This is a genomic window from Salmonella sp. SG203 (genome assembly GCF_013350575.1).
Lineage (GTDB): Bacteria > Pseudomonadota > Gammaproteobacteria > Enterobacterales > Enterobacteriaceae > Salmonella > Salmonella enterica.
Map to the genome: position 1 here is coordinate 1 of NZ_SNMT01000026.1, position 56,658 is coordinate 56,658.

51 protein-coding genes and 3 pseudogenes are annotated in these 56,658 nt (G+C 45.1%); 21 read left to right on the forward strand and 33 right to left on the reverse strand.

The window, feature by feature from the left end:
* Window positions 1–102: 102 nt before the first annotated feature.
* The 4 genes and pseudogenes from HV477_RS23745 to HV477_RS23760 form a co-directional block, all read right to left on the reverse strand.
* Window positions 103–585, reverse strand: a pseudogene (locus tag HV477_RS23745) (phage integrase N-terminal domain-containing protein); the annotation flags it as partial.
* A gap of 1,168 nt (window positions 586–1,753) precedes the next feature.
* Window positions 1,754–2,368, reverse strand: coding sequence for a DUF2913 family protein (locus HV477_RS23750; protein WP_023222281.1), 615 nt, complete (start codon window positions 2,366–2,368; stop codon window positions 1,754–1,756).
* Between the two features lie 110 nt (window positions 2,369–2,478).
* The gene (locus HV477_RS23755) at window positions 2,479–2,754 is read right to left on the reverse strand and encodes a hypothetical protein (RefSeq protein WP_023222282.1); all 276 of its coding nucleotides are present in this window, start codon (window positions 2,752–2,754) and stop codon (window positions 2,479–2,481) included.
* A gap of 77 nt (window positions 2,755–2,831) precedes the next feature.
* Complete coding sequence (locus tag HV477_RS23760; protein WP_175065473.1) at window positions 2,832–3,089, reverse strand: hypothetical protein; 258 nt, start codon at window positions 3,087–3,089, stop codon at window positions 2,832–2,834.
* 286 nt (window positions 3,090–3,375) lie between these two features.
* Between HV477_RS23760 and HV477_RS23765 the strand changes: the two genes are divergently transcribed.
* Complete coding sequence (locus tag HV477_RS23765; RefSeq protein ID WP_023222284.1) at window positions 3,376–3,657, forward strand: PerC family transcriptional regulator; 282 nt, start codon at window positions 3,376–3,378, stop codon at window positions 3,655–3,657.
* A gap of 391 nt (window positions 3,658–4,048) precedes the next feature.
* Here HV477_RS23765 and HV477_RS23770 read toward each other — a convergent pair whose 3' ends face one another.
* Window positions 4,049–4,369: a hypothetical protein gene (locus tag HV477_RS23770; protein WP_134949845.1), complete on the reverse strand. Its 321-nt coding sequence runs from the start codon at window positions 4,367–4,369 to the stop codon at window positions 4,049–4,051.
* 238 nt (window positions 4,370–4,607) lie between these two features.
* Here HV477_RS23770 and HV477_RS23775 point away from each other — a divergent pair, with 238 nt between their 5' ends.
* Entirely contained in the window at window positions 4,608–5,657 is a 1,050-nt protein-coding gene (locus tag HV477_RS23775; protein ID WP_254621709.1) for a TQO small subunit DoxD, read from the forward strand.
* Window positions 5,658–5,741: 84 nt separating this feature from the next.
* Here HV477_RS23775 and HV477_RS23780 read toward each other — a convergent pair whose 3' ends face one another.
* The 3 genes from HV477_RS23780 to satP all read right to left on the reverse strand — a co-directional run bounded on the left by HV477_RS23780 (window position 5,742) and on the right by satP (window position 7,044).
* The gene (locus HV477_RS23780; RefSeq protein ID WP_175065474.1) at window positions 5,742–5,939 is read right to left on the reverse strand and encodes a hypothetical protein; all 198 of its coding nucleotides are present in this window, start codon (window positions 5,937–5,939) and stop codon (window positions 5,742–5,744) included.
* Window positions 5,940–6,150: 211 nt separating this feature from the next.
* Window positions 6,151–6,366, reverse strand: coding sequence for a hypothetical protein (locus HV477_RS23785; RefSeq protein WP_175065475.1), 216 nt, complete (start codon window positions 6,364–6,366; stop codon window positions 6,151–6,153).
* Window positions 6,367–6,471: 105 nt separating this feature from the next.
* Window positions 6,472–7,044, reverse strand: a complete 573-nt coding sequence (gene satP, locus HV477_RS23790; protein ID WP_175065476.1) for an acetate uptake transporter — start codon at window positions 7,042–7,044, stop codon at window positions 6,472–6,474.
* A 1,002-nt stretch (window positions 7,045–8,046) separates the two neighbouring features.
* On the opposite strand from satP, the gene HV477_RS23795 reads away from it, so the two are divergent.
* From HV477_RS23795 to HV477_RS23810, 4 genes are all read left to right on the forward strand, one after another.
* Window positions 8,047–9,381, forward strand: coding sequence for an amino acid permease (locus HV477_RS23795; RefSeq protein WP_023248741.1), 1,335 nt, complete (start codon window positions 8,047–8,049; stop codon window positions 9,379–9,381).
* A gap of 15 nt (window positions 9,382–9,396) precedes the next feature.
* Window positions 9,397–10,524 (forward strand): histidine decarboxylase, encoded by a 1,128-nt coding sequence (locus HV477_RS23800; protein ID WP_023221881.1) that lies wholly within the window; start codon window positions 9,397–9,399, stop codon window positions 10,522–10,524.
* Window positions 10,525–10,621: 97 nt separating this feature from the next.
* A complete protein-coding gene (locus HV477_RS23805) occupies window positions 10,622–12,007 on the forward strand; it encodes a Na+/H+ antiporter NhaC family protein (protein WP_023221882.1) in 1,386 nt (461 codons plus the stop codon).
* Window positions 12,007–12,798 carry a LysR family transcriptional regulator gene (locus HV477_RS23810; RefSeq protein WP_070802148.1) on the forward strand — a complete coding sequence of 264 codons (792 nt, stop codon included), beginning with the start codon at window positions 12,007–12,009 and terminating at the stop codon, window positions 12,796–12,798. The genes HV477_RS23805 and HV477_RS23810 overlap by 1 nt, the downstream gene beginning before the upstream one ends.
* A gap of 416 nt (window positions 12,799–13,214) precedes the next feature.
* Here the strand turns inward: HV477_RS23810 and focA are convergent, their stop codons facing one another.
* The 6 genes from focA to HV477_RS23840 form a co-directional block, all read right to left on the reverse strand.
* Entirely contained in the window at window positions 13,215–14,072 is an 858-nt protein-coding gene (gene focA / locus HV477_RS23815) for a formate transporter FocA (RefSeq protein ID WP_309224870.1), read from the reverse strand.
* Window positions 14,073–14,141: 69 nt separating this feature from the next.
* Window positions 14,142–15,386: a formyl-CoA transferase gene (gene frc / locus HV477_RS23820; RefSeq protein ID WP_175065477.1), complete on the reverse strand. Its 1,245-nt coding sequence runs from the start codon at window positions 15,384–15,386 to the stop codon at window positions 14,142–14,144.
* A gap of 188 nt (window positions 15,387–15,574) precedes the next feature.
* Window positions 15,575–16,006: a PAS domain S-box protein gene (locus tag HV477_RS23825; RefSeq protein WP_175065478.1), complete on the reverse strand. Its 432-nt coding sequence runs from the start codon at window positions 16,004–16,006 to the stop codon at window positions 15,575–15,577.
* Between the two features lie 8 nt (window positions 16,007–16,014).
* Window positions 16,015–17,292 (reverse strand): formyl-CoA transferase, encoded by a 1,278-nt coding sequence (frc, locus tag HV477_RS23830; protein WP_175065479.1) that lies wholly within the window; start codon window positions 17,290–17,292, stop codon window positions 16,015–16,017.
* 18 nt (window positions 17,293–17,310) lie between these two features.
* Window positions 17,311–19,062: an oxalyl-CoA decarboxylase gene (oxc, locus tag HV477_RS23835; protein WP_175065480.1), complete on the reverse strand. Its 1,752-nt coding sequence runs from the start codon at window positions 19,060–19,062 to the stop codon at window positions 17,311–17,313.
* A 53-nt stretch (window positions 19,063–19,115) separates the two neighbouring features.
* Window positions 19,116–20,402 carry an OFA family MFS transporter gene (locus tag HV477_RS23840; RefSeq protein ID WP_175065481.1) on the reverse strand — a complete coding sequence of 429 codons (1,287 nt, stop codon included), beginning with the start codon at window positions 20,400–20,402 and terminating at the stop codon, window positions 19,116–19,118.
* 329 nt (window positions 20,403–20,731) lie between these two features.
* On the opposite strand from HV477_RS23840, the gene HV477_RS23845 reads away from it, so the two are divergent.
* Together HV477_RS23845 and HV477_RS23850 are read left to right on the forward strand one after the other, a co-directional pair.
* Entirely contained in the window at window positions 20,732–21,634 is a 903-nt protein-coding gene (locus tag HV477_RS23845; RefSeq protein ID WP_175065482.1) for a LysR family transcriptional regulator, read from the forward strand.
* A 323-nt stretch (window positions 21,635–21,957) separates the two neighbouring features.
* Window positions 21,958–23,238, forward strand: coding sequence for an MFS transporter (locus HV477_RS23850; RefSeq protein WP_217487837.1), 1,281 nt, complete (start codon window positions 21,958–21,960; stop codon window positions 23,236–23,238).
* 2,064 nt (window positions 23,239–25,302) lie between these two features.
* Here the strand turns inward: HV477_RS23850 and ftnA are convergent.
* The gene (ftnA, locus tag HV477_RS23855; RefSeq protein ID WP_023221885.1) at window positions 25,303–25,800 is read right to left on the reverse strand and encodes a non-heme ferritin; all 498 of its coding nucleotides are present in this window, start codon (window positions 25,798–25,800) and stop codon (window positions 25,303–25,305) included.
* Between the two features lie 944 nt (window positions 25,801–26,744).
* On the opposite strand from ftnA, the gene HV477_RS23860 reads away from it, so the two are divergent.
* Window positions 26,745–27,002, forward strand: a complete 258-nt coding sequence (locus HV477_RS23860) for a DUF2534 family protein (RefSeq protein WP_079970440.1) — start codon at window positions 26,745–26,747, stop codon at window positions 27,000–27,002.
* Between the two features lie 168 nt (window positions 27,003–27,170).
* Here HV477_RS23860 and HV477_RS23865 read toward each other — a convergent pair whose 3' ends face one another.
* The 7 genes and pseudogenes from HV477_RS23865 to stdB form a co-directional block, all read right to left on the reverse strand.
* Window positions 27,171–27,815: a ParB/RepB/Spo0J family partition protein gene (locus HV477_RS23865; RefSeq protein WP_024149519.1), complete on the reverse strand. Its 645-nt coding sequence runs from the start codon at window positions 27,813–27,815 to the stop codon at window positions 27,171–27,173.
* Window positions 27,800–29,035, reverse strand: coding sequence for a phosphoadenosine phosphosulfate reductase (locus HV477_RS23870; protein WP_023221889.1), 1,236 nt, complete (start codon window positions 29,033–29,035; stop codon window positions 27,800–27,802). Before HV477_RS23870 ends, HV477_RS23865 begins: the two co-directional genes overlap by 16 nt.
* 556 nt (window positions 29,036–29,591) lie before the next feature.
* Entirely contained in the window at window positions 29,592–30,353 is a 762-nt protein-coding gene (locus HV477_RS23875) for a transcriptional regulator (RefSeq protein ID WP_175065483.1), read from the reverse strand.
* Entirely contained in the window at window positions 30,340–30,849 is a 510-nt protein-coding gene (locus HV477_RS23880) for a CaiF/GrlA family transcriptional regulator (RefSeq protein WP_175065484.1), read from the reverse strand. Before HV477_RS23880 ends, HV477_RS23875 begins: the two co-directional genes overlap by 14 nt.
* A gap of 129 nt (window positions 30,850–30,978) precedes the next feature.
* The gene (locus HV477_RS23885; protein ID WP_175065485.1) at window positions 30,979–32,037 is read right to left on the reverse strand and encodes a hypothetical protein; all 1,059 of its coding nucleotides are present in this window, start codon (window positions 32,035–32,037) and stop codon (window positions 30,979–30,981) included.
* Window positions 32,034–32,777: a fimbria/pilus periplasmic chaperone gene (locus tag HV477_RS23890; protein WP_175065486.1), complete on the reverse strand. Its 744-nt coding sequence runs from the start codon at window positions 32,775–32,777 to the stop codon at window positions 32,034–32,036. Before HV477_RS23890 ends, HV477_RS23885 begins: the two co-directional genes overlap by 4 nt.
* A 33-nt stretch (window positions 32,778–32,810) precedes the next feature.
* Window positions 32,811–35,135 (reverse strand): annotated as a pseudogene (gene stdB, locus HV477_RS23895) (fimbrial outer membrane usher protein StdB); the annotation flags it as partial.
* A gap of 85 nt (window positions 35,136–35,220) precedes the next feature.
* Between stdB and HV477_RS23900 the strand changes: the two are divergent.
* Genes HV477_RS23900 through HV477_RS23910 form a run of 3 tightly spaced genes read left to right on the forward strand, consistent with a single transcriptional unit; the run spans window position 35,221 to window position 37,634 of the window.
* A complete protein-coding gene (locus HV477_RS23900) occupies window positions 35,221–35,637 on the forward strand; it encodes a transposase (RefSeq protein WP_175065487.1) in 417 nt (138 codons plus the stop codon).
* Entirely contained in the window at window positions 35,634–35,984 is a 351-nt protein-coding gene (gene tnpB / locus HV477_RS23905) for an IS66 family insertion sequence element accessory protein TnpB (protein WP_175065488.1), read from the forward strand. The genes HV477_RS23900 and tnpB overlap by 4 nt, the downstream gene beginning before the upstream one ends.
* Before the next feature lie 30 nt (window positions 35,985–36,014).
* The gene (locus HV477_RS23910; protein WP_175065489.1) at window positions 36,015–37,634 is read left to right on the forward strand and encodes an IS66 family transposase; all 1,620 of its coding nucleotides are present in this window, start codon (window positions 36,015–36,017) and stop codon (window positions 37,632–37,634) included.
* 19 nt (window positions 37,635–37,653) lie between these two features.
* Here the strand turns inward: HV477_RS23910 and HV477_RS23915 are convergent, their stop codons facing one another.
* Together HV477_RS23915 and HV477_RS23920 are read right to left on the reverse strand one after the other, a co-directional pair.
* Window positions 37,654–37,848 carry a FimD/PapC N-terminal domain-containing protein gene (locus HV477_RS23915; RefSeq protein ID WP_175065490.1) on the reverse strand — a complete coding sequence of 65 codons (195 nt, stop codon included), beginning with the start codon at window positions 37,846–37,848 and terminating at the stop codon, window positions 37,654–37,656.
* Window positions 37,849–38,031: 183 nt separating this feature from the next.
* Window positions 38,032–38,643, reverse strand: coding sequence for a fimbrial protein (locus HV477_RS23920; protein WP_175065491.1), 612 nt, complete (start codon window positions 38,641–38,643; stop codon window positions 38,032–38,034).
* 897 nt (window positions 38,644–39,540) lie between these two features.
* Between HV477_RS23920 and HV477_RS23925 the strand changes: the two genes are divergently transcribed.
* The gene (locus HV477_RS23925; RefSeq protein ID WP_309224874.1) at window positions 39,541–39,696 is read left to right on the forward strand and encodes a Bor/Iss family lipoprotein; all 156 of its coding nucleotides are present in this window, start codon (window positions 39,541–39,543) and stop codon (window positions 39,694–39,696) included.
* Between the two features lie 786 nt (window positions 39,697–40,482).
* Here HV477_RS23925 and HV477_RS23930 read toward each other — a convergent pair.
* From HV477_RS23930 to HV477_RS23940, 3 genes are all read right to left on the reverse strand, one after another.
* On the reverse strand, window positions 40,483–41,445 hold the full coding sequence (locus tag HV477_RS23930; protein ID WP_023221896.1) for a sugar-binding transcriptional regulator: 963 nt from the start codon (window positions 41,443–41,445) through the stop codon (window positions 40,483–40,485).
* Between the two features lie 129 nt (window positions 41,446–41,574).
* Complete coding sequence (locus HV477_RS23935) at window positions 41,575–42,336, reverse strand: triose-phosphate isomerase family protein (protein ID WP_023221897.1); 762 nt, start codon at window positions 42,334–42,336, stop codon at window positions 41,575–41,577.
* Window positions 42,327–44,084, reverse strand: coding sequence for a dihydroxyacetone kinase family protein (locus tag HV477_RS23940; RefSeq protein ID WP_079970450.1), 1,758 nt, complete (start codon window positions 44,082–44,084; stop codon window positions 42,327–42,329). Before HV477_RS23940 ends, HV477_RS23935 begins: the two co-directional genes overlap by 10 nt.
* 316 nt (window positions 44,085–44,400) lie before the next feature.
* Between HV477_RS23940 and rpiB the strand changes: the two genes are divergently transcribed.
* The 8 genes from rpiB (at window position 44,401) to HV477_RS23980 (ending at window position 53,509) form a co-directional block, all read left to right on the forward strand.
* Complete coding sequence (gene rpiB / locus HV477_RS23945; protein WP_023221899.1) at window positions 44,401–44,871, forward strand: ribose 5-phosphate isomerase B; 471 nt, start codon at window positions 44,401–44,403, stop codon at window positions 44,869–44,871.
* A 12-nt stretch (window positions 44,872–44,883) separates the two neighbouring features.
* Window positions 44,884–45,864 carry a transaldolase gene (gene tal / locus HV477_RS23950; protein ID WP_023221900.1) on the forward strand — a complete coding sequence of 327 codons (981 nt, stop codon included), beginning with the start codon at window positions 44,884–44,886 and terminating at the stop codon, window positions 45,862–45,864.
* Complete coding sequence (gene tkt, locus HV477_RS23955) at window positions 45,851–47,860, forward strand: transketolase (protein WP_023221901.1); 2,010 nt, start codon at window positions 45,851–45,853, stop codon at window positions 47,858–47,860. Before tal ends, tkt begins: the two co-directional genes overlap by 14 nt.
* Window positions 47,861–48,002: 142 nt before the next feature.
* Complete coding sequence (locus tag HV477_RS23960) at window positions 48,003–49,313, forward strand: MFS transporter (RefSeq protein ID WP_023221902.1); 1,311 nt, start codon at window positions 48,003–48,005, stop codon at window positions 49,311–49,313.
* A 9-nt stretch (window positions 49,314–49,322) separates the two neighbouring features.
* Window positions 49,323–50,360: a 4-hydroxythreonine-4-phosphate dehydrogenase PdxA gene (locus HV477_RS23965; protein ID WP_175065492.1), complete on the forward strand. Its 1,038-nt coding sequence runs from the start codon at window positions 49,323–49,325 to the stop codon at window positions 50,358–50,360.
* 91 nt (window positions 50,361–50,451) lie between these two features.
* Entirely contained in the window at window positions 50,452–51,744 is a 1,293-nt protein-coding gene (locus tag HV477_RS23970; protein WP_024147632.1) for an MFS transporter, read from the forward strand.
* A complete protein-coding gene (locus HV477_RS23975; protein WP_023221905.1) occupies window positions 51,726–52,673 on the forward strand; it encodes an amidohydrolase in 948 nt (315 codons plus the stop codon). The genes HV477_RS23970 and HV477_RS23975 overlap by 19 nt, the downstream gene beginning before the upstream one ends.
* On the forward strand, window positions 52,670–53,509 hold the full coding sequence (locus HV477_RS23980) for a sugar phosphate isomerase/epimerase (RefSeq protein WP_023221906.1): 840 nt from the start codon (window positions 52,670–52,672) through the stop codon (window positions 53,507–53,509). Before HV477_RS23975 ends, HV477_RS23980 begins: the two co-directional genes overlap by 4 nt.
* 348 nt (window positions 53,510–53,857) lie before the next feature.
* Here the strand turns inward: HV477_RS23980 and HV477_RS23985 are convergent, their stop codons facing one another.
* From HV477_RS23985 to HV477_RS28630, 6 genes and pseudogenes are all read right to left on the reverse strand, one after another.
* Window positions 53,858–54,685, reverse strand: coding sequence for a hypothetical protein (locus tag HV477_RS23985; protein WP_254621710.1), 828 nt, complete (start codon window positions 54,683–54,685; stop codon window positions 53,858–53,860).
* A 116-nt stretch (window positions 54,686–54,801) separates the two neighbouring features.
* The gene (gene hha, locus HV477_RS23990; protein ID WP_001750852.1) at window positions 54,802–55,008 is read right to left on the reverse strand and encodes a hemolysin expression modulator Hha; all 207 of its coding nucleotides are present in this window, start codon (window positions 55,006–55,008) and stop codon (window positions 54,802–54,804) included.
* A gap of 122 nt (window positions 55,009–55,130) precedes the next feature.
* Entirely contained in the window at window positions 55,131–55,478 is a 348-nt protein-coding gene (locus HV477_RS23995; protein ID WP_023221908.1) for a hypothetical protein, read from the reverse strand.
* Window positions 55,472–55,828, reverse strand: a complete 357-nt coding sequence (locus HV477_RS24000; protein WP_023221909.1) for a PerC family transcriptional regulator — start codon at window positions 55,826–55,828, stop codon at window positions 55,472–55,474. Before HV477_RS24000 ends, HV477_RS23995 begins: the two co-directional genes overlap by 7 nt.
* Window positions 55,829–55,870: 42 nt before the next feature.
* On the reverse strand, window positions 55,871–56,215 hold the full coding sequence (locus tag HV477_RS24005; protein ID WP_175065493.1) for a hypothetical protein: 345 nt from the start codon (window positions 56,213–56,215) through the stop codon (window positions 55,871–55,873).
* Window positions 56,216–56,426: 211 nt separating this feature from the next.
* A pseudogene (locus tag HV477_RS28630) lies at window positions 56,427–56,658 on the reverse strand (transcriptional regulator); the annotation flags it as partial.

A 56,658-nucleotide genomic window follows, 5' to 3' on the forward strand; every position in this document is an offset into this window, starting at 1 on the left:
ATGCGCAAGCTGCTGACTATCCTGAATGCGATGCTCAGAAAGAACGAAGAATGGAATGAATCGTATCATCACGTTGCTCCATAAAAATAACGTTCAAGACAGTTGCTTATTTCTTAATCCCAGTGTGTAAGAAAGCAGCATGACTGCCGCCACGCCCCGGTTATTTTTTTCAACCTTCATAAATGCTTTCTGAAACTCTTCCGGATTTAATGGTAATTTTGTTCCCGCCCTGTTGCTTTCTTCCAGTCCGAGTGCTTTATTACTCAACAATGGATTATCCGGAGCCGCCAGTTTATAACGACCAGCCTGATTTAAAATTCCGCGGATTACAGAACGTTCATTCTGGATCGAACGAACAGAAATACCCTGTTCTTTCCTGAACTGAAGATACCCGATGAGATGACGGGTCTTTATACTGTCCGTATGACGCAGTTTTATTCCGTTATCACGAAGGTAATTCAGAAAATATCTGGCAATACGCATACTGTCAGCAACAGTCGCATAGCTTCTGCCCGCATCCCGGGCCAGTGTGACAAAATCCCGCCTGAACTGCTCAACTTTTGAACGCGCAGATTTATTTTTCATCCCCCCCCCTGCCTGAATTTTGCTGAAAAAAAGACACGCCTGCCCGTCAGTGCATTCCGTCCGGCCTGAACAACTTTCGTATTCCTGAGGGAATGAACTGTCGTAACACATTAAAAATGTTAGTTTTTCGTCGTCACGGACGATCCCTGCGTGTCGGTGCGTTCGCCTTCCTGGCCCGTCTGATATTGTGTAGCAGGGTAATGCTATGTTGAGTTTTTACAGGAGTTCAACCAGTACGCAGTACGGTGAATTTAACTCCCCGTCAGTTATGACTGACGCCTCAATATCATGACGAAAAATCCTCCATTAATCATTACGTTAAGTTTCACTTCCGAAACCTTAACAGACGGTTAAATAAAACCCCTGAGCGTCCGTTCATAATAAACGGACGCTCAGGGAACGGTAAAAACGTTACTGCGGTTCATTTCCCTACCTGTCAGTCACGTGCGAATGTCCGTTTTTAACAGGCCGTATAATCAGGAAATACGTATTACAGATGTTTGCCGCTTCGCGGCGTCACTTGGTACTCGTTTCATTCGTACACAAGTGACGCCGCGTGTGCTCAGACTGGTCGTTATATGGTCCGGAAGGTGCCCCAAATGTTGTGGCGTACGTCAACGTTTTCGAACGTTGAACGTAATTCACACCAAATGGCGGCATATCCGTACATGCGACGGATTGTCTGAACAGGCAACTCAAAAAGTAAAAAAGGTTATACGGTTAAGACCGTTACTGAATGAGGGTGGTCACAACATTCCGGTAAAACAATATATTAATTACCTGCCGGAAAGACTGCTATCTGTAGATTCAAGGCTCCAGAGGTTAGTCATACTGACCTCCGGGCTGAAGTCACAACGGAACATCAGCAAAGTAAAACTACGCCCCCGTCACAACAGAAACTTCTGTCGCAACGTCTGTTTCCAGGGGTTAACAGACGTACCGTCCACAGACGCCACCTCTCAGGCTTCGGTAGCATTGGCTTGGGTCACCCGAAGGCGTCAGTCTCAGACCCGATATGACTTTGGCTTGTGATCACCCTAAGGCGCTTCTCTCAGATCACTGTGTACTCTCGCACACGAAGCATTGGCTGTTGTCTCGTGGACAACGATTTAACAAACTGATGCTAGATCAAGCGGCCAGTTCAGATCAACTCCGATCATCAGAATTTTTATCCTTGTCCGGATACAGACTCCAGCTCAGGAAAAAGATAAAAATAATATCGCCCCCCATCCTGACATTCTGTTCTGACGGGAAGATAATAATTTTCAAATACCGATTCCGCCGTTTTTATATCACCACTGACCCGTAACTCCAGTGCACGGATAAGTCTGCCATTACTGTTAAAACTTACTTTAACATCTGCCTCATTCATAAAAATAAAATTCTCTCTGGCTCCGAAACTTTCCCTCCTCAACGCTTTCCATTTAGCTGATGTTAAAAGATATCCTTTCCACCCTTCATTTTTCAGCACCTCCATTACACGGGTAAAACGAAAATAGGCTGCCTGTTTGCTGATATCCTTCTGGCAGCAGGAGTAGATATATTCCAGTTTCGTCCTCAGTCCTGAATTATGTCCTTTCATGCGACCATCATTTATTAAATAGTCTATTTCCGATGATACAGTCTGAGGGAACAGCTTCCTTTTTCTGGCCGTAGCCAGCCAGTTCATAATAAATACATGCTCAGAAAAGTCTGACGTTATATTACCTTCCCGCCAGGCCATTTTCATGGCGACCAGCGCAGCCCATGAAAAAGACTCTAAAATTTCATTCCTGTTTTCCATTTTTAACTCCGGTCAATTTTTATTAACATCACCACAGAACTGCCAGTAACAACCTTTTTATTTAAACCACAGATAAAAACACTAATAATTAACTAACTTCCATCAGTGAATTATCTCCACTGTTTTCTTATCTCTTTCCCTGGCATTTTTCCAAAACGATTATAGTTAAACGTTTCTTCATCTTTAAAATAACCATAACCACGCATGACAAACACTCCACGATGTAATTTCAGAAAGGATATTACGTCACTTAAATCAGACTCAGTAATTCGGGTATGCAGGCGCTCATGCACCATTCTGTGGAGGTCATGCTTGAATGCCCCAGGGTTATCGCATATAAGGCAATATACCAACTCCGATAGTCCCGGCACCACTTTTCTGCTCATAACACCCCCTGATATTCCTGCTGTATGTGGTCATTCCAGTACAAATAAATAGCATCTCGTTACCGGCTCCAACGTCTTTATTTACCCGCTGCCTTACCTCGGGGCTGGTACTCATCAGGAAGATGAGTTACCGAAAAGTATTTCACAAGCTTACGACCTTTAGCTGTAGCAACAGTTTTACCAACCAGCTGGCAACGAATTCCGTCTGTCCGACGCATTATGGCGTGGATAATCAGTCGAGCTGTATGTTCATTAAGTCTGAAACGCTTTGCCACTTCGTTTGCCGTCACACCTCTCTCCTGCTCATATACCCAGCGGGCCATTTTTCTTTCCATTATTTCCCGCTCTGCCCGATTTAAAGCCAAATTGAATACCCCCGCTGCTCTTTTAATATTGTTCTGTCATATGCAGCCTGAAATAATCAAGTCAGGTATTGCATTTGTCCTTCTGAAAGGGATAGTTTTTTGTTGCAGCGTATACCTCCGCTCACCTGTCCACTGGCGGGATATATACGGTCAGGAAGTAATGTTATCAGTGACTTGCAAAGCACCGTAATATCTTCGTTTTGTAAACGGATATGAAAAATCAGGCTTCTGGGTAACCATCCCGGGGATAATTGTAATGATTCACGACGAAAAAGCAGAAAAGCTCGAGCAGGCCGGATTTTACCGCCGTGCGGCTGTCCGCTGGCTTACCGTTCTGGATAACTGCCGGGACGCTCTTTCCCGGGAATGGGTTACCCGGCGCCGGTTGTGGTGTCTGCAGCAGGCTGAAACCCGGCGCCCTTTAACAGATACTTTCGGCGATGTCCGTAAGGCCGCCACGGAACTGCAGAAAAGCATGGGGATCTGGCAGCCTGACGGTGATGCCTTCAGAAAAATAAAAAAGCATTCCTCAAAGTAGATAGCTGTCCTGTGGGGGATTACATTCCGGACGAAAACGGATGAGTACGAAAAAATACACTTGCACTCTCCTGGCTGCATTCCTCAGAATTCTAACTGCCGAGCCTGGTTGTCTGAATCAGGTTGGTTATAGTCCATTTGTACTCTTTTATCCGATGTTCATTATGCCCGGTCTGTGTGTGCCGGGTTTTTTTTGCCCCGGAGGGGTTTACCGCAATGGCAGCGCTTGATACCTAGTATCACGGTTGAGAGCACTATCATTGAATTTAGTTGCAGTGAGCTGACTGTAATAGTGCTGTCACGACTAAAACATACAAAAAGGAACGATTTCTCTACTGTACCGACGCCCTGTGGGAGCCGGTACAGAGCTTCATCATTTTCAGTACACACGTTCACACTGGTGATGTAGTCCTGCTGCAGGGTGATACCTGATATGCCTGTTGTCCCCACTCGGGATGTGCATCATCATCCATGAACAGTTCCCCCCCTTTATACAGAAATGGCACAAAATGGGCCGTATTATCGAAGCCCTTCACAAACCCACAGACCACACTGTCACCTCCACTGTCCGTCATCCTGTAGACATTCCAGAGCATTAAAGCTTCAGTTCCCGAGTTCGCTTTCTGCATGGTTACCTGTATATCACGCAAATAATCTGCATGTGCACCGACGGCAAACAGCAGGCCCGTAAGAGCAAACAGTATCTTCTTCACCAGTATTCTCCTCATGTTGATTCCTGCACGGCATCATAGCGCAAATCAGAGGCGGTAATGTAACACCTCATTAATAACACACACTTCCTGTTGACATTAACACCCTGCAGTTCATAAGTTTTTACAGCGTCAATTTATGTAAATAATTCCGCAAGGTTTTGCGCTTGCAGTTCACAACTACCGGGTTTCCTGCCCGACATACACCGGTTCAGAAGAGGTAAAGATGTCAACATCCGTTATGGCTAAACTAAAGGAACCTGTCGACCGCTTTATGGTGCTGTCACTGGGTTTGCTTTCTGTAAGGGTTATCCAGGGCTTTATCTACTGGGGCGGTGGGTCAAGGCGCTTCATCTATGGCACGCAAAAAATCAACCCGAATTCCGCCCACTGGATGGCAAACAAGTTTCAGACGGCCATGCCGGGCGCACTACTCGGGCTGGAGCATGTAATTTCATTCATGCTTCAGCACTTCTGGCTACTGTACGCCGGTATCATTATTTTTAGCGCTGCTGAGCTTTTTGTTGGCGCTTTTCTGATGATTGGTCTTTTCACCCGGATATCAGCTTTTATCTCAATGATATTCTCGGTTTTGCTAATGCTGATGTTTGGCTGGCAGGGCGCAACCTGTATTGATGAATGGACAATGGCTGCCTGCAATCTTGCAATGGGTGCCACAATTTTCCTCTGCGGCTCTCCGCACTATGCTGTCGATAACATCATTCTGAGAAAACACCCCTCATGGGAGAAAAGCTGGCTTTTCCGCTGGTGCGGCGGTTCCCTTCCGGTTCCGTTGAATGACGGTGGTTATAAGAAGCTGGCATTGTGGACATTGCTCTTTGTGGTTGTCTTTGATATTGGCACCTATCATCATTACCGCGGTTCCGTCGTCACCTGGTTCCATTCAGGTCCCGTCAGCCCGACTAAACATCATATTTCACTGGACAGCGGCGTGCTTAACGCGGATGGTTCCGTTTCATTCCATGCCTATCTGGATGCCGGTACCCCGGAGGCTCCGATGAGTATCATGGAAGCCTGGCTCATCAACCGTCAGGGTCAGAAAATCGCGCACTGGGATACTGCAATGTTATCTGCCATTCCGGTCGCTGATTTTAAAAATGACTATGCCTACAATAAATTCAAGCCCGCTCTGTACGGTATCGATGGCGAAGTGGGGGCGAAAGCAACCATCACGCTGCCTGCTATTGTATCTCCACAGAAGGATGATCTGCCTGTGACACTAAGGCTGATCAATTCACGCGGTACCGACTTCAGTGTTACGCTGAAATGATATATGCCGTCACAATACAGGCCAGCATAACCTCTATTGCGATGTAAGGGTATTTACATCGCAATAGAAGGTAAGTTATAGCTATTATTGTCTGGAAATCATTATGTTATCCAGTACTGTTCTTATCTGTACGCCAATAGCATGCTGATGGCTTTCATCAACACATTGTTTGCATAAAGCATATAAACAGTTGATATCTGTCAGGGAGAACATCAGTGGAATACCTTCATTGTATGAACGGTTCCATTCGTCATCACCACCAATAATAATCCCGTTATCCATTACATTGAGCCAGAAACTTCACGAACAGGTGCGATATCTCATTTTGTTCAGCCCTTTCCCCCCTGCAGCTACTATTTTTAACAGGGGATAGCCAGGTTTCATTTACTCCATATGACTTTGTGGCGATTAAGTATAACCAGTTACCTGAGTAGAGAGTCAGTCAGGTTGCTTTGCGCTTATCCCCCCCCCCCGGTGATGCACGGATAACAAGTTAAGGCTGAATGAATTTCTTCAGGATATAAACAGCCCGTTCCATCCCCTGCTTACGTTCTACGGTATAAATAAAATTCCCGGCTCGGGCTTCTTCTATAATGTCTATCAGGGACTGAACTGATAACGCCCTCTTCCGACCAAGAATCTCCAGCACAGCGCCACCTATCTCATTACATATCGCTTTAGCTTCAGAAAAATCATTTTGCTGAGGCATAGTTTTCTCCATTGCCCAACTATTGGGCACAGTGATCTCCAAAAGACTGCCGGCCTGTGCCATCACCCTGATTAATGTCTGGCACAGAGATAGCAGTAAAAACAGCTACTGTGTGCGGGGTTCACCGACTGGCAAAATAGTTCGACCAAACTGTTTATTAAGTACTTCCCCCATTGCCAGATAAACGGCACTGGCTCCGCAGACTAATCCCGTCCAGCCCGCGATATGGACCACGGATATACTGGAAAAAATATTTCCAACAGCCAGCAATATAAACAGTACCGCCAGACTCAGGAAAACAAACTGCAACATTCGGGCTGATTTCAGCGTACCAATAAACATAAAAAGTGTGAATACCCCCCAAAGTCCCAGATAAAAACCAAGAAATCCGGGATCAGGCGCATCCGCCAGCCCCATCTTCGGCATTAACAAAATAGCGACCAGCGTTAGCCAGAAAGAGCCATAAGAAGCAAATGCAGTTAAACCAAAAGTGTTTCCTTTTTTGTACTCCAGTAGTCCCGCAAAAATCTGGGCAATACCACCATAAAAGATCCCCATGGAAAGAATAATGTCATCCATAGAGAAAAAACCTGCATTATGCAGATTAAGCAGAATAGTGGTCATGCCGAATGCAGCCAGCCCCAACGGAGCCGGATTAGCCAGTTCAGTATTGTTCATGGTTCCTCTCGAGTGAAGTTATTACAGGCTTAATAAGAATAGTCAGAAAAAGATATTATTTTTATTTGATACGCTGATATTTATCAGGACAGAGAGGTCAATCACAATTTATTTTCACAAACCATCTTTAAGACCTGCAAGATTTTATATTTAGAAATCAAATATTACTGTAGCTTAATATTTATGATTAATTGTAGTGTTTTCAAAACCAACCATTCCTGCTCACATATTCCGGAAAACCAATAAAGAAAGTGTTTCACCCGCATTTTGTGATCAACATGACAGGCGGTAAAAACCAACTGCGACGACCGGCGTTCATCCAGACTACCTTTATGCTGGCATTCTCAGGAAATTCTCCAAGAATAGTATCGATGAGAGAATACGATCCTTCATACGGTAGACATGTCCGATCCATACATCCTCCGTCCACAGTTTCCCATCATCATTACACATAGCACTGGTTTCAGAGATCTCATTTTGCTGAAAAATAGCTTTCTCCATTGCCCAACTATTGGGTACAGGGCTCAATAAACTGCCGACATATGCAGCACTGAATGAAGAGTAATCTAAATTTCCATCATCCTCCTGATTAATATATGTCACAGAGATACCCGTTAAAGACTAGTATGCTTGATACTCACCGAACGATGAAATAATACGACAAAGCTTAAGGATTTTAATCGGTTACTTTTCTTTTTATAACCTTATTTAATAGTTTGTACATGATGTGATCTTAATCATATATGTCAACTTTGAATCTATCATCTATGTATATGCATCATTAAATTATAGTTTAATTAATGTTAAATAATCGTTTTATTTTATGTTTCCCAGGGCGCCATTTGTATGTATCCTTTTGATTTAATGATAATATTTTTACGTATCCAGTCTGCGGTAAAAAGTCAAACAATATATATTTGTTGTGGAGTTAGATATATGTTGTTTGTCCAAAAACAATTTTCATTTGAAGCTATAAACACCATTTAATTTCAGGAATTGATTATGAAAGACATAGATTCTAATAAAATGGGACTTTTTGCTTTGATATTAGTTACTGCGTCAAATATGATGGGGTCTGGTGTTTTTTTATTACCAACTAATATGGGCAAAATTGGTCCTGTTTCTGTATGGGGATGGGCTGCAACTATTATTGGTTGTGCATGTCTTGCTTTGGTTTTTGTAAAGACTAATTTTCTTAACCCCAAGGTCGGTGGGATCGTAGCATTTGCTAATGATGCTTTTGGGGATTTTGTTGGTTTTCAAACTGGTCTATGTTATTGGTTTATGTCCTGGATAGGTAATGTAGGTGTGCTTGTCGCTGGCGTTGCATACTTAAGTTATTTTTTCCCAATCCTGAAAGATCCAACATATAGTGCCATATTATGCATTGTTTTTTTATGGGGATTTATAGCGCTTGCAAGCTTAGGTGCGAAGGTCGCTGGTAGTACACAATCGTTCACTGCAATTTGTATGTTAATTGTGGTTCTGGGAGTTGGCATTTTTGGTTGGTTTTGGTTCAGGCCTGAAGTTTATGGAGAAGTTTACAATGCAACAGGAGATAGTGATGGTTCAGCAATAATGAGTGCAGCGAGTATTGCACTATGGGGGTTCCTTGGAATAGAGGGGGCTGTAGTAGCCTGTGGTCAGGTTAAAAATCCAGAGCGTAACGTACCAATTGCAACAGTGGTTGGATTATTAATAGCCGCGACATGTTATGTATCGAGTTGTGTAGTTATTATGGGTCTGGTTCCTCATAACCTTCTTGCGAATTCTCCCGCTCCATTTGCAGATGCTGCTAAATATATGTTGGGTGACTGGGCTGGAAATATTGTATCAGCTTTAAGTGTTATCGCATGTCTGGGAACTATGTGTGGGTGGTTAATACTTCAGTCTGAGGGCCCTCGTGCAGCAGCTAATGCGGGGATATTTCCAAAGTTCTTTGGAGAAACAAATAAAAACGATGTACCAATGAAAAGCCTGGTTTTCACCGGTATACTCATGACAATTGTATTTTTTATGACGATGTCTCCGAATGCTTCAGAGCAATTCAAAATTCTCATTTTGATGTCGGTATATGCATGTCTGGTTCCATATATCTATGCTGTAATTGCCTTGCCAATAACAATGATTGCAAAAGGGAAGTCTAAATCTAAAAGCTTCTACGGTTACCTTTTTCTTACAGCTGTCGCTCTCATATACTGCCTGTTTGCCATGTTAGGATCTGGTACTGATACACTATTCTGGGGATGTTTACTCCTGCAAATAACAATACCATTATACAGTTATGTTGCTAAGCGTAAAAAAGAACGTGGTGAAGTCATCCTTCTCAACCAATAAGTAAGGAGTATTATTATGTCACTTTCATTAAGAGACCAAGAAAAGCTAAATGAATTTTACAATTTTTGCAAAGAAAATAAATATCATGTGATTGCATATCCTGATGCTGCAGATTTGGATGTAAGTGATCTCGACCGCTTTAATGAGTTTGTATTTAATAATTACGGTGACTGGGCTGAATGGTCAAATTACATTCTGAATACTTTTCAGTTTGAGAAGGAAGTTATTGAATGGTTTGCTAAACTCCTTCGAATCAATTTTGCAGATTGCTGGGGATATGTTACTAACGGTGGTACCGAAGGTAACATGTATGGGTGTCTTTTAGGACGGGAATGTTTTCCTAATGGAAAATTGTATTATTCTAAACAAACCCATTATTCGGTTGCTAAAATTGTAAGCATGCTCCGTATTGATGGTAGAGTGGTTCAGGATCAAGAGAATGGAGAGATAGACTATGATGACCTTATTAAAAAGATAAAAGAAAATAATGATCCACATCCAATTATTTTCGCCAATATAGGTACTACTGTTACTGCTGCAGTTGATGATATAACTATAATTCAGAAAAAAATGTCAGAAGCAGGATATTCTCGTGAAGACTATTATATACATTCTGATGCGGCGCTAAGTGGAATGATTATTCCTTTTTGTGATGAACCACAAAGCTTCGATTTTGCTGATGGTGCTGATTCTGTTGCAATATCAGGTCATAAAGTTATTGGTACAAAAATACCAAGTGGCGTTGTATTAGCAAAAAAAGAAAATGTCGCAATGATTACCCATGAAATTGAATATATTGCGGCGCATGATAAGACAATTACTGGTTCAAGGAACGGTCATACTCCGTTAATGTTCTGGAAAGGAATCAAACAATACAGCATGGATGAACATAAAGAACGGATACAACGTTGTCTTCACTATGCTCAGTATGCAGTCGATAAATTTAATAACTATGGTATTAAAGCATGGCGGAATAAAAACTCCACCACCGTTGTATTTCCAAAACCTTCATTAGATGTTATTAAAAAATGGTATTTATGCACTCAGGGCCCCTGGGCTCATCTTGTTATTTGCGGTCATCACAAAGATACAATGCAAATTGATGCTGTGATAAGAGATGTGGTAGCTGATACAAAAAAATAAACATGCACAGTGGTAAATAAATATTTTATTTATGGACATTATGCAAAATAAATAAGACAGCCTGTTTACAGGCTGTCTTAAAAGAAGGTATCCTATCATGAATAAAAATTCCAGGGGTTTCTTTTGGCTTTCATTAGGAATATGTTTTATTATTCTGATCTCACTTGTTTGCGGTGCCGTTATTTATAAAGTAGATATAGTTATTATACTGTTAATACTTCTTATTTTTGTATGTGCGGTAAGCTTATTTACTGATAACAAAATTGAAAATCTAATCGAATATATATCTGACAGTCTTAAACATGCTACCAGCGCTTTTCTTATATTTATTCTAATAGGGGTTTTAATCAGTGTATGGGTTGTATCCGGCACTGTGCCTTCACTGATATATTATGGATTATGTTTTATATCGGGGAAATATTTCCTCGTAATGGGATTCTTGATTTGTGCATGTGTATCATATGCTACAGGAACATCATGGGGAACGGCTGCCACTATAGGTGTAGCACTCATGGGAATAGGTAAAGGCGTTGGTATACCTGATGCCGTAACCGCAGGAACTATCATTTCCGGTGTTTATTTTGGAGATAAAATGTCTCCTCTGGCCAGTACTACCATTTTATGTTCGAGCTCAGCAGGCACAAGTCCAGAAAAACATCTTCAGTCAATGTCCTTTTCAGGATTTCTGACTTTTTTCATCTCTGCATGTTTATATTTTATTTTAGGATTATATTTTTCTTCAGATACTGGTATCCCTGTGTCTGATATATCTTATATTAATAACTATCTTAGTGCTAATTTTCATATAAGTATTATATCCTTGCTTCCAATATTAACAACTCTTGTATTAAGTATTATGAAGGTATCTCCCTTTATATCAATGACTTTAGGTATTGTTATGGGGGTTATAGTTGCTGTAGCTTTTCAGGGAGCAAATATTACTGGTATTTTCGATATTATGAGTAATGGATACAGAGTTGCTGATGGCCCTGGAATAATTAAAATAATGTTAGACCAGGGGGGTGTCCAACCCATGATGTGGACTTTTTCGTTATCCTTTATCGGCTTCAGTCTTGGAGGAGTTCTCGATAAAGTCGGATATCTTAATGCTGTTTTATCAAGGGCCACCGCAAGGGCACAAGGATGCCGTAAATTATCGCTGATAACATATGTTACCGGATGGCTAGGCTGTGCTGTTACCTCAGAGGTTTATGTCGCCCAAATGCTAAATGGTAGAATCTACAAGGATGTCTATGAACGCGAGGGAATAGATAACGCCATGTTAAGCCGATATATTGAAGAGAGTACAACAGTATTTGATATGTTTTTACCCTGGACTACAGGGGGGGCTTTTATGGCTACAGTGCTCGGTGTAGCAAATTTACATTATTTACCATTTTCCTTTTTCTGTTTGCTTACACCTGTGGTATCAATGGTGCTGACAATCTTCGGTATTGGTATAATAAGAAAACGGAGTATTTGATGGATACAGAATTATTAGATACTTTTGTACATATATCTAAAACCCGCAGTTTCACAAAAACCGCAGAGGCTATGTGCTTAACACAAGCTGCGGTCAGTGCCAGAATAAAACAACTTGAGAATCTGGTTGGACACCCTGTTTTTATTCGCTGTAAAAATAGCCATGCAGTTCATTTAACTAAATCCGGACATGCTCTATTACCATTCGCTTCAGAGTTTATAAATAGTTGGGCTATGATTCGAAAGGAAATAAACAATATTCATGACAAGCCAATTCTGAATATTTCTGTATATCCTGCTCTGGCTAATTTCTTTTTTGAGAAGGTAACCATTTTATTTGATATTGAAAGATTTCAGTTAAACATACATCAAAGTAATAATATGAGTCTTACTGAGTCAGTTTCAGATCTTGATACAGACGTATACATATCGCTGACAAAACCGAAATCATCTCAATACGAGCATGTGCATTTGGGAATTAACAGGATTGGCATGTTATATAATCACCTTATTGAGGGGTCAACACTTTTTGTCGACTGGGGAAGTGATGCAAATAAAAAAATACATATGTATTGCTCAGGCGGCTTTTCATTTAAAAGTGATTCGCCAGACTTTGCTATTAATTATATTCTAAAAAATGGCGGCAGATGTTACCTTCCTTTAGGAATGAAAATGAAACAGATAAAACAAGATTTGAGTTACCCATTAATAAATATTCCAATCTATGCAGTCTTTGATAAAAAAAAGACAAACCCTGCTATTGATGCCTTTCTGGAAATATTTAACATTTGATTTTTTGGTAAATTCATTTACCTTCCATTATTTTGATAGTGTATCAAAATTGAACACTTTTATTTAATAATTAATCCTTTGCATGATGTTTTTCACGGAAAATAAATATATTAATCCACAAAACGTGGAAACGTCATTCTGGAATATAATCGGACTCTGGCTGAACAGAAAACTCCAGATACGGATAGCAGACAGAAGTCAGCGAAAATATTTAGCGATACGTCATATCTTATAAGTTGACAGTGGTCACTCATACCCTCTGTGCTATACTTTTGCTAGCAGTGATTTTTAATACCCCGATCAAAGATATCGTTTCACTAGTTTCTGACTCATCTTGTACCTTATCCAGATACAGGCTGTCACAAAACCCAAATACATTATATAATAAAAATAAAAGACTCTGTCATTTGGTCATATCAGTGACGGTCAATATCACGCAGGTATATAAACCAGTACGTCAATCCGACAAATACCCCACCTCCAATTATATTTCCAATAGTAACCGGCAAGAGATTGTCAGTAATAAAATTCATTACAGTAAGTTGATTAAAATCTGCAGGACTTAAATTAACTTCCGCCCAGAATTCCGGAGTTGCAAAATAACGAATAACAATCCCCATCGGGATCATAAACATATTTGCAATACTGTGTTCAAAACCACTTGCAACAAACATTGCTACTGGAAGAATCATAATCATTGATTTATCAACCAATGTACGGCCAGCATAACTCATCCAGACAGCAAGACAAACCAATAAGTTAGCAAGAATACCTAGAGTAACAGCTTCGATAAATGTATGATGCATTTTATGGTCCGCTGTCTGCAAAACATTCAGCCCCCAACCACCGTTCGCTATCATATACTCACCTGATAACCATATCAGTAGAACAAAAAAGAGCGCTCCAATTAAATTTCCAATATAAACGTTCACCCAATTCCATAGCAATTGCCGCCATGTAATATGACCACAGGCTTTCGCCACTACGATAAGTACTGTCGATGTAAACAAATCAGCTCCACAGATAATACATAAAATCAGACCAAGTGAAAAACAAATCCCACCAGTCAGTTTTATAATTCCATAAGGCATCTCTGCAGTGCCAACCGTGGAGCTGATATAAAAAACAAACGCAATTGAGATAAACATACCGGCCGTAACAGACAGATAAAAGGTTTTTAGCGGATGTTTAGTACTTTTGTATACACCTGTCTCTTCAGCTACTTTTGCCATTTCAACAGGAGGTAAAATATTGTTGAATTTGTTACCTTTCACAAATATTTCTCTTTATCAATTCAGTCACAGGATATGTTCAATATTCAATAAAAAATTGACAAGCAGTTTTCAGATAACCTTCTGATTACGAAAAGTAATAATATCCTTGTCATCATAACCTAAACTATACAAAATTTCGTCAGTATGTTCCCCCTGTAACGGGGATGCAGTTATTTCCACTAAATTATCTGACATCTTTATTGGCATACCTACCGTCGTGTACCGCCCGCGTAAAGAATGTTCAACATCAACAATCGTCCCACTTATACGAAGCGACTCATCTTCAGCAATTTCCTTCATTGAAAGAACAGGAGCACAGGGAATATTATATTGATTGAGAATATCCATAGCCTCAAACTTTGTTCTGGATATGGTCCACTCTTCAATACGCCGGAAAATTAAATTTAGTTTTGGCAAACGAGCAGATGGCGTTTTAAATTTATCATCCTCAGCCCAACCGCCTTCGCCAATCACCTTACATACAGCAGGCCAGACAGCTGCCTGAATAATAAAATAAATGTAAGCATTAGGATCCGTTTCCCAGCCCTTACATTTGAGGATCCAGCCCGGCTGACCTCCGCCAGAGGCATTTCCCGCACGTGGTACAACTTCACCAAACTGACCGTCTGTGTATTGCGGATACTCTTCCAGTGTACCTGTCCGTTCCAACCTTTGTTGATCCCGCAGTTTAACACGGCATAAATTAAGAACTGAATCCTGCATTGATACTGACACTTTCTGACCATATCCCGTTGTATATCGCTGAAAAAGGGCAGAAACGATACCCAGAGCAAGGTGCAGACCAGAGCCGGAATCACCAATCTGTGCCCCTGTCACCACCGGCGGGCCATCATCGAAACCTGTTGTTGATGCTGCGCCTCCGGCGCATTGCGCAACATTCTCATAGGATTTACAACTCTCATATTTACCTGGCCCAAACCCTTTTACGGAAGCAAGGATCGTGCGAGGATTGATGGAATGGATATGTTCCCACGTGACTCCCATTCGATCCAGAGCCCCTGGCGCAAAGTTCTCAACAATGACATCACTGCATCTGATAAGATTGTTCAGGATTTCCAGTCCTTCAGGGGTTTTAGTATTTAATGTGATGGAACGTTTATTATGATTCAGCATTGTAAAGTATAAACTGTCTTTATCAGGAATATCACATAACTGTTTACGTGTCGCGTCTCCCTCACCAACACGTTCAATCTTAATAACATCTGCTCCCAGCCATGCAAGCAGCTGAGTACAGCTTGGTCCAGACTGTACATGTGTAAAATCGATAATTCGTATTCCCTCTAATGCTTTCATAAAAACCTCATTTTTGCATATTCATTCTGTCAATACTTAACCGTTATAATTAACTATGGGCGTCATAAAACCATCAGCAATAAAAAGTTTTATGACGCCTCATATACGCAAAATTAAATTGACCTGACTCATCCTGTCCACGCTTACTTTACAGGATTCTTTATAGACATCAGAAGTAATAGCCTTGGTTATTCCATAAATTTATCCAGGTCAATCTGGACTGCTGCCAGCCTCTTTCGCAATAATCTCTCCTCATTAAACCGCGAGGTTTCATCCCGAATAACAGCTACTATAAATTCAGGATTACCGAATTCATCAAATAATAACGCGACAGTAAACGCGATAGATAAAATGTCTCCCCCTTGCTTTAGTGACGGTACGCGGAGAATCGATGTGCCATACTTAGTCTGGCCCGTTTGCATTGTATGACAATAACCATCCCAGTGCCGCTCACGGTATCTTTCAGGAATAATGATATCAAGTGAGGAACCCAGTGCTTCTGTTGACGTATAACCAAATAAACGTTCAGCAGCTGGATTCCAACCGGTAATAACCCCTGATATATCGGAGATAACTATTGCATCACCAGCCATTGTCAGAAATTGCTGAAATTTATCCATTATCTTAACTAAACAGCTTTAGAAAGATGAATATGCGAAATCTGTTCTGATGAATAACCTAGTTCTGCCAGAACTTCGTCAGTATGTTCACCCAGCAGCGGCGAGGCCGTGACTTCAGGTTTAAGATCTGAAAACTTAATTGGACAACCTACAGTCCAGTAACTACCGCGAACTTTATGCGGTACCTCAACGATAGAGCCACTCTTGAGTAGCGACTCATCATGTAGCAATTCTTTCATCGACATCACTGGTGCACAGGGAATCCCGAACTTACCAAAATAATCCACTGCTTCGTATTTATCCTTGCCTGCAGCAAGAATAAAGTGCTCAATAGCGCCAAAGATATCCATGATATGTGGCTGACGAGCTTTAGGTGTGGTGTAAGCCGGATCTTCTCTCCATTCAGGGCGCTCAATTGCGTCACAAATAGGAGTCCACACCAAATCTTGTACCGTAAAATAAATATAAGCATTAGGATCGGTTTCCCATCCCTTGCACTTAAGGATCCAGCCAGGCTGACCACCACCACCGGCATTCCCTCCTCGTGGTACTACATCCGTGAAGGGTTCATTAGGGTATTGCGGATACTCTTCCAGATAACCTACTCTGTCCAGACGAAGCTGGTCACGCATCTTCACCCTACACAGATTGAGTACTGCATCCTGCATTGAACAGGCGACCTTCTGGCCTTTTCCCGTTTTCTGGCGACCAATATAAGCAGTAAGGATACCAATTGCCAGATGCATACCCGTATTGCTGTCACCTAAAGCTGCAGCTGAAATGGTTGGGCCTGAGTTCTCACCTTTCCACCAGCCAGTTGTTGACGCAGCCCCCCCGGCACATTGCGCAACATTCTCATAAGCTCTCAGATGCTCATAATGGTGTCCTTCACTAAATCCTTTAACAGACGCAAGGATCATACAGGGGTTTAATTCCTGGATGTATTCCCACGTAAATCCCATCCGATCAAGTGCTCCAGGACCGAAATTTTCAACCATCACATCACTCTCTTTAATAAGCCGTGTTAATATTTCTTTACCATCTGGCGTCTTTGTATCTAGCGTCAGCGAACGTTTATTACTGTTGAGCATTGTGAAATAAAGCGCATCGGCGTCCGGAATATCTCGTAGCTGGTTACGTGTAATATCGCCAGAACCAGGACGTTCTATTTTGATAACATCAGCGCCAAACCACGCCAGCATTTGTGTACATGCCGGACCGGCCTGAACATGAGTGAAATCGATAATTTTAATGCCAGATAAAGGTAATAATTTTTCGTTATTCATTTAGTCATCTCCTTGTATTTATTTCTTGATTGCTTTTGCAGGGTTAAGGTTTGTAATACGTCCACTTTCAGTACCCGCAGTTTCGTCAATCACGGCATTAATAAGAGTGGGTTTTCCGGAAGCAATAGCTTCATTTATGGCTTTGTTCAGATCGTCAGCCGTTGTCACATATATACCAACGCCACCAAAAGCCTGCATCATCATTTCGTAACGCGCATTTTTGACAAACACAGTAGGTGCCAAATCGGTGCCACCTGAGAGATTTTTATCCGTTCCTTTGTAAACACCGTTGTTATTAAATACAACGATGCACACTGGCAGTTGGTATCGACAGATAGTTTCTACTTCCATTCCACTAAAACCGAAAGCAGAATCCCCTTCAATGGCAATAACCTGTTTGCCCGTAACAACAGAAGCGGCGATAGAAAATCCCATCCCTATCCCCATCACTCCCCAGGTACCGACATCGAGTCGCTTACGCGGCAGATACATATCTACAATGCTGCGAGCAAAATCGAGAGTATTGGCTCCTTCGCTGACAATAATTGTTTCAGGGTTGGCTTTGACTACATCTTTAACCACACTCAGTGCACTGTGAAAATTCATTGGTGAAGGACGCAGTGCCAACTTTTCCGCCATTTTATTGAGATTCTTTTCCCTGCGTTCAATAATAGCGTTCATCCAGTCAGCAGGAGGTCTCGCCCAGTTATCTCCAATATTATGCAACAACTGCTCGACGCAGGAGCCGATATCCCCAATCAATGGCGCAGCAATAGCAACATTGCTGTCAATTTCAGTTGGTGCGATATCAATTTGTATGAATTGTTTATATCCCTTGTCCTGTCCCCAAACTTTCCCTTTACCGTGTGAGAGTAACCAATTAAGACGGGCACCAATCAGAATAACGACATCAGCCTCCTGTAATACATAAGAACGTGCAGCGGCAGCTGAAAGTTCATGCGTATCAGGGAGCAAGCCCTTAGCCATAGACATCGGTAAATAAGGAATACCGGTTTTTTCAATGAATTTCCGGATATCAGCATCAGCCCGTGAATAAGCCGCTCCTTTTCCAAGTAAAATAAGTGGTCGTTTTGCTTTTTCTAGCACCTTTATTGCTCTGGTTACCGCATCGGGGGCAGGTAACTGAGCTGGAGCAGGATCAACCACTTTAATCAATGAATTACGACCGGCCTCGAGGGGTATTGTTTGTGAAAATAACTTGGCAGGTAAATCCAGATAAACCCCGCCAGGTCGGCCAGATACTGCAGCACGGATAGCGCGGGCAATACCAACACCAATATCCTCAGCCCGAAGTACACGAAAAGCGGCTTTGCACAAAGGTCTGGCAATCGAGAGTTGATCCATTTCTTCGTAATCACCCTGCTGCAGATCGACTATCTCACGTTCACTGGAGCCACTTATCAGGATCATGGGAAAACAGTTGGTCGTGGCATTTGCTAGTGCAGTTAAACCATTTAGAAAGCCAGGTGCTGAGACAGTCATACAAATACCTGGTTTTGCCGTCAAAAAACCAGCGGCAGCGGCAGCATTACCGGCATGTTGTTCATGACGGAAAGAAATTACACGCATACCTTCAGCCTGTGCCATACGCAAGAGATCTGTGATAGGGATTCCCGGCAGACCAAAAATAGTGTCAATATCATTAAGTCTCAGGGCTTCAAGAAATAAATGAAAACCATCAATTAATGTTGTTGATTCGGTCTCTGTGTTACTATCAGATTTCGTGTTATTTTCACTGGTAGAATTCATATTGAACCTCTCTTAAGGTTATTTAAAATTAATATACTATAAATTTATCACAATTAATTTATTACCGTTTTCCATACAGGAGGGTGCTTCCATAGAGGAAGAAGAATAAATCCTGAAAGCAAGGCCATGACAGATGAAACAATGATTATAAAGGGATTGCCATAAGTCGAAATGAGGTATGCAGATAATACTCCACCATAAATTCCTCCGAGTCCCTTTGCTGTGGCATAAAGCATTCCGTAATTAGAACCAGAAGCTACTTCACCATAATAATAACCTACAATTGAAGCGAACAGTGAATAAAGTGCTCCCCAGAAAAATATTGAAATAATGCAACTTGTAATAAATCCCGTAGAACTTCCGGCCTCCGCAAAATACAAAGCTAAAAAAGAGAAAAGTCCACAGAGGATATAAAATATTGTCATCGTTTTATCTACGCCAATCTTATCAGAAATCCAGCCAGCAACAACCCGACTCAAACCACTTGTAATAGCGATACCTATAGTCATCACCGTACCAGCGGCCAGACTAAAATGAAATGCTGAAGCAAATTTAATGCTTTTTGAAATAAAAGTTAATCCTGCTCCTGAAACCAACACAAAAGAAACAATAAGCACCCAAAACTGCCATGTACACATTGCTTCACCCATACTATATTGTTTGTCACAAGGGCGTTTCGTTAATTTTCTACTTTTCTGTGAAGTGACAGTCCATCCTTTAGGTGGATCCTTCATAAAAAGTCCCGTAATTATAATTACGCCAGAAATAATGGCTGCCATGACAAAAATAACATTAAAAAATGTACTATCAGGAGCATTCTTTGGAATGCTCTGAATAGGGAAAATAAAGGGTAACGCCCCCCAAGAAAAGGCCGCAGACATCAACCCTGTAGTAATGTTTCTGTTATCAGGAAACCATTTATTACAGGTAGTTATAGCCGCATTATAAATAAATCCACAGAAGAAACATCCGATACACCAGACCACAAGAACAACACTATAGGAAACACTCTGACCGAAGGCACAGACCAGAAGACCGATACCAGAGAAAATACCCGCAACTACCGAAACCAGCTTTGGACCAAATTTATCACGTAGAATACCACCGGGTAATGTACCGAATGCCTGGCAAATGACGAACATCGTAAACATTAATGATACTTTGGTTGATTCCCATCCATAAATGTCCCCAAGATGTGGTGCGATCACTGACCATGCATACTCATACGGACTAATAACAGACATAGCCAGAAAAGCGAGAACAAACATCCACCATCTACTAAAACCTAATATTTCCTTGTCAGTACATTCGCTTATATTTGTGCTTGCAATAGTATTCATCCTATATCTCCAGAATCAGGACTTTAAAAATAAAGCGTTGATATCAATATTTCAGATACTCATAAAATAATTTTAATTTCCTAATTCATAATTGTTGATACAATAACAGTCTGTATTAACCCCCAACCATTAAGGTTAACAAGAACAAAAGCCCCTTTAACTAATAAAATTCAAATTTATTATAATTTTATTAGTTTGATGCAGATCTCTAATGCTTCGATTTTTCTCATATAGTCTATAACCTCTTTTCCCTTACTCTGATTTTTATTAACACCTAAAAGTGTCAGTTAGGGAAATGTTTTTTTTTAATCTATGGATGATTTAAAATCATGAATATTTCAAATATATCTTTACGCCAGTTACGTATTTTTCTTGCCGTCGCTGAGCATCATGGCTTCAGCCGGGCAGGTTGTGTGATTGGTCTGACGCAATCAGCAATGAGCCATAGTATCAGCGAACTGGAAAATGAACTGGGAATCAGGTTATTCGACAGAACAACAAGAGAAGTATTATTAACGAAGGAAGGTGAAGATCTGTCCGTAGAACTCCGACGTTTACTGAGTGAACTTGAAACCACTCTGAGTAATGCCAGAAGTCGGGGAGAGCAACAGCGTGGATTAGTACATGTAGCCACCAGCCCAACGATTTCAGCTGGTATAATGCCAGGATGTATTTTAAGAGCACTTAATAAATACCCACAAATCAACATGATAATACATGACCAGGTTCAGCAAAAAACAATCCAGATGATACAAAATGGCGAAGTTGATTTCGGTGTAATAGTCGAACCATCACTGCCTCCGGATCTATATACTGAAACGGTTCTGGAAGAACCATTTTGTCTGGTAGTACCGGAAAATGCTCAAATTGCACAGCTGGCAACGGTTAAATGGAGTGACCTACAGAATGAAGAACTGGTTCTGCTCGATTATGCTTCAGGTAGTCGCCCTTTAATTGATAATGTGTTTGCGCGTCACAGAGTCACTCCTCATATAGTTCAGGAACTTGGTCATGTATCAACTATCTTTCGAATTTTACAATCTGGTATCGGTGTTTCAGTTATCCCACAACTGGCATTACCATCACTCAGGGATACTGGCCTGAGTATATGTCAATTATGTCCACCAGAAACAAGACGTCTACAACTGGCCCGTCGCCACAATCGCTCCCTTTCCCCGGCAGCCTCTGCCATATGGACATTGATTAAACATTGGTGCCAGGTTCAGGTATAAGCATGTTCATATTCCCCCCGGATATTAATAATATTTGGGGGAGAAAGGTTGATCTATCTTGGCATTTTCATCTAAAAATCAGATAGTTAAATCATTATTAATAACATTAACAATTGATGATTTTAACTTTTAATTAAATACCTCTAAATTCTGTATTTATATATTTTATAGATAGATCCATGTTACCCATGAAAAATAAATGTAGTTAGTAATTAATTGAGCCAAATCAATATACATGATAATCAAATTACATTATAAGTGAAAACCTTCTTTTACTTTTTTATATTTCAAACACCTATCATTAAGATACAAGGGTAATAAAAATGTCGGATAAAATTTACAGGAAAATCAGATGGCAAATTATTATAACTACTTTCTTAACATATACAGTTATGTATATATCGAGAAAAGCCTTCGCTGCTGCCGCTCCGTTACTAATGCATGATACTGGTATGACAGCAGTACAATTTGGTACCGCTTCTTCAATTTATTACATACTTTATGGGATATCAAAATTCGGCTCAGGGTTATTAGCCGATAGAATCAACCCCCGTTTATTTCTGGCACCGACTTTATTAGTTATCGCAATAATTAACATCGGTGTTGGAATGAGTAATAACGTTACAATATTGTTAGCACTATACTGTTTAACAGCGATTGCCCAAGGATGTGGCTTCCCTCCCATTGCTAAAGCGATCAGTCAGTGGTATTCAAAATCAGAAAGGGGTGGCTGGTATTCATTATGGAACACATCACACAACGTCGGAGGTGCGCTTGCCCCTCTTATCGCTTCAGCTGTTATAGCTTATAGTGGTAACTGGAGATACGCTTTTTTTGTTCCAGCCATGATTACTTTAATCCAGGCAATTATTTCTGCTGTCTTCATGCGAGATAAACCAGAAAAATATGGATTACCGAATGTTGGCCTCTGGAGGAATGATCGAAAACAACTCGAGATAAACAATCGTTCAGAGACAGGTTTAACCACGTCTAGAATGTTCTGCACTTATATTTTAAATAACCCTGTTATATGGATCGCTATCTGTGGCGACCTGTGCATTTATATTATCAGAACCGTAACAGATGACTGGGTAAGTGTATATTTTGTGAAGGAATTAGGATGGGATTTAATAAAATCAAACTCACTGGTAGCATGGTTTGAAGTTGGAGGTATTTTAGGTGGGCTGACATCTGGTGTCATTTCAGATAAATTTTTCCATGCTGACAGATGGACAACAATTTTAATTTACAGTCTTTTTTTGATCCTTGGAATGGGTGGGGTAGCATTAACTATACACATTCATTATTATCTCGTTGCAATATGTTTCTTTATTATCGGCGCTGGGATTTATGCCCCACAAATGTTATTCGCTTTAGGTGTGATAGAGGCATCCCATGCTGATGGTGCGGGTGCAGCAACGGGGTTAAAAGGGGGCGTTACTTATGTGGGAGCGGCCCTGGCAGGAGCACCGATAGCAATGATTCAAAAATATTATTCGTGGAACGGTGTTTTTGCTCTACTTGGGATAATAGCAATATTATTAATAGTACTGACTGTCTGTATCATTATTTTAGAGAAAAATAATAAAAAAATAAAAATTTAATCTCAATAGTTATCATGACTGTCACATTGGAAGTGGCATATTATCCTATTCTGCATTACATTATGCTTATGTGCGCCAGCCATTGTTCTGGGTAAATACTTAAACCCTGTTACTTGTGACAGAAGAAACTTCTCAAATATAAGACCGTGGCCCAACCCATGTATAAAAAATGACTCAGACATCTATCATTATCCGTGGGTTGCATGCAGCCCTCCATTAATTTTCGATGTCCTCCTGCAACCTACCAATTAGATACAAAAAAGCTCAACAACATATCTGATAATATCAGTTCCCTGCCAGGCATCAGAAAGTAGCCCCTTTTTTTATCCTATAATTAGTTCATAAGTTTTGATAATGAAATATGTTAAAGATTCAATCCTCTCCATCTCAGCAATGATCATATTCACGTTCAAGCGTGCAGATGACACAACATACCCGATTCTTTTGAAATAAATTTTTTTAACAATCAGACTATCGAACTGATAACTGCTCGTTCCTGATTTTCACAGGCATCATAATTTAACTACGGATTGCATATGTTGTTGCCAATCTGATTTGTACATTTGACATCATACTCAATAAGGTTATGAACCACACGAAGGATTGTATGGTACTTCCATTATAAGCGAATGATTAGTCTTCATTCCACCACATCCGGTGAACCAACCCAGAAAATGTTGCGAAGAGCGTACTTCGTGTTTTGCATAGTGCAATATGAATGTTGCGGTGCCGGACGCCCCGGTGAAACGCTCCGCGAAAAGGATTCAGTACATATTGGCATTATGAATGAAATTACCCACGCCCCGGGCTGACGGGATTCACCACGACACAAAGAATTTATAATCAACAGATAATTGATTGCAATGACATTTTGTGCCATATGACGTCAGGTTACCCCGTGATCAGCGGAACTGAACGTGATATATAGTATCTTCCTTAACTCCCCCTATGCCAGCATTCGCTCTTACGACCAGTCAGTTCGCCCAGCACAGGTATAAACGTTTATATTTATAAACACTTCCGCAAGTGTTCAACTGTGTCGGAAATTACGTCGACTAAGCTCTCCCAACGTAATGGAGCCACGAAAGTTGAACAAAATACCTGAAATGACGCACCGTGTTGTTAGCAATACTACATGTTGTCAGGGATCACAGCCCTAAATCATTCTGCTGCATTATAAATAAATATTGTTTTACCAAAAAATTCCCCACATTAATGTTAAAAAAATCTTGATATTTACTGGAAGAAAACATTATAAGGTATAAATAAATATTTTCTCATGTTTAAAATTGGAGAGGCTGCACAGCCTTAAGCGCTATGCCAGAAAGATACTCAGTTCCGTTTTATCGACTAAATAAAGTTACTGCCCACAATAAACACTTCGAAAAAAGAGTGCGGGACATTTATGTGAAATCGAACATCTCGGTGTCCAACTGGAAAAGATACACCTGATTCCCATTAGTCTCAACAAATTTCCACTGCGGGGTAAACCGCAGAAACAGGAAATCAGGAGCAAGAATCCATTGTCAGACTGATAATTGAACTAGTTCTGTCAGATAATGTATCTTATAAGGATTACGGGATTTTGAATCATGCAATACTTTCATAAAGAAGAATTTGTTTTAATAGCCAGAGAATTGATACACAGCAAATTCGTTACAAATCACATTCATATTATTAACAATAAAATATCAGGATATAAGTAATGAGCCAAAATGGCTGTCGCTCTCTCATAATTGCTATGATTGTTTGTTCTTTCTTTTGGGCTATTCTTATCTTCACCTTATATAGATGGTATTGAAGATAATAAATCATAGATACTATGTACCACACAGAGCAATAATATTTTTAGTAATAGTTTTTTTTCTGGCTGTCACGTGAATCATTCTGCCAGATTATTTTATGCTGACGAATAACTATTAACTGGTTGTAGCTTATTAAAAAGTGGAATTAAGTGATTCATTATTTTGCTGTATTCTGATTTTTAATAACTGGTTGGATGTAAACGGGGAAATGACACTTCCCCGTTTTGAGATCAAGCCGTCCGTTACAGTAACTATCACTTCAGACAGAATTTCCCATCGAGGCAATTTCTTTATCAATCAGATAAAGCCCTTCACCTGTGTCACCTGCGAGCGCCAGTTTATCAAGAATGGATTTGAACAGTTTCTCCTCTTCATGCTGTTCAGCAACGTACCATTGCAGAAAGTTAAAAGTTGGATAATCCTGTGTACTCATAGCCACATGTACCAGTTCATTGATTTTATGTGTGATTAATTGTTCATGTTCATAGGTTTTTTTAAACAGTGCCATCAGGGAATCAAATTCAACCACAGGAGATTCCACAGCACCGATTCGTGGCATACACCCGGTATCGGTCAGGTATGAGAACAGGCGTTGCATGTGCTCCATCTCTTCCTGAGCGTGGCGTCGCAGAAAATCAGCTGCACCTTCAAAACTGTGATAACTGCACCATGCACTCATTTGTTGATAAAGAAGGGAAGAAAAAAGTTCAAGATTCAATTGGTCGTTAAGTTTCTCTGTCATATCTTTTTTCAGCATTTTAAATTCCTCACGTGTCAAGAATGGGCTGCATTAAAACAGTAAGATTTGCAGGTGAATGATGTCATTAGTTTTTAAAATAAAACTGTCACTAATCGTTAATGAAGACAACCTGTTAACTGAGTAACGGAAGGTAAAATATACTAATAAAACATCACCTTATGTCAGGTAACACTTACTTCATGTCGAAGATGAGATGTTCCAACGTTTTTCGGCCATCTACTGAAATACTATGCCAACCCACCATGGATTTTCCTGAGAGGCTATAACTTACCAGGCACATACTTAAATATGTACCCAGCACTGATATAGAGAACAGAGAAGCACCGTGCAGTATCCTCGTTCAATACTCTTTCTGCCCAGAGTATATATTCCCTTTTTCGTAAGTATAATGAGACGATAACCCTCATCTCTCCGCGCAGATGAAGTTGATAAATGACTGTACTGATAAAAATGCCTATACAATACCAGAGGGAATTACTTTTTTTTGTTGCGAACTCTAAGCGTCTGATACAGCAAAAACCCGGCAAGATACACAATGAATAAAATCAATAACGTCTGGTAACCTTCCATTTTTCCGCCAGTGTATTAAACAGTGAAAATTCAGTGTCATAGTGCCTATCTACAGAGCAGGTAGTCATAATTCAGTTTCTAACGAAAAACCTTGTCATAAAAAACAATATTTAACAGTTGGAGATAGCGTAATAGCATGTACTCTTTCTCTCTGAATGTGTTATATGAAAGATATATGCTAATCATTTTAGATTGCATAGATCAACTGTGTTTTCTTACTGAGTGGAGCAGTTGTGAAGATGTGGGCAGGTTCAGTTACAGAATAGGTGGTTGATGGTAAACCAGTTAAAATCGCCATGTCTTACTATGGATGTAGGCCTGAAATGTTACTGCTACCTTCACTGTTCAGCTAACTTATTGAGGGCGAACTAATGATAAAAGAAAAGTTGAAAACCCGAAACGGAAAGCGGTTTCTATTCTCTGTTGCGATGGTGTTTATCATTGCTGCAAGTGTTATGACACGGGCTACAATAGGCGGTGTTATATGGCAGTATAATATTGAACTGAAAGACTGGACGCTTTCTATGTTTATTATTCAGTCAGCAATGATATTTGTTTACAGCGTTGTCTTTACTGTTTTGTTTTCGATACCGCTCGGGATCTTTTTCCTAAGTGATGATAAGAAGTGAAGAACCACAATTTATCTAATTAATAGAGTATTTATTGATTGCTGTTTTAAAATCAGTGTCAATAATTAAGCCGGGAATAGTCATTTTTTCCGGCTTAGTATTTCTTGCTTGTCATTTTCAACAGCATGCATAGCACAATTGTTTTTAATCCCATATCAGATAGTTATTTTACTCCACTGTCCACGCTTCCGAAAACGATTCATCACCAAACATTTCTGCCAGTCCGCTTATTTGTTTAAGTCTAAGTACTTCATCTTTATCCATCCCTAATTCTTTCGCTGTACGTTCGTCACTCCATCCAAGCCGTGACAGATCGCGAACAAGTTCTGACATAGCTGCCACTGCATGTTGTCCTCTTGCCCTGTTGTGTCTGACAGTCGCAGCTCGCCTTTCTCCTTCACCTCCACTTTCATGATGTAATATAACTACTGGCAGATAGCCTTTCAGCCGTTCCCTCAGGACTGGCTTATGCTTACCTTGTTGCATTCTGTGGTAACCATCCACTACGGTGAAACTTTTTAATCCCTTTGTCGCAACAACGGGTTGGGTATATCCCTCAGTCAATAGTGAAGTGTATAGCAAGCGCTGTTCGGTTGGGGCCATGATATTAGGGTTATATTCATTGGCTTTTAATTTACTGGCTTTAATCCATAAAACACAGTCAACAGGTTCATCTTTGAATGGACTTAGCTCATGCAATCTGGAACGGATAATATTTAACGTGGAAAGACGTTCATCCTCAGGCATTCCTCGTAATAAGCTTTCAATGGATTTCAGTTTTTCTTCCAGTTCAGTTTTCATATCAGCCCCCATTCCTCGCGTTGCTGTTTCAATCTTTCCATGTAACGACGATAGTTCTGGCTTTTCGTCGGGCTGAATGACAAGCCACGGCACCAGTAATCATTACGCATAATGACCTTGCATATACGGCGCCAGGAAGGGATATCTCGACTCCCTGTATCTCCATCCTGTTCATCCGGTATTCCTTCAGGCCAGTCCCGTACCTGATACCATCTTAAATAGACAGCTATTTTGGTACGGTAATGTTCGGCTGTAGGTAATGGAAGGCTTGATAATAAAAAATATGCATAACTTTGCCATGTATGATGGTGTGGTTTTTCAATTCTATGTTTTCCAAAGTAGTCCCGTCCGTGCCTGACGTATTTTGCCCCACTGACTGCCCCACTGACACGTTCACAGGCCTTACTCCAGGTATCGGGTTCCAGAATATGGTACAGCCATAACCCCTTACGCTGCTCCGGGCCGAAAGGTTCACAAATGCGCATAGCGGGCAGACTCACTCCAGCACGAAACATAAGATCGTAAATGCTGTTGTAAGGTAAACCGCTGACAGCATGAAAACGCCATATATCACGAACTTTCCAGTCATATAATGGATAAACAGCATAACAGTTCCCATCCTTCTGCTGAGTAGTCCATGGTAGTTCAGGTGACAAGCGAAGTTTACGTCTTGAACTTATCGCCAGAAAGCGATTAAGTGACTCATCAGCCCGTATGCCAACCATTACTGCCGCTGGCTGTTCAGTAGAGAACCATTTGTTATAAGCGGGGATAAAAGACTCAAAGGTCATCCCATAATGATAAAAAGGGAAGTAATCATAATCTGTAATAGCCCCATCTGGTGGCTGACGTATCCAGTTTACATTCTGTTCCCATGCGGTCCATTCAGGCTGAATGGCTGACACACCATTTACTGTGGTTATGGGCAGACATACCCAGTAAAAATCCTCAATACAGTCAGCATAAAGCTCACGCATGTTAGCAACATGAGTGATTGTTGAATGGTATTGAACTTCCCAGTCTATGAATAAAACGCAGAATTTTCGGTCACGACGCCGGGCTTCTTCTGCTACAAGATGAAACATTACTGTTGAATCTTTTCCGCCAGAAAATGACAGGGTTATCCGGTCAAAAGCATCAAACACTTTGTTAATACGAAGCTTTGTCGCGCTCAGTACATCAATGCCTAGCGGAATTTTGCTTCTGAATTTCTTCTGAATGTTTTCTGTCATTTTTCCTTTAGCTCCATCTGAGACACGATGAAGATCTCTTTAACTGAGATGTCCCCAATTTGTTAAGCTGTCACCTGCATAATAGACATGTAATACACAAGTCTGGACTAACAATGACTTGCATATCGTTGCCACCAGAAACTCCCGATATCTGTAACCATTTTGCTTCTCCACTCAGGTCAAGATTCGCCGCAACGTAAAAAGCTACTGTTTGCAGGTGTTTTTTTGCAACCCCTCAAGTTTTATTATTCAGTTCAATCACATCGAAATCAGCTTGACTATATAAGTCTGCTTATGATTCGTTGCGATTTTTACGAATTATATATATGCTTTCAATTCAGCCATTGCTACAGCATTTTTAACATCTTAAGGACCCGAAAGTTAAACGAATGTAGTTTCATCCACTAAACAAAAGCCTTACTAAAGTCATATATTTTGAGGATAACTGGGCTGAGAATGAAGATTTTGCTTATGCCAGGTAAGATTTTTTAGTCAACTCCCCGGTCTGAGTAATGGGATTCCTTCTCAATATACTTTCGCCATTCTTTGATCGCTTTTACTGCCTTATTTCACTGGCGCTGACAACAAACTCTGTTCGCTGTATATCCGGACAAAAACGTGTACCGTAGAGAAGTTCATACAGTCGGTTTTTCATGCCCAGTTTTACCAGCAGCCGATATTTATCCTGCCATATTTGCTTCTCGTTTTTGTGCAGTCTGTTTTTTAGTCCGGCCAATGAATATCGCCCTTTGTAAGCCTCTCCCAGCAGCTTCTGCTGCTCGGGTGTGACGCCACAGTTTATCATTGCCCGGTTCATCAATAATGCCATGTGATTCATCAGACGCTTCGGGTTATTAAAAATCAGTGGAACCGTGAATAATCCAGTGGCAGGTTTCGGGTCCGCCAGAAAACTGATCAGTCTGCTTTCAACCCGGCAGGAGAGTTCTTCGTGGCGCTTTATTCGTGTCACCATGGCGGTGAGCTCCTGGTGCAGCACCACCGGCAGTTCTCCCCAGTGGTGGAGAACCACCTGGTCACTGAACAGCATTTCATCGCTGATAACCAGTGCCGGGTGATACAGCAGTACCTCTTTAAGGGCATAGAACAAAAAAATATGTTCACGGGGACGCAGGCACAGCACCAGCGTTGCCTCCGGCTTTCGGTGCAGTTGCTGCAGTAGTTCTGGCAGTGTGTACGTGGTTTCACATTCACTCCCGGGCAGAACTGCCCGGCTCAGATGTGCCACAGCACTCACCACCGGCCAGCAGTCACCGTGAATAATGACCTGCCGGGCCACTGTCAGATTATACGCCGTCATCTTCATCCTCCTTTTTCAGGATTTTTCCCGCACTCCTGTTACTGCGCAGCCGGTTCCACAGTTCATTCGCCTGTGCCCTGTCTCCGTTCCCCACCCGCCGGCGTGAGAGTGGTGGCGTTACGGTACGTTCTCGCGGGGCAGGCTCAGGGCTTTCAAGAACACGCACGACATAAATTTCACAGCGTTGCGCTTTATTGGACAACGTCCGGCGGCGACAGACACAGACCACCCGCGAAGCTTTATTTCTAAGGTAGGAAATCAGATAGCTGGCACGCCTGGCGGTAATGTGAAAGGCCTCTGATATCTGCCCGCGCTGAACCCAGTCCTGCTGCTGCTGACACCAGTGCGCCACGATGATGTACAGAGGTTCACCGGTGTACTGGCGCACATTCTCCGGAATAAAGCAGGTATCATGATTTGTCTGGGAAGGATAATGAATATCATTACCCGTAATAATATACTGCTTCTTTTTTTCGTGAGTATTATGGGGGCACACAGTAATTCCTCCATCAGCTAATGTAATGAAATAAATACCAGAGTGAATTGTCACAATATTTCACACAGACTTATTGCTGTAATAACTTAAAAAAACTTTATTTTTCACGCGACATTAAAAACAGCCATATCAGTTATATGTAACAGTAACGGCGCTTGAAACCTGGAAGTTTCCGGTTACCGGAACCCCGGTTTTATCCAGCACTGCATGATATGTTTTCTGTGTTCGTCCTGAAGAGGATGTCCCTATATTTATACTTCCCATCTCCTCATCTTTATCAAATATCACCTTCTTCCCGCTCTCATCCTCCACTATCGAGAGCTGCAGGCCATTATTGCCGGAATCTCCCGTATTTTTGAGTAATACAGCTGTACCATCTGACGTCAGGGACATTCCCACTGGTGCATTAAACTTTATCCTCAGTGCAACACTGAAGGCACTGTTAGCAGCATTCTGCTGACGGGCAGTTACTGTAAACGACCCGCTTTTCTTTTCTGCATCTGTTATATAAAAATGCCCCAGACTGACCAGCCCAGGTGAAATATCTACTGTACCAAGGTTATCCGGAAGTAGCCTGAGGTTAAACCCACTAGTAGATATTGCAGCCCTTTTCGCCGAACCAGAAGAACCACTGACTAAATCCATAATCTGCATCCCGGATATCGGTTTAACCAGCATGGTATTCTTAAAATTATTATCAACAAATAACTCCAGGGATATGACTGCTGATAATGTGGCAGTTTCACCGGCCTGGTATTGACTGTTCCTTACCGGGCCAAATTTAACTGCCTTGCCAGGGGTTGCTATATTCTTCAGAATCTGCGCCCACGTTATATCAACCGTACCGGATGTACCCTTTGAATCTGTTTCTGTGATGTGGAGGTTCAGGCCCAACCCCAGTTGTCTGAATAAATCTATCAAATTACGAAAATCAGTCGTAAAAATCATATGAGTCTGAAAGTCACCAGCGCTTATGCCACCTCTGGTGCATTCGTAACTTATAGTGTGACTGCTGGAGTACAGTATCTGGCCAGATGTTGCTGTACTTATATTTGAGTTAACATTACTCAACTGGACTGAACCTGATAACGTTGTACAACCATCATCTAATGCCCGGGCCGGTAAGCTGATAATACTGAGCAGAATAAGCAGCACAGCCGGTATTCCCCACAAACATGGCCTGTTCATGAGGCATCCCCTTCACCTTTCAGTGCACAACGCCGGACATCACAGGTATAGCGGTTCATCTGCAGTCCGCCATAGTCATCGACATAGCCCACCCACAACTGACGACTCCCCTCCGGCAGGCGGGCCTTCAGTGGCAGGCTTCCAAACGGTGCAACCATTGTCCCGTCCCCGAATCCGCTGAGGTGGTGGCGGCGGTCAGTACCCAGCCAGACCACAGAAATATAATATGGCGTGGGGTTCTTTAATGTCAGCTCACTACCATTGCGCTCCGCCACCAGTTTTTTCTCCGGCTGGTCGTTATCCCCCCGGGCGATGGCAGCCGGACGGTAAAACAGTTTCAGCTGGCTCTGCAGGGTCAGCTGCAGCACGTTAGTTGTATCCGGTTTCGGCGGAATGCTCCTGACGTTGAACCAGAACAGGGTTTCCCTGTCCTTCGGCAGACGGTTCGTCATGCTCCTGACCTGAGTGATACGGACCTGAGATTTTTGTCCACTGTCAATACGCTGCAGAGGGGGCAAAACGACCAGCGCATCCGTCCGTACACCATCAGCATCCTCCACCCAGGACTGAGCCAGAAACGGGGAATGTTTACTTTCATTGCTCAGGGTGACAGAAACACTCCTGTCTCTGCTGTCCATGATGACACGCGTCCGGTCAACGCTGATGGTTGCATGGCTACTCTGGCTCCACGCTACCGCCAGTACGAATATCGCCGTACCTGTTAATCTGCTGTTTTTCACTTTATATTCTCCGTTTAAATGTCACCGGTTCTGTTACCTGCAGGGCAGCAGAAGCGGCCCCTGGCTGAGCGTCACCTTCTCCGGAAGGTCCAGACGGCACTGTACCCGGCCGTTCCACGACACGGTCAGTGCCTGACGGTCTTCCCCGCTGATACCCGCCAGATACGTCCGCCCGTCATCACCCACCATACCCAGCGTGTGGCCGGTGCGTTCCGATACCACCAGTGCACCGAACGGCGGGGCTTTACCGTCGGCCAGCCGCAGGCTCCCGAGCACCTGCTCTCCACGGACGGCACCAATTTGCCGGTAACCGATGGCTCCTTCCGTCAGTACCTGGGTGATGACAGAGTCGCTGACTTCCACATCCTCCGGCAGGCTGGCGACGTCGACTGAAATATCGCTGTGCCGGTAGCTTCCGCCGCTCCTTACCACCGCAAGGCCAAAGCGGTTAGTCAGGCCGCTGCCTCCGGAGACCGGTACACCGGAGATGTCGCCGGTGTCTATCATCATGCGGGGTTCATTCCCGGCCATTGACTGACTGAAGGCGGCACCGTGGGACGTGGCGGTGGCCGAACCGTACCAGTTCAGGCCCAGGCTGCGGTACTGCCCCGGTTGTAATGACGCGTCTGCACTGACCTGTCCCCACGGCAGGCTGCTCCGGATACCGCCGCTGAAGGTGCTGTTGCTGCCGGTTTCACTCCGGCTGTGACCGGCGCTGATATTCCAGCTTGTATCGGGGCTGTGGAAATCGCTGAAGTTCATGTACTGCTGCATGCTGCCCCGGTTATCCTTCTGCATGCTGTAGCTGACCTGCCGGCTGTCACCCCACGGGACACTAAATGAGGCATACACCTGGTTCTGCGTTCCTCCCCCGGTATACTGATTGCGGGCGAGAGAAACGGAGGCTGAAATGCCCCGGATACTGCCGAGACTGAAGGATTTATTCAGACTGAGCATATAGTTGTTGTTCGATGCTGCATTCCAGTAATTCAGCCGGCTGACCGACAACGCAGCACTCATGTTCAGTTGCGGAATGGACTGACTGTATGTGATGGTGTAGCTCTGTTTTTCATGCCAGAAATCACCGCTCTCCGCCGACCGGCGCTGCAGATACTCCGGCAGGGAAAGGTAGTGACGATCGGAAAACCGGTAACCGACAAAGGCTAGCGTGCTGCCGGTTTTATCAAACGTTTTGGCATAGTTAATCCGGTAACTGTAGCCGGACTGGTTCTGTCCCTTCGGCAGACGGGCATCTGAGCGGGTGACGTCAGCGGACAGGGCTCCCAGTATGCCCAGGTTTTCCGCAATCCCCAGGGCAGCAGACCGGTAGTCGCCGGTGGAGGCAATGACCCCGCCGTACAGGGAGGTGTTATTGAATGCGCCCCAGGTGGCCTCCCCCAGCAGAAAATCAGGACTGACCGTGTTGTTGTTATAGCGTCCGCCGTACAGCGGGCGGCCGGCCGCCACCTTATAGCGGACCTGTCCCTGACGGGCCATAAAGGGTACGCTGGCGGTGTTGACCTGCCAGGTGTGAACCGTCCCGTCGCTTTCCCGGACGCTGACATCGAGGTTACCGCTGATGTTCTGGCTCAGGTCCGGCAGGATAAAGGGACCGGGGGAAACCCGGGTCTGGTACAGAACGCGGCCGTTCTGACTGACGGTGACCTGCGCGTTACTGTTCGCAATGCCGCTGATTTGCGGGGCGTAGCCCTGCAGGGAGGACGGCAGCATCCGCTCATCGCTGGCCAGGGTGATACCGGCGAAGCGGAAGGAGTCAAAAATGGCGGAACTGAGATATGTCTGGCCGAGCGTCAGCTTTGAACGCAGCGACGGCAGCGGTCGGAACAGATAAGTCTGTGGCAGGTAAAAATCAGACTGCGCATTCCCGTTACCACTGTCATAGCGGCTGTACTGGTAATCACTGCGAAGACGCCAGGCACCGAGGTTAAATCCGGCAGTGCCGTACAGGCTGTAACTGGTGGAGGTGTCACCATGATGCGGCATATACCGGTTTGCCGAGAGATTATAGTCCAGCACCGCCCCGGCGACACCATCACTCCAGCGGGAAGGCGGCACCCAGTCCGGGTCTCTGTACTCCATCCAGGCCTGAGGAATAACAAAGGTCAGGCGCTGTTTTTCAGCGCTGTACTGTACCTTACTGTCCCTGGTGTTCAGGTTAAGACAATGCCCGCCACTCACGTTGCTTTCCGTGCCGGGAACAGCTTTCAGTCCACGGACAATATCATCCTTCAGACCCAGCATATCCACCATGGCTGGCGTCACACAGATGACCGAATCGCCACTGTCATCATACGGCACCACCCTGACTGAATATTGCTCCCGGACAGACTGGTTATTCGTAAGCGTAAACTGGCCGCCGTATGTAGCCTTTAAGCCAGTGCTGGTAACTTAGACGTCCACCTGTACAGACGGACATCTAAGTATGGAATCTCAATCCTGGCGAAAAGAACCCCGTAAAATTTACTCGAACGACTTCAAACTTCGTATAGTTGAACTTGCTTCCCGCCCTGATGCCTGCATTGCGCAGATCGCCCGTGAAAACGGCATCAACGACAACGTTATCTTCAAATGGCTACGGCTCTGGCAGAAGGAAGGTCGCGTATCACGTCGTCTCCCTGCAACCATAAACACTTCAACACCACCGACGTTGCTTCCTGTTGAGGTGATATCTGACACGACACCATCAGGCGAATTAAAAACAGAGCCGGAACTGTTACCTGTGCTGAATGCAGCTTCCTGCTGCGTGGAGTTCCGTTACGGTAAAATGACGCTGGAAAAACCGTCATCAGAACTACTGGCAGTACTGCTCCGCGAACTGACCGGGAGGACAGGAAAGTGATGAATCTGCCATCAGAATGTCGTATCTGGCTGGTTGCCGGTGTGACGGATATGCGTAAATCCTTCAACGGACTGGGTGAGCAGGTACAGTCTGTACTGAATGAAAACCCCCACTCCGGCCATATCTTTATCTTCCGGGGCCGGAAAGGCGATATGGTAAAGGTGCTCTGGGCCGATAACGACGGCATGAACCTGTATGTAAAGCGACTGGAGGAAGGGCACTTCATCTGGCCTGCTGCCAGAGATGGAAAGATTGTCCTGACCCGCTCACAACTCACCCTGCTGCTTGACAGGCTGGACTGGCGTCAGCCAAAAACTTCCCGCCGCAATATCCTGAAAATGTTGTAATTTACAGGCTGAAAATATTATAAGGCGGGAATGAATAAACCACTTCCCGCCCGTCTTGCTGAACTTGAGAGACTGCTCATCCAGCAGGCTGAGGAGCTACGTCAGAAAGATACTCAGCTCCGTCTTATCGAAGAGACGGAGGCCTTCCTGCGCACAGCGCTCGCCCGTGCCGAAGAAAAAGTTGAAGAAGGTGAACGCGAAATCGAGCGTCTTCGTGCCCAGTTGGAAAAACTGCGCCGGATGTTGTTCGGTACCCGTTCAGAAAAACTTCGCCGACAGGTTGAAGAAGCCGAAGCCCTGCTTAAGCAACAGGAGAACGAAAGCGACCGTAAGAGCGGGCGGGAAGCAGATCCACAGGTTCCCCGCCAACTAAGGCAATCGCGGCATCGTCGCCCGTTCCCGGAACACCTTCCCCGAGAAATAAACCGACTGGAGCCTGCCGAAACCTGTTGTCCTGGATGTGGCGGAGAGCTGGAGTTCCTGGGTGAGGTCAGTGCAGAACAACTGGAACTGCTGACCAGCGCGATGAAAGTGATCCGCACGGTACGGGTAAAAAAGGCCTGTACAAAATGTGACTGTATCGTGGAGGCCCCTGCTCCGTCACGTCCGATCGAGAGAGGGATCGCCGGTCCGGGTCTGCTGGCCCGGGTTATGACGGCGAAGTTCTGCGAACACACACCTCTTTATCGCCTGTCCGAAATTCTGGAGCGCCAGCATGGCGTGGTGCTGAGCCGGGTACTGCTCTCTAACTGGGTTGATGCCTGTTGCCGCCTGCTCAGTGCGGTGGTGGATGCGCTTTACCAGTATGTGATGAGTGGACGTAAAGTTCACGTGGATGACACCCCAGTGAAAGTTCTGGCACCGGGAACGAAAAAAACCAAAAAGGGGCATATATGGGTCTATGTGCGTGATGATCGGGACGCCGGATCATCAGATCCGCCGGCAGTCTGGTACGCCTACTCGCCGGACTGGAGCGGTAAACATACCCACAATCATCTGCGTCACTTCCATGGAGTGCTTCAGTGTGACGGATACGCTGGTTATGAAGCGTTGTTCAGTGCAGATCGTAAAGGTGGTCCGTTAACGGAAGCCGCCTGTATGGCGCATGCCCGCAGAGGGATCAACGACGTCTGGGAACCATCACGAACCTCGGTCATAGCCGAAGAGGCACTGTCGCGTATCGGTGAGCTGTATGCCATAGAGAAAGAAATACGCGGTCTCCCGGAAGCGGAACGACTCAGGGTAAGACAGAGCAGAAGCAAACCTCTTCTGCTGGAGTTATACGACTGGATGGAGGAAAAGGTGGCTGGCGCCTCGCGAAAAGACAGACTGCCCGCAGCGTTCTGGTATCTTCTGAACCGCAAAGAAGCGCTGGCTTACTTCTGTGAAGATGGACTGGCGGAGATCGATAATAACGCCGCCGAACGAGCCCTCCGTTCCGTCTGCCTGGGGAAAAAGAACTGGCTGTTCTTCGGTAATGATCATGGTGGTGACAGAGGTGCGATGGTGTACAGCCTGATCGAGACATGCAAACTGAACGGGATAAATCCGGAAGCCTACCTGCGGCATATCCTGTCGCTTCTTCCAGAGTGGTCGGCCAATCGGGTCAGCGAACTGTTGCCCTGGAACGTGGATCTGCCAACGAAATAACCGTCAATACGGCGTTCACTTATCGCTTACGGTTATTCAGCCAGATATCGAGCATATAGTTACCGGGTGCGACATAGCCCTCCCGGCTGAATGCCGACAGGTCAGCCCCGGCCGGGTCACTGGTACTGAGCAGGCTGGCGTCAAACGCAGTTGCCAGCGCGGCCGGGGTGGTCAGAGTCAGGGCTGTCAGTATGGCGAGTTTGCCTGGTTTCATAGTGTGATATATCAGCATTGTCGTCCGTGTCAGAGACCTTCAGGAGCACCGTCGTAAACCGCACCGGGTTTCCGGGAGACGGTCCCTATCCCATCAAACCGGAGCGGTTCACCCGGAAGTAGCAGATAAAGCCGCCCGACTCCTTTCGTGGACGGCTTTGTATTACTGGCCGGAAAATTTAACTTACTGGTATTTCAGGGTATAATTGACGGGAATAGTGAAAGCCCCGGGTTTAACTAAACCATCCGTTGTTCCCACATTTATCAGTTTTGCGGTGTAAACCAGCGGGGTGTCACCCGGATTCAACTGAACAGGGTCACCCGCTGTATCGAAATCAGGTGCGGCAGAAGGGGTAATGATGACACCTTTGGCGTCTGCTAGCTGAACGCCGAGATTTCGGTCAGTGGCACTGACAAAAGCTTTTTTACTGTCAGCTGCCGGGGTGCCGGAAAAGGCAATCTGTACTTTGGACATCAGATCTGGTGCTGTTCCCCCACCTTGTGGGGCACTACCTTTATCAAATTCACAGTTCTGCAGATGGATAGTGAAGTTTTTTGCATGTGCGTCATCAGCGGCATCGTGGGTTTTCAGGGATCTGTAGGACACCTGTCCGAAGTCCACATGCAGGTCGTCATCGCCTGTGGCAATATCGCATGGAGCATTTGTGATGGTGCCCCTGAAGGTGACAGTGCCTGAACCGAATTTAGCAGGAGGCGTGGGGTCATCAACAGCATAGGCAGAAACTCCGTACATCATGCCGGTTACTGCCATGGCTAATAATAATTTATTGCGCATAGTAAATATGTCCTTTTAAATCTGAATAAACAAAGAGTCGTACGGACATAAACCGTAAGCAGATGAAGAAATAAGAATCATTCCGTGCAGAGGGAAATCAGGAACCACCATTTAACAGAATTAGCTGAATATTAAAGTCTGAAACTGAACCCGGGTGGCTGAAGTTCGGGTGTCACGGCTTATGTCGGAAGTAGTTATAGGAAAAGTCTCAATACGATTAAAACAAATAAAACAGATCGATAAGATCGATGAATTAACTCGATAATTAAGAATAATCATAGAAATAGTTGTTTTGCAAACTAATTATAAGCAAGGAAACTGAGTACTGACAGGCAGTTAAGAGATGTGATGAAACATCCTGAGATTTGATTATAAGTTATAAAATGAGAGGCGCTTTTCAGTGTCTTTCTGACGATTAGTGTAAATATTTAATTCTTTACAATAAGTGTTTATATGGTTTTAAATGTGAATTAATCATTATTAAAATGATCGACTCAATATTTAATGCCTGCAAATTCATATTAATCAGAACATATATCTTTTTACTTCCGAAGCCAGAGTGAAGATGATAAGCAGTCATCATGTAAATAAGATGATTTTTTTGGAATGTGATCTAACGCACGCAGCAGGCACAGGCACAAACGCCCGCTATAAAGCACCCAGGTGCTGTGGCAATTGAAGCAGGCAGTGCAGTTCTGAAGAGCTGTTGATGTGTGATCTAATCTTCATTGCATGGACAGCAAGGGACAAATAATGATATCAGGCCACGATTAACATGGCGCCCGATAAACGCTGCTATCAGGCGCAACGGTCAGGTAGTTTGGTGTATCATCCATCGGAATATCGGAAACCTGTATATCGTCCCGTCCCAGAACAGCAACCGTTCTGTCCGGGCGCATCGCAGCGAAAACTGAAACCCAGCATACCTTTGTAAACGGGACTCAGAGCGTTGTCATTTTCTGGATATACTATCCCTTTGAAACTCGTGTATATTGTGCGAAACAAATTTTTTCCAGCCCGTATTCTGGCTGGCTTTTACCTTATGATCTATGAGTATACCGACATGAAATATCTTATTTTAGCTTCAGCTCTTTTGCTTACAGCGTGCGCTGGCCCTGGTGGTTCATACTGGGGCGTTACTCCGGCAAATTCTGATGTCTGCCCTTCCGGTAAGTGCCAATGATTAACAACTTTATGCACTGAGTTTTGATGTAGTGCTGCAGATACCTTAGTTTCGCCAGGTCGCTGACAATGTCGGTGCTGATATCAAGAGTGTTACGACCAGCACCAGACAAGAGTTCTTTGGTGGAAAATTGTCTACACTGGCGGTTGTGGTCGTGGCAGGTGCAGAACAAAGCCCTTTGGCACGCCCCCTGCCGCCAGCACTTGCGTCAGCGCTGATTCAGGGTTGTGACAACGCTGCAGTCATAACGACGTGACATGCTGAATTCCTGCACAGGCAATGATAATCAACGCTGGATGACTAATAGTAGAATGATATACGTAAAGCAAAGTAATAAATGTCTTGCCACAAAAGGTCTCATTATAAAGAGCAACGACATTATATTACTTTCTGACTGCGATTTCAGTCGTACACTACAATTTAAACAAGGTAAAGATTAATAATAACTCGGTTATTGTTAACTGGTCGAATGACTAAGCCTTTATCTTCTTTGATAACAGTTGCCCCAATAAATCATCAGACTGATACTGGCACACGGTGAACTTGATCAGATGAAGTGTATCATTGTCAGTCAGTACAGATACCTTTTTGTCAGAACATCCGACTAAACTACCCTCTACATGAGTCTGGGCGAGATGTCGCCCAACTCTGAATAATCACTGACTCAAACTCAAAATAGTTCTAATATTTCTTGCACTTGTAGCAATAATATCTATTGCACCGGTACGCAATGCTCCCATAATCGCCATAGCCTTAGTGTTCTCAGAAGCAATAGCAATAACACAGGGGATCTGACGCAACTCTTCAACACTCAAACCAATAACTCTATTATCCATTACTGTATTTACGTGCTCACCACGTGCGTTAAAGAAATCATAGCCGGCAATATCGCCAATAACTCCCTGATTAAGACTCGCATCATTAATCTCGTGAGGTGTAAACCATCCCAGTTTCACCATATAACTTTCTTCATTCATATCGCCTATCCCCACCAGCGCAATATCCGCTTTTCGTGCACGATCAAGCGTCTCTTTTATCGTACCATTTTGTAGCAGTAGTTCCTTTAGTTGTATGTTTTCAACATAGGCAGGTGCATACAATGATTCACTGCTGCCGCCAAACTTTTTAGCCAGTAGTCTACTGATATGGTCAGCATTGATGACATCTCCGGGACGATGAGTACCTCCAATGCCACAAATAAAACGACAGTCGCGTCCCTGAATTACCCCTGAAGACTCCGCCACCGAGGCCACATTTCTGCCCTGTCCGACCGCCACAACAACATTATCCTTAAGGACATTATTTAAGTACGCCGACACAAGAGATGCAACCTGACGACGCTGTTCTTCTTCGTCATGATGGTCCAGGGCAATCAAAGCACGACTGACGGGAAAACGTTCTTTAAGTTGTTTTTCCAGTTGTGTGCTGAACACGGGGTGATAACGGACGTTAATTTCCACTATCCCTTCCTCTTTCGCCCGTTTCAGCAGACGCCCTACCTTTATACGGGAAAGGCCAAATTTATTCGCTATCTCTTCCTGGGTTATCTCATCACAGTAATAAGCTACAGCAATCTCAGTAAGTAACTCATATTCCTGTGACACTATGGGCTTGTCCATTTAACGCTTTTCTCCAGCACTGTATTTCATTTCGTGGGCAAACATACGCAAACCAAATGCCCACCGGCCATACCCACAGGTTTTCGCAACGTATTACGCGAAAACCTGCTTAAAAGGCGTAATTTTACATTATTGTCGGACTATTTCCCGGGCTTCCTCAATAATTGCCTCCAGCGCAGATGGCTGATGTGCAAACCGGCCAAGAAAAATCCCGTCCACATCCGGCCACAAACGTCCAAGTAAACCGGGGCCTGCACTTCCGCCGTATATAACCCTGCACTGTTTTCCAAAACGTTTCTGAAGCCAGGAACGAACGGAGCTGCAAACATAACGTATATATTCATCGCTTGCCGGTTCAGGGGCGCCAATCGCCCACTGGGGTTCCCACGCAAAGATTAGAGGTGGCAGTGGTTCTTTTCGATGCGCAAGCAACTCATTAACCTGGGCTTTCGCGAAAGCTGCAGCCTCTTCCATCACCATTTCTGACTCTTCACCGATACAAATTACAGGAATTAACCCACAATCAAACGCCATATTAAGCTTCCGGTTTATTATCCCTGTGGTCTCACCAAAATGACGCCGGCGTTCAGCATGTCCAATTTCGACATAACGGCAACCAATCTCCTTTAGCATGGAAGCACTGGTCTCGCCTGTCCACGCTCCAGCAGGCTCAGCACAGACATTTTGCGCCCCAACCGCCATACCGCTGTCTCTGAAAATCGCCATACCATCAGCAATAGCTGGCATTGCAGGGAAAGTGAAAAGTTCAATATTTTCATGCGCTTTCTGGTTACTTCTCAGGTTGTCCGCAACATTCTGACACCATTCCAGAGTCTGTTGATATCCAAAATAGGTTTTATGGCTGATGCCAACGATCACATTTACAGACATACGCCCTCCTGAGTCTGTAAGGTCGGGCATGACTGCTTCATAAATTCTGCCACCGTCATAACGACCATTGCCAAAGAAACGGCTCCGGCGTCTGGTGTACCCAGGCTACGTTCTGCAAGCGGTCTGGCGCGACCAATTTTCGGAACCAGCTGTGCCGTATTTTCAGCACTTAATTGCGCAACCCCTGCAGCCAGTTGCCAGGCTACGGATAGTGTGTGAGTTTCGGCAGCCTCCAGCAAGGCCTGACTAAAAGGATGAAGCACATCAACCAGCGTTTTATCGCCTGGTTTCGCCTTCCCGAAATGCATCACACCTTCGCTTGCCTGTGCCACGGCATACGCGACACCTTTCGCATCAGGACATTCTTCATTCCCCAAAGATGTTCCCAGCGTATTGAGGATAACCCCCCATATTGCGCCAGAGGTTCCACCCGCTTCATCAGCCCAGGCATCCGCAGCACATTGCAACAATGCCCCCACCCCAGCCCCCTGTCGTAATGCCTTTTCAGCCGCACGTCGAGCCGCACGGACACCTCTTTCCATACCGATTCCATGGTCTCCGTCCCCGGCAATTGCATCGATTCTTCCAAGCTCGCAGGCACTATCTATTATTTTTTCCGCAACTGCATTTAAAATGCACATCACTTTTTCCGCAGCATCCCTGGAGGCCGGGCTACCTTGTGGCATCAATGGCATAACCACCCGATCACACTGTTTCTCTGTCAGCGGCAGATGCTCCATCGCAGCCCCCCTCTTAAAAGCAGGCGTAAAGGCAGGAGAAAACCACAACTGCTCAAGCATTTCATCAAACCAGACCAGAGTCATAGACATCCCAGCCATATTAAAGCTGGTAACAAACTCGCCAATTTGTACATCAGCAACGATGACCCCGGCCCCACGAAGGCGAGGTTCAATGTAATGCCAGAGGACAAACAGCTCTTCATATTTCACTGAACCAAGGCCATTTATAATTACTCCCACTCTGGCCCCTTTGATAGCGGTAACCTCAGGCGGTACCTCCAGTAACAAAGCCTCCGTAAGCATCCCGGCCAACATATCGGCTGAGGGAACCGGAATTTCGCTGATGCCAGGTTCGCCATGGATCCCCATACCAAACCCCATCATTCCCTCAGGTACCGTAAATAACGGATGCCCGGAACCCGGTAAGGTACAACCGCTAAAAGCAACACCAAGTGAACGCGTCCGGGCATTCGCCTGTCGGGCAACGGCCAGTACCTCCGCTAATGAATCACCTCTCTCTGCGGCTGCTGAGGCTGCTTTAAAAACAACAAGATCACCGGCCACACCACGACGCCTTTCTTTTTCCGACAACGTGGCGCTGGAAATATCATCAGTTACTGCAATTGTTTCACAGGGGATACCTTCCGCACGTAGCCTTTCGCAAGCCAGCCCAAAGTGCAAAACATCGCCTGCATAATTGCCAAATGCCAACAACACGCCTCCCCCGTTATTCGCAGCGCGTGCCACAGAACATATTTGTTGGGCCGAAGGTGAAGCAAAGAGATTCCCCATAGCCGCACCGTGCGCAAGGCCTTGCCCTACCAGTCCGGCAAAAGCCGGATAGTGTCCGGATCCACCGCCGATCACGATAGCGACACTATCCGGTTTACTTTGCGTGTTACGTACTACGCCTCCCGGAACCTGGCGCACCAGAGAAGAATGCGCATTAACAAATCCCGCCACCATTTCTTTCGCGAAATCTGAAGGTCGATTAAATATCCAGGTCATTTTTTTCTCCAGAATGTTGGAATGACTCCCCGGCAGCCATAAGCACATCATCACAAATGAACACTAACAGTTCATATGAATAGGGAGAATATTCACTACAACAAAATGTGAACAGTGTCTTATTTTTAACCAATTTACAAAATACCGCTATTAATGTGCTTTTTTAAGCAGATATTTCCTGCTAATAATGAATAAACACATGATCAACTGCCGAGCATTTGTTCAAGCAAGCACATTACCCCCGAACATCATCACACACATGCACTATTGCAGAGCAAATGTTCAAAGCAGGTATTAAGTCTATGAGGAATTAATGATGTTAAAAGTAGCTATAGGCGCAGATGACGCTGCTACCTGTCTCAAAAATCAGGTTAAAGCACATCTGCAAAATAAAGGTATTGAGGTTATTGATTTCAGTCACGATGTGGAAAACAACGAACAAATTTATCCGGATATTGCCTTTAACCTTGCTTCATCTATTAAAGAAGGCATTTTCGAACGCGGCATACTTCTGTGTGGAACCGGGATTGGGATGGCAATTGTCGCCAACAAAGTTCCGGGTATCCGCGCGGCGCAATGCCACGACGTTTACTCCGCTTCCCGCGCACGCAAAAGCAATAATGCTCAAATAATGACTATTGGAGCTCGCGTTATTGGCCAGGAACTGGCGCTTATGTTGGTTGACACCTGGCTTGAAGCCGAATTCGAGTCAGGACGTTCCTTACCAAAAATTCAGCGTATCGATTATTACGAAACACTTTTACACCCTGGTAGCGCAAGTAAATAGGAGGGATACACTATGACGATGCTTGATCAACTCAAAGCTTTCACTACTGTTGTTGCGGACAGTGGCGATATCACCGCTATCCGTGATTACTTACCGGAAGATGCAACCACTAACCCATCACTGATTCTGAAAGCAGCAACGCAACCTGTTTATCGCCCACTCCTTCAACAGGCTATCTCCTGGGCCCGCATACAGGGAGGCAATGAAAAAACACAGCTAATTAACGCCAGTGACTGGCTGGCAGTTAATATAGGAGCAGCCCTTCTTCAGCAGGTTCCTGGTAAAGTTTCTACCGAAGTTGATGCCAGATTATCTTTTGACCGCGGTTTGTGTGTTGCGAAAGCACGCAAGTTGATTCGACTGTATGAAGAGCAAGGAATTAGTCGTTCCAGGATACTTATTAAGCTCGCAGCCACGTGGCAGGGAATTAAGGCCGCAGAAGAACTTGAGAAAGAAGGGATCCACTGCAATTTAACGCTATTGTTCTCTTTTGCACAGGCTCGCGCCTGTGCTGAAGCTCGAGTCTGGCTTATATCACCCTTCGTGGGCCGAATTTATGACTGGTATATGGAACGTGGATTGTTAACAACTGACGATCCCCAGATGGACCCTGGCGTACAGTCAGTTCAACGAATCTATGACTTTTATAAAATACATCGTTACCCCACTGTCATAATGGGAGCCAGCTTTCGTAAAGTCGAACAGGTACTCGCACTGGCAGGATGCGATCGTCTGACAATTTCCCCGCCACTCCTTGATTCACTGGCACATCAGGAGGGTGAACTTGTCAGAGCACTTACCCCACCAGTTGAAGCCCACACACCGCCCTCCCCGTTAAGTGAGTCTGAATTCTACTGGCAGCACAATCAGGACCCTATGGCAGTAGACAAGCTGGCAGAAGGTATTCGTATGTTTGCCTGCGATCAGGAAAAACTGGAAGCGATGCTGCAGGAAATATTACGTAATAAGGAGCTCTCCAATGCTCAGTCGTAAAACATTAAGCAATGCATTGCGCGCGCTAAGTATGGACGCAGTACAGAAAGCCAAGTCCGGTCACCCGGGCGCCCCGATGGGTATGGCTGACATAGCCGAAGTCCTGTGGCGTGATTTCCTGAACCACAACCCGTCTAACCCGTCCTGGGCTGACCGTGACCGCTTCGTGCTGTCTAACGGCCACGGCTCCATGCTGATCTACAGCCTGCTGCACCTCACCGGCTACGATCTGCCGATGTCTGAGCTGCAGAATTTCCGTCAGCTGCACTCCAGAACCCCGGGCCACCCGGAAGTGGGTTACACCGCGGGTGTTGAAACCACGACGGGTCCTCTGGGCCAGGGTATTGCGAACGCAGTCGGTATGGCTATCGCTGAAAAAACGCTGGCGGCGCAGTTTAACCGTCCTGGTCACGACATTGTTGACCACTTTACCTATGCATTCATGGGCGACGGCTGCATGATGGAAGGCATTTCTCACGAAGTGTGCTCACTGGCTGGTACCCTGAAACTGGGTAAACTGGTGGCGTTCTATGATGACAACGGCATCTCTATCGATGGCCACGTTGAAGGCTGGTTCACCGATGACACCGCTAAGCGTTTTGAAGCTTACGGCTGGCACGTGGTTCGCGGCGTTGATGGTCACGACGCTGATGCCATCAAACGCGCGGTAGAAGAAGCGCGCGCGGTCACCGACAAACCGTCCCTGCTGATGTGCAAAACCATCATCGGCTTCGGTTCGCCGAACAAAGCAGGCACCCATGATTCCCACGGCGCGCCGCTGGGCGACGCTGAAATCGCGCTGACCCGCGAAGTGCTGGGCTGGAAATACGCTCCGTTTGAAATCCCGTCTGACATCTATGCGCAGTGGGATGCGAAAGAAGCCGGCCAGGCGAAAGAAGCCGCGTGGAACGAGAAGTTTGCCGCCTACGCGAAAGCCTTCCCGCAGGAAGCGGCCGAATTCACCCGCCGTATGAAAGGCGAAATGCCGTCTGACTTCGACGCGAAAGCTAACGATTTCATCGCTAAGTTGCAGGCGAACCCGGCGAAGATCGCCAGCCGTAAAGCATCGCAGAATGCCATCGAAGCGTTTGGCCCGCTGCTGCCGGAATTCCTCGGCGGTTCTGCCGACCTGGCGCCGTCCAACCTGACTCTGTGGTCCGGTTCTAAGCCTATCAACAAAGACAACGCCGGTAACTACATCCATTACGGCGTACGTGAATTCGGTATGACCGCGATTGCCAACGGTATCGCGCTGCACGGCGGTTTCCTGCCGTACACCTCTACCTTCCTGATGTTCGTCGAGTATGCGCGTAACGCGGTACGTATGGCGGCGCTGATGAAACAGCGTCAGGTGATGGTCTACACCCACGACTCCATCGGTCTGGGTGAAGATGGCCCGACTCACCAGCCGGTAGAGCAGGTCGCTTCCCTGCGCGTCACGCCGAACATGTCCGCCTGGCGTCCGTGTGACCAGGTTGAATCCGCGATTGCGTGGAAATATGGCGTAGAGCGTCAGGACGGCCCGACCGCGCTGATCCTCTCCCGTCAGAACCTGACGCAGCAGGAGCGTACCGCAGAGCAGCTGGCAAACGTGGCCCGCGGTGGTTATGTGCTGAAAGATTGCGCCGGCCAGCCGGAACTGATCTTCATCTCCACCGGTTCAGAAGTGGAACTGGCGGTTGCCGCGTGGGACAAACTGACCGCCGAAGGCGTGAAGGCGCGCGTGGTCTCCATGCCGTCCACCGATGCATTCGACAAGCAGGATACGGCCTATCGTGAATCCGTACTGCCGAAAGCCGTTTATGCCCGCGTGGCGATAGAAGCCGGTATCACGGATTACTGGTTCAAATACGTTGGCCTCCACGGCGCTATCGTTGGGATGACCACTTTTGGTGAATCAGCACCAGCAGAGAAGTTGTTCGAGGAATATGGCTTCACTGTCGATAATGTCGTCGGAAAAGCCAGATCGTTACTCAGCTCAGGAACGACAATTTAAATAAGAAAATGAAAGATGTACTGCACTCTACAATCAAATCAACATGGAATGTCATTTGATAAATAACAATCGCGAGTTTTACCTCAGCCTGGTAAAGGAAGCCTGGTGAAACATCGCAATGAAAATATTGCAGGATACACCTATGAATATTATGAAAAATAAAAGCACAAAGGTTCTAGCGTTATTTTGTGCTCTTTCTTTTCTGATGTATGTTGACAGGGTAAACCTTTCTGCCTCAGCGGCATTAATTAAGGAGGAGATCGGTCTTGATAATACCGAACTGGGTATTATTTTCTCTGCTTTTGCCTATACTTACCTGGTATTCCAGATAATCGGCGGCTGGTTTTGCGACCGCTTCGGTGCCAAACGTACTATTATTATCTGTGGTAGCATTTGGGTCGTAGCCACTATCTGTACGGGATTCGTCGGCGGGTTCGTCTCACTTTTCTTAAGCCGGCTGCTGCTGGGTATTGGTGAAGGTGCAGCATTACCATCACAGGCACGCGCCATTACATTCTGGTTTAAAAAAGAAAAACGTGGCTTCGTTCAGGGGCTAACTCACTCTTTCTCACGTTTTGGCAATGCCGTTACTCCGTCATTAGTGGCCTTGCTGGTATTAGCCCACTCATGGCGCTTCTCATTTATCGCGCTGGGGGTACTGACTGCCATCTGGTTAATGATGTGGATCGCCTGGTTCCGCGACACACCGCACCAGTTTCCGCAGTTAAGTCAGGAAGAGCTGGCACAATATCCCCAACCCGACCCGCAAGTCAGGGATAAAATAAAAGAGCCGACTCCATGGGGTGCGTTATTAAAGCGTATGGGGCCGACCATGGGCGTCTATTTCTGCTACGGCTGGACCGGATGGTTATTTTTTACCTGGTTGCCAACCTTCTTCATGAATGGTCGCGGAATGGATATTAAATCCTCAGCACTATTTACTTCCGGCGTATTTCTTTCCGGTGTTGTGGGCAATACCGTCGGAGGCATCGTGAGCGATTATATTTATAAACGCAGCGGTAACGTCGTCGCAGCCCGTCGCAACGTCATTATTTTCAGTTTTCTCAGCGCTCTGTTACTACTGCTGCCGGTGATTTTGTCTACCTCAATGACAGTGATTACGCTATGCCTTGCCGTGGCATTCTTTTGCCTTGAATTGACCATAGGGCCTATCTGGGCGGTACCAATGGATATCACACCAAAACATGTAGGCATTGCCAGTGGCCTGATGAACGCAGGTTCAGCCGTCGCAGGCATCATTTCACCGATTTTGTTCGGGATCATCATCGACAAAACCGGCAACTGGAGCCTGCCTTTCTATGGGTCTGTGGTTCTGTTAATGGTAGGCATCATTCTGACGTTCTTTATGCGCCCGGATATTCCGTTACAGGAAAATAACCGAAAAACTAACACGCGTTCGCAAGATAAATCATCCATAACATCTGCACATTGAGGAAACATTATGTCTTTACCTGTCATAGCTATGGTGCTCGGCGACCCTGCCGGCGTAGGCCCTGAACTGGTAGCAAAAGTGCTGTCTGATAATGCCCTGCTTCATCAGGCACACTTTATCATCATCGCTGACCGTACTGAACTGAAAAAGGGAATGATGATCGCTGGTCAGGAGTTCCCGTATCGTGAAGTAACCCTGCCTGAGGCATCAGATCTTAACGCAGGAGAAGCCCTGTTAATTCATCATCGCTGCAGCCACCCGGCACCGTTTGAATACGGTAAAGCTACTGAGCAAAGCGGAATTTATATTCTGGAGACGCTGAAAAAAGCACTGGAATTGACTCAATCCGGTTTTGCGCAAGCCATCTGTTTTGCACCGTTAAACAAACAAGCCATGCATATGGGGGGACTGGAGTTCCGGGATGAGCTGCACTGGTTCGCCCATCAACTGAACTGGACGCCTTTCTGCTGCGAAGTCAACGTAGTTGACAACGTCTGGGCCGGGCGCGCAACTTCGCACATCCCCTTCAGGGATATTGTGGCCAACCTTTCTGTTGACGGCGTACTGGACACCATAATCCTTATGCACAATACCCTCCGTCAGGCAGGATTCACCACGCCGCGAATCGCCATTCAGGCGCTTAACCCACATGGAGGGGAAAATGGACTCTTTGGTGACGAAGAGCAGACCATCATACGTCCGGCAATGGAGAAAGCACGCCAGAAGGGCATCACTGTGTTTGGTCCCTATCCTGCCGACACCACATGGAAAGCCATGCAAACCGAAAAACTGGATGCGGTCGTTTCGATGTATCACGACCAGTTCGCCACAGCCCTGAAAATGCTCGGTTTTGAACGCGGCGTAACCGTACAGGGAGGTCTGCCTGTACCTGTTACAACTGCGAACCACGGGACAGCATACAATCTGTATGGGCAGAATGTAGCCACGCCATCGGCCTTCCGGCAAGCAGTACTATTGGCTATTCGCATGGCCTGCGGCAACCTGCAAACCGCAACGGTAACGGAAAAAACTCCAGATAACTCCTGATAATCTCCGGTATGCAGGCATCAACTATTCGTCTGCGAGCCGGGCTGGCTACGGGAACATGTTACCCTTACCCTATAACAAAGGTGATCTTATGCCTGAAACAGCCCAGTCAACCAAGGTAAGGTGGAAAATCTTTTCCATCATTTTCTTACTGGTCGTCGTCAATCTTATCGACCGCGTTTCGTTGTCTATCGGTATGCCGACCATCGCCCATGAGTTTGATCTGTCTCCCGCCATGCAGGGAATCATTCTCAGTAGTTTTTTCTGGGCCTACGCACTGCTGCAAATTCCCGGCGGCTGGATGATCGATCGTTTCGGTCCACGGCGCGTCATTACCGGTTCAACCTTTTTCTGGGGCGCATTTCAGACGCTGGCGGCACTGGCAACCGGCGGGTGGTCACTACTGATTACCCGCGTAGCGCTCGGCGCAGCGGAGGCTCCGTTGTTCCCGGCGGGAGCGAAGCTGAACGCTATCTGGCTTTCCACCCGTGAACGGGGCCGTGGTGCTGTCATTATGGATTGCGGTGGACCGCTTGGTGCAGCGCTGGGCGGTTTAATCATCGCCCATATGCTGGTACTACTCAATTCCTGGCGTCTGGTATTCGCCATCGCAGGACTCGCCACCATAGTGTTGAGCTGGGTGGCCTGGCGCTATATTCGCGACACCCCGCAGACACATCCGAAGGTCAACCAGGGTGAATTACAGCAAATTGAGCTAAAGGTCGACGCCATCGCCTCTGTTGCAGAACAACCCGGCGACCACGGTCGCTTTGGCCTCTCAGGACGCCCCCTGTGGTGTATCCTGACTGGTCGAGCTGCCTGGGCAATGATGTTTTTTGGCCTCTTAACCTGGGGACCTAATTACCTGGCCCAGGCACGAGGCTTTGATTTGATAGCTATCGGCAACGCCACCTTCTTCATCTTTATGGCTGGTGCCGCGGGTTCGCTATGTGGCGGTATTTTAATGGATGCGCTGGTAAAAGCAGGCTATCGGCAGTTTATCGTCCTTAAAACGTTGCTGCTCTGCTCCGGTACGATTGTTCTGGCGGCATTTCTTTCTCTGCCAGCGCTGGCGAATGCAGTACTCGCGGTTGCGATACTGAGTATCGCCGCCTTTTTCCTGATGTGGGGCAGCCTTTACTGGAGTCTGCCACCGCTGCTGGTCAGTAAAGATAAAGTCGGCATGATGGGCGGCGTGATGAATATGGCCGGCAGTATAGGCGGAATTAGCATTCCGATTATCGTTGGACTGATTCTGCAAGCTAACGGCGGTTATCAGGCCGTGTTGTGGTTCTTTGCTGCTTGCTCGGTGGTCTACATCACAGGCAGCCTCTTTACCACCCTCCCTTTGACCAAGGAGAAAGCATGTATACCGGCCCAATAATTGATGCTCACCAGCATTTCTGGGAGCCCGATATCAATCCGCATCCCTGGCTGGCAAAGGATGCTCAGATCCCATTTCGATATGGCGATTACAACGCAATTAAGCGTCGCTATTTACCGCCGGATTACCTTGCTGATGCAGCCAGGCACCGTATTGTCGCCAGCGTCTATATTGATGCCGAATGGGACCCGAGTGATCCCATCGGAGAAACTCAGTATATTCATCAGGTTGCGCAAAAATACGGGTTCCCTAATGCCGTTGTCGCTCAAGCCTGGCTACATCATGATAACGCAGAGGAGCTTCTCGCTGCGCAAGCGCAGTGGCCTCTTGTCCGGAGCGTTCGTCACAAACCCGGTGGTGCAATAACTCCTGATGAAGCAAAATCAGGAGTTCGCTCATTAATGAGCGATGAACGCTGGCGTCAAGGGTTTGATTTGCTGAAAAAACATAATTTGCATTTTGATCTACAAACCCCCTGGTGGCACCTTGATGAAGCAGCCATTTTGGCTCGGGACTTTCCTGAGACACAAATAATCCTTAATCATACGGGTTTACCAGCAGATCGCAGTGTTGAAGGATTAACTGCCTGGAGAAAGGCGATAGAAAAAGTCGCACAATATGAGAATGTAGCGGTGAAAATATCAGGGCTGGGACAAGAAAAAATACCATGGAATGTTGAGAACAATCGACAGATCGTTCTGGATACTATTGCCATTTTTGGTGCAGAAAGAGCAATGTTTGCCAGTAATTTTCCAGTAGACAGTCTTTGTGTAAAACTAGATGTTCTGTGGCAGGGTTTTAAAATAATGGTGAAAGATCTGACTGCCAGACATCAAAACGCACTCTTTTACGAAAACGCCCGGCGGATCTATAACATCAATGTGGAATATCCGTTCATTGCACCCGTTACGCTGAAGGAAAAATTATGAGGTTAAATGTAGGGGTTAATACGGCGATGTTTGATGGTCACGATACTGATATCGCTTTCGCAACGATTTTTAAAGCGGGTTTCCATTACGTGGAGCTGGCCTATAACCAGGGCTACGTAGGAGAGCTGAGCCCAGATTTGTTCAGCGCCCGACATGCGGATAAAATTCTTTCTCTTCTAGAGAAGCACCGTCTGGCAACACACACACTAGGTGCCACAATGGATCTGGCCGCGGATAATGCCATTAATGCCTTTAGCCAACGGATAAAGTTTGCATCAATGATCGGTGCCCGAAGACTCACAGTCTGTCTGGGACGTCGTGCAGATCAAAAATTAATTATAGAAAGGCTGAAAATGTTATCTGATATCGCAGCAGCGAATCAGTGCATAATCTGTATAGAAAATGGAGGAGATCATAATTATAATGTTTTTGAGACAGCCAAAGATGGTTATGCTTTATTAGACGCAGTTAACAGTCCGGCCCTTGCCTTTAATATTGACGCAGGGAATATGGTTTCGCTATGTCCTGAAATGGATGCAATAGCTGAAAGCATGGCGATGCTGCCTTCTGCAGCACATTGTCATATTAAAGATGTAAAGGTCATTAACGGAGAATATTACTTTCCAGCTATCGGTGAAGGCATTCTCAATTATCCACCTTTACTTAACGCATTAGCAGATAAAAAAATCCCCTGCAGCCTTGAAATTCCATTACGTATGCATCGAAACATGGACAGTTATCCAGTACGTGCGCAAACACCAGTACCAGTAAATCTCAGTCTTGAAATATTAAAGAAATCACGTCTTACACTGGAGTCGTGGCTAACCTCAGAATAACCCTTAAGACACTGAATTTAAAAATAACCACCACTTCATAAGGATAAATTGTAGTATTTTACTGAACTGTCCCATCAGAAGTGGTGTGTTATTGTTATCGTCAGGACGGCACAGCGTGAAGACCTGTACCTCACTAACCTGCAGAAGAATTTGTTCATGAATCAACAGCACTCAGCACAGGTAAGGGCTTTCCGTTAAACCGTCATCAGACACGCATCGTACTGTATCAGTTATAGCTAATTTTTTCTTATATCCCGCCTGCTATTCATCTGGTATTACTGGTGATCCTGTGTGTCGTTATTACATTACCCGACCACCGATAATCCCTTCTACAGGTTTCCTGTCTTGCTAATCACTGAGGCTGAAAATGTCCCCGGGAATATCGATAATTACAAGGTGAGCCCGCATAACATTCATGCCCAGGATACCATCAAAATCCAGTCCATTCGGCCTGTTCCCGCTGATGACAATGGCAGACTCATTACGACTAGTTCCTTGATTGTCTTTCAGACTAAATGTTGTCACCCTGCAATCCTGATCAGATGCTTCGGGCTCCACTGTTTTACATCCTGAAAAAAGCGTATCTGATGGCAGGCGGTCAGCAAACAACATTGAATGACTGGTAGCCGTATCAAGGAGTAATTTTAATTTTATCCCGCCTACTAAAGCAGTAATGAGCAATCCGGATTGTGTTTTCTCTACCGGATATGATGACCATCTGTATGATTTATCTTTATCAGATACAGACGGAATATAGGTCGGCCACAGTCTGTTTTTTCTGAAATCAACCATGAAACGACGGTCGTGGAAGAGACCAAGTCCCATAACCTCATTGACAGGTTTTTTGTTACCAATACTCAAACCCCAGGGCTTAAAGGGGACTATTTCAATATTATTAAAACGTATTCCTGAAATAATCAAATGATTCAGGTTCCATACAGGAACCCGGGTTTCATTACCGGAAATATCAATAAATCGACGGACTTCCAGCCTTGTGGCTCCCGGATCCGACACTGAAACCAGTTCGTTCAATCCACGTTCATAAAAATGCCCCCCTGTACTGCTGCCTGTATCAAGCATTAACGTATGCATTTTGCCGTCAATTATGACATCAGTTAATGGGAGTCCTCTTTCGTCATATCGCAATGGCCAGAAAAGGGGGGCTGTATCAGCCATAGCAAGGCCAGGCAACAGTAACAATACTGCCGTCAACATCTGTCGTATTATAATTTTTAATATATTCAGATGATAGTTTCTGATTATTGTCAGATATAATATATTAGTTTTCAGCACTAACGAACGAACTGCCATACACTGGCTGGAACTTTATCATACAGACGGTTCATCGTCAGCTCGGCCAAACGATGATCTGCTGCTGAGTTAAAATGTTCCAGTTCATCCGTTGACAGTTTATAACGATTAGACTCGGCTACTTTTTCCAGCGTTTCTTTATTGCTGCACTTTCTCAGTTGGTACAACCATTCATATTTACTTTTCATCATTATCCTTAACCAGAAGATACCTGTTCATAAAACAGCCACTTTACTTATACCCGTAGTTGCTGAGATTAACAACCGGGAAAGAATAATACAGATTATTATGCAGAATGATACTTCACTCGCTATCTGTCTGCGGGCTGATTTATCCATACGTTGCAGTGGGCCTCCCGGACGGATTTGTATGAGGCAAGTACAAACTGACCGTGGCACCCCAGAAAGCATCCGACTTCCGGTACGTTCTGCCAGCGACTGAGGAACAGAAAAAAAGCCGGCCCCGGAAGACTGCGGGTTAACCAGTGCTGTCCTTGGTAGTAACGGTACCACATACCGGGGGGAATGGTGGCGAATCTTTCGGTATAACATTCAATGACCGTCTGAAGCCCGGGCTGAAGGCTGATGTCCAGCTCCCCTATAGTGAGCAGGCTGCGTCGAAGATTATCGGACATCAACAGCTCTACAGTAATCAGCATGAAAACTTTTTACGGGAGTCACCAGCAGCGGGATACTTCCTGAACGTTACCTGTGACCGAATGCCCATCCTTTTTTGTGTGTCAGACGCAGCCTGACACACTTCGCCTAAATATTCTGCTTTTGGTTCAGGTTTTCTGGCTTTTTCCAGACACTGGCTACGACGGGTAGCCAGCCAGGCCCGCTCCTCACAGTCCAGACACCGGTCCAGCACCTCCAGCCAGCGTCTCGCCGCCCGGCGATAAAGCCCAGCAGCCTCCAGCGCCTCCGCCACAGCATCACTCATCACGCAGACATCAGGTTTCCCGGCCCACTTATCCGTCTGACTTTCTTTGGTTCTTTTTTGTCCCATAGCTACCCCCGTCCCCGGCTCATGGCATAAGGAACATTATTCTTACTCCTCTTTCACCCGGATGCGGACTGAAGAGTAAAAATAACGTGCATGAACCGGCGACATTCCCCATCCAGTGATCAGATGAGAGAAAAAGGTGACTGTCATCAGGCCAAAAACATCATCATGACAGTTTCGCTCAAACACCACGCCTTCTCCACTACCATACCATGCAATATAAAGAAGCAGCCCGCCCAGAGAGCTCTGTTCATCCGCAAAATATTCCTGGGCCAGCGCCGTCAGCTTTTCTTCACTGCTGACAACTACTCCCCACTCCCGCATGTCATCAGTAAATGACCGTAGTAAAGCCAGCGCTTTATTACCGGTCGCATCCGTCGTCCCATGCATCCTGATATCCCCGTTCAGAGATGTAGTATTCTTCAGTTTGAAGATAAACCATATCAACAGCAAGGTTAATGAATGTAATTACGGCAGATTGAGGTAAGCAAGTCCCTTTTGCCCTGTATGACAACATTTTTTGTAAAAAAAATTCAGCCTTATCACTCCCCTGAACCGGAATAAGACTTTTGTTTGATAATGGCTACTGACTTTAAAGACTTCAGACTCTCAACGGATCCCTCGTATTTTTATATTCTGCAGACGCTTCTGTACCACAAAGCTTTCTGGCCTCAGCCGGAGAAATAAACGCGGTCCGCTGCATATCCGGGCAGAAACGCGTGCCGTAGAGAAGTTCATACAGCCGATTTTTCATGCCCAGCTTCATCAGTAGTCTGTTTTTGTCCTGCCAGATTTGCTTCTCGTTTTTGCTCAGTATCTTTGTCAGCCCTGAC

Coding starts and splice junctions, on each gene's coding strand:
- frc (WP_175065479.1), bottom strand. CDS start 17,292: ATGAATAACGAAAAATTATTACCTTTATCTGGCATTAAAATTATCGAT.
- HV477_RS23870 (WP_023221889.1), bottom strand. CDS start 29,035: ATGACAGAAAACATTCAGAAGAAATTCAGAAGCAAAATTCCGCTAGGC.
- HV477_RS23850 (WP_217487837.1), top strand. CDS start 21,958: ATGTCGGATAAAATTTACAGGAAAATCAGATGGCAAATTATTATAACT.
- HV477_RS23965 (WP_175065492.1), top strand. CDS start 49,323: ATGTCTTTACCTGTCATAGCTATGGTGCTCGGCGACCCTGCCGGCGTA.
- HV477_RS23865 (WP_024149519.1), bottom strand. CDS start 27,815: ATGGGGGCTGATATGAAAACTGAACTGGAAGAAAAACTGAAATCCATT.
- HV477_RS24000 (WP_023221909.1), bottom strand. CDS start 55,828: ATGGGACAAAAAAGAACCAAAGAAAGTCAGACGGATAAGTGGGCCGGG.
- HV477_RS23795 (WP_023248741.1), top strand. CDS start 8,047: ATGAAAGACATAGATTCTAATAAAATGGGACTTTTTGCTTTGATATTA.
- HV477_RS23980 (WP_023221906.1), top strand. CDS start 52,670: ATGAGGTTAAATGTAGGGGTTAATACGGCGATGTTTGATGGTCACGAT.
- HV477_RS23760 (WP_175065473.1), bottom strand. CDS start 3,089: ATGGAAAGAAAAATGGCCCGCTGGGTATATGAGCAGGAGAGAGGTGTG.
- rpiB (WP_023221899.1), top strand. CDS start 44,401: ATGTTAAAAGTAGCTATAGGCGCAGATGACGCTGCTACCTGTCTCAAA.
- HV477_RS23910 (WP_175065489.1), top strand. CDS start 36,015: ATGAATAAACCACTTCCCGCCCGTCTTGCTGAACTTGAGAGACTGCTC.
- HV477_RS24005 (WP_175065493.1), bottom strand. CDS start 56,215: ATGCATGGGACGACGGATGCGACCGGTAATAAAGCGCTGGCTTTACTA.
- HV477_RS23765 (WP_023222284.1), top strand. CDS start 3,376: ATGATTCACGACGAAAAAGCAGAAAAGCTCGAGCAGGCCGGATTTTAC.
- HV477_RS23845 (WP_175065482.1), top strand. CDS start 20,732: ATGAATATTTCAAATATATCTTTACGCCAGTTACGTATTTTTCTTGCC.
- HV477_RS23840 (WP_175065481.1), bottom strand. CDS start 20,402: ATGAATACTATTGCAAGCACAAATATAAGCGAATGTACTGACAAGGAA.
- HV477_RS23915 (WP_175065490.1), bottom strand. CDS start 37,848: ATGAAACCAGGCAAACTCGCCATACTGACAGCCCTGACTCTGACCACC.
- HV477_RS23755 (WP_023222282.1), bottom strand. CDS start 2,754: ATGAGCAGAAAAGTGGTGCCGGGACTATCGGAGTTGGTATATTGCCTT.
- hha (WP_001750852.1), bottom strand. CDS start 55,008: ATGAAAAGTAAATATGAATGGTTGTACCAACTGAGAAAGTGCAGCAAT.
- HV477_RS23995 (WP_023221908.1), bottom strand. CDS start 55,478: ATGCTGATTACTGTAGAGCTGTTGATGTCCGATAATCTTCGACGCAGC.
- HV477_RS23885 (WP_175065485.1), bottom strand. CDS start 32,037: ATGAACAGGCCATGTTTGTGGGGAATACCGGCTGTGCTGCTTATTCTG.
- ftnA (WP_023221885.1), bottom strand. CDS start 25,800: ATGCTGAAAAAAGATATGACAGAGAAACTTAACGACCAATTGAATCTT.
- HV477_RS23800 (WP_023221881.1), top strand. CDS start 9,397: ATGTCACTTTCATTAAGAGACCAAGAAAAGCTAAATGAATTTTACAAT.
- HV477_RS23975 (WP_023221905.1), top strand. CDS start 51,726: ATGTATACCGGCCCAATAATTGATGCTCACCAGCATTTCTGGGAGCCC.
- HV477_RS23935 (WP_023221897.1), bottom strand. CDS start 42,336: ATGTCTGTAAATGTGATCGTTGGCATCAGCCATAAAACCTATTTTGGA.
- satP (WP_175065476.1), bottom strand. CDS start 7,044: ATGAACAATACTGAACTGGCTAATCCGGCTCCGTTGGGGCTGGCTGCA.
- HV477_RS23860 (WP_079970440.1), top strand. CDS start 26,745: ATGATAAAAGAAAAGTTGAAAACCCGAAACGGAAAGCGGTTTCTATTC.
- HV477_RS23940 (WP_079970450.1), bottom strand. CDS start 44,084: ATGACCTGGATATTTAATCGACCTTCAGATTTCGCGAAAGAAATGGTG.
- HV477_RS23960 (WP_023221902.1), top strand. CDS start 48,003: ATGAATATTATGAAAAATAAAAGCACAAAGGTTCTAGCGTTATTTTGT.
- HV477_RS23900 (WP_175065487.1), top strand. CDS start 35,221: ATGGAATCTCAATCCTGGCGAAAAGAACCCCGTAAAATTTACTCGAAC.
- HV477_RS23780 (WP_175065474.1), bottom strand. CDS start 5,939: ATGGATAACGGGATTATTATTGGTGGTGATGACGAATGGAACCGTTCA.
- frc (WP_175065477.1), bottom strand. CDS start 15,386: ATGAAAGCATTAGAGGGAATACGAATTATCGATTTTACACATGTACAG.
- tkt (WP_023221901.1), top strand. CDS start 45,851: ATGCTCAGTCGTAAAACATTAAGCAATGCATTGCGCGCGCTAAGTATG.
- HV477_RS23920 (WP_175065491.1), bottom strand. CDS start 38,643: ATGCGCAATAAATTATTATTAGCCATGGCAGTAACCGGCATGATGTAC.
- tal (WP_023221900.1), top strand. CDS start 44,884: ATGACGATGCTTGATCAACTCAAAGCTTTCACTACTGTTGTTGCGGAC.
- HV477_RS23810 (WP_070802148.1), top strand. CDS start 12,007: ATGGATACAGAATTATTAGATACTTTTGTACATATATCTAAAACCCGC.
- HV477_RS23805 (WP_023221882.1), top strand. CDS start 10,622: ATGAATAAAAATTCCAGGGGTTTCTTTTGGCTTTCATTAGGAATATGT.
- HV477_RS23785 (WP_175065475.1), bottom strand. CDS start 6,366: ATGCCTCAGCAAAATGATTTTTCTGAAGCTAAAGCGATATGTAATGAG.
- HV477_RS23930 (WP_023221896.1), bottom strand. CDS start 41,445: ATGGACAAGCCCATAGTGTCACAGGAATATGAGTTACTTACTGAGATT.
- HV477_RS23750 (WP_023222281.1), bottom strand. CDS start 2,368: ATGGAAAACAGGAATGAAATTTTAGAGTCTTTTTCATGGGCTGCGCTG.
- HV477_RS23970 (WP_024147632.1), top strand. CDS start 50,452: ATGCCTGAAACAGCCCAGTCAACCAAGGTAAGGTGGAAAATCTTTTCC.
- HV477_RS23985 (WP_254621710.1), bottom strand. CDS start 54,685: ATGGCTGATACAGCCCCCCTTTTCTGGCCATTGCGATATGACGAAAGA.
- oxc (WP_175065480.1), bottom strand. CDS start 19,062: ATGAATTCTACCAGTGAAAATAACACGAAATCTGATAGTAACACAGAG.
- HV477_RS23775 (WP_254621709.1), top strand. CDS start 4,608: ATGGCTAAACTAAAGGAACCTGTCGACCGCTTTATGGTGCTGTCACTG.
- HV477_RS23875 (WP_175065483.1), bottom strand. CDS start 30,353: ATGACGGCGTATAATCTGACAGTGGCCCGGCAGGTCATTATTCACGGT.
- HV477_RS23825 (WP_175065478.1), bottom strand. CDS start 16,006: ATGGATAAATTTCAGCAATTTCTGACAATGGCTGGTGATGCAATAGTT.